General features: G+C 56.6%; 45 protein-coding genes (1 of these 45 running past the window's edge). 26 read left to right on the forward strand and 19 right to left on the reverse strand.

Features of this window, described 5'->3' with window-relative positions; all coding sequences use genetic code 11:
• Both AS89_RS0100850 and AS89_RS0100855 read left to right on the forward strand, forming a co-directional pair.
• On the forward strand, positions 1-435 hold a 435-nt coding region (locus AS89_RS0100850; RefSeq protein WP_010130337.1), incomplete at its 5' end, for a pyridoxal-phosphate dependent enzyme.
• Between the two features lie 344 nt (positions 436-779).
• On the forward strand, positions 780-2,438 hold the full coding sequence (locus tag AS89_RS0100855; RefSeq protein ID WP_029249674.1) for an alanine/glycine:cation symporter family protein: 1,659 nt from the start codon (positions 780-782) through the stop codon (positions 2,436-2,438).
• A 73-nt stretch (positions 2,439-2,511) separates the two neighbouring features.
• On the opposite strand, the gene AS89_RS0100860 is transcribed toward AS89_RS0100855, so the two are convergent.
• Positions 2,512-3,846, reverse strand: coding sequence for a glutamine synthetase family protein (locus AS89_RS0100860; protein WP_010130339.1), 1,335 nt, complete (start codon positions 3,844-3,846; stop codon positions 2,512-2,514).
• A gap of 302 nt (positions 3,847-4,148) precedes the next feature.
• On the opposite strand from AS89_RS0100860, the gene AS89_RS0100865 reads away from it, so the two are divergent.
• The 5 genes from AS89_RS0100865 (at position 4,149) to cysB (ending at position 11,031) form a co-directional block, all read left to right on the forward strand.
• Complete coding sequence (locus AS89_RS0100865; protein WP_010130340.1) at positions 4,149-5,456, forward strand: NAD(P)/FAD-dependent oxidoreductase; 1,308 nt, start codon at positions 4,149-4,151, stop codon at positions 5,454-5,456.
• Between the two features lie 210 nt (positions 5,457-5,666).
• Positions 5,667-8,036 carry a TonB-dependent receptor gene (locus tag AS89_RS0100870; RefSeq protein ID WP_010130341.1) on the forward strand — a complete coding sequence of 790 codons (2,370 nt, stop codon included), beginning with the start codon at positions 5,667-5,669 and terminating at the stop codon, positions 8,034-8,036.
• Between the two features lie 115 nt (positions 8,037-8,151).
• A complete protein-coding gene (locus AS89_RS16520; RefSeq protein ID WP_010130342.1) occupies positions 8,152-8,838 on the forward strand; it encodes a TetR/AcrR family transcriptional regulator in 687 nt (228 codons plus the stop codon).
• Between the two features lie 9 nt (positions 8,839-8,847).
• Positions 8,848-9,798 (forward strand): 5'-nucleotidase, encoded by a 951-nt coding sequence (locus AS89_RS0100880; protein WP_010130343.1) that lies wholly within the window; start codon positions 8,848-8,850, stop codon positions 9,796-9,798.
• A 258-nt stretch (positions 9,799-10,056) separates the two neighbouring features.
• Entirely contained in the window at positions 10,057-11,031 is a 975-nt protein-coding gene (cysB, locus tag AS89_RS0100885) for an HTH-type transcriptional regulator CysB (RefSeq protein ID WP_010130344.1), read from the forward strand.
• An 88-nt stretch (positions 11,032-11,119) separates the two neighbouring features.
• On the opposite strand, the gene AS89_RS0100890 is transcribed toward cysB, so the two are convergent.
• The 3 genes from AS89_RS0100890 to ppsR form a co-directional block, all read right to left on the reverse strand.
• Positions 11,120-11,401, reverse strand: a complete 282-nt coding sequence (locus AS89_RS0100890) for a hypothetical protein (protein WP_010130346.1) — start codon at positions 11,399-11,401, stop codon at positions 11,120-11,122.
• Positions 11,402-11,566: 165 nt separating this feature from the next.
• The gene (gene pabB, locus AS89_RS0100895) at positions 11,567-12,901 is read right to left on the reverse strand and encodes an aminodeoxychorismate synthase component I (protein ID WP_033229719.1); all 1,335 of its coding nucleotides are present in this window, start codon (positions 12,899-12,901) and stop codon (positions 11,567-11,569) included.
• A gap of 187 nt (positions 12,902-13,088) precedes the next feature.
• Positions 13,089-13,973 (reverse strand): posphoenolpyruvate synthetase regulatory kinase/phosphorylase PpsR, encoded by an 885-nt coding sequence (ppsR, locus tag AS89_RS0100900; RefSeq protein WP_010130348.1) that lies wholly within the window; start codon positions 13,971-13,973, stop codon positions 13,089-13,091.
• A gap of 295 nt (positions 13,974-14,268) precedes the next feature.
• On the opposite strand from ppsR, the gene ppsA reads away from it, so the two are divergent.
• The 6 genes from ppsA (at position 14,269) to AS89_RS0100930 (ending at position 23,898) form a co-directional block, all read left to right on the forward strand.
• Positions 14,269-16,638: a phosphoenolpyruvate synthase gene (ppsA, locus tag AS89_RS0100905; protein WP_010130349.1), complete on the forward strand. Its 2,370-nt coding sequence runs from the start codon at positions 14,269-14,271 to the stop codon at positions 16,636-16,638.
• A 468-nt stretch (positions 16,639-17,106) separates the two neighbouring features.
• Positions 17,107-17,691 carry a L,D-transpeptidase family protein gene (locus AS89_RS0100910; protein ID WP_237709611.1) on the forward strand — a complete coding sequence of 195 codons (585 nt, stop codon included), beginning with the start codon at positions 17,107-17,109 and terminating at the stop codon, positions 17,689-17,691.
• A gap of 224 nt (positions 17,692-17,915) precedes the next feature.
• Positions 17,916-18,404, forward strand: a complete 489-nt coding sequence (rraA, locus tag AS89_RS0100915; RefSeq protein ID WP_010130351.1) for a ribonuclease E activity regulator RraA — start codon at positions 17,916-17,918, stop codon at positions 18,402-18,404.
• Between the two features lies 1 nt (position 18,405).
• On the forward strand, positions 18,406-19,248 hold the full coding sequence (locus AS89_RS0100920; protein ID WP_441295529.1) for an SMR family transporter: 843 nt from the start codon (positions 18,406-18,408) through the stop codon (positions 19,246-19,248).
• A 168-nt stretch (positions 19,249-19,416) separates the two neighbouring features.
• Entirely contained in the window at positions 19,417-21,648 is a 2,232-nt protein-coding gene (locus AS89_RS0100925; RefSeq protein WP_010130353.1) for an acyl-CoA dehydrogenase, read from the forward strand.
• Between the two features lie 21 nt (positions 21,649-21,669).
• Entirely contained in the window at positions 21,670-23,898 is a 2,229-nt protein-coding gene (locus AS89_RS0100930) for an acetyl-CoA hydrolase/transferase C-terminal domain-containing protein (RefSeq protein ID WP_010130354.1), read from the forward strand.
• A gap of 30 nt (positions 23,899-23,928) precedes the next feature.
• Here AS89_RS0100930 and pta read toward each other — a convergent pair whose 3' ends face one another.
• From pta to AS89_RS0100945, 3 genes are all read right to left on the reverse strand, one after another.
• Positions 23,929-26,070 (reverse strand): phosphate acetyltransferase, encoded by a 2,142-nt coding sequence (gene pta / locus AS89_RS0100935; RefSeq protein ID WP_010130355.1) that lies wholly within the window; start codon positions 26,068-26,070, stop codon positions 23,929-23,931.
• Between the two features lie 3 nt (positions 26,071-26,073).
• The gene (locus AS89_RS0100940; RefSeq protein ID WP_010130356.1) at positions 26,074-27,339 is read right to left on the reverse strand and encodes an acetate kinase; all 1,266 of its coding nucleotides are present in this window, start codon (positions 27,337-27,339) and stop codon (positions 26,074-26,076) included.
• Between the two features lie 227 nt (positions 27,340-27,566).
• Positions 27,567-29,165 (reverse strand): isocitrate lyase, encoded by a 1,599-nt coding sequence (locus AS89_RS0100945; RefSeq protein WP_010130358.1) that lies wholly within the window; start codon positions 29,163-29,165, stop codon positions 27,567-27,569.
• Between the two features lie 174 nt (positions 29,166-29,339).
• Between AS89_RS0100945 and AS89_RS0100950 the strand changes: the two genes are divergently transcribed.
• The 4 genes from AS89_RS0100950 (at position 29,340) to AS89_RS0100970 (ending at position 36,065) form a co-directional block, all read left to right on the forward strand.
• Complete coding sequence (locus AS89_RS0100950; RefSeq protein ID WP_010130359.1) at positions 29,340-30,275, forward strand: LysR family transcriptional regulator; 936 nt, start codon at positions 29,340-29,342, stop codon at positions 30,273-30,275.
• A 116-nt stretch (positions 30,276-30,391) separates the two neighbouring features.
• The gene (locus AS89_RS0100955) at positions 30,392-32,566 is read left to right on the forward strand and encodes a malate synthase G (protein ID WP_010130360.1); all 2,175 of its coding nucleotides are present in this window, start codon (positions 30,392-30,394) and stop codon (positions 32,564-32,566) included.
• 242 nt (positions 32,567-32,808) lie between these two features.
• Positions 32,809-33,678: a formate dehydrogenase accessory sulfurtransferase FdhD gene (locus AS89_RS16525; RefSeq protein ID WP_010130361.1), complete on the forward strand. Its 870-nt coding sequence runs from the start codon at positions 32,809-32,811 to the stop codon at positions 33,676-33,678.
• Positions 33,675-36,065, forward strand: coding sequence for an FdhF/YdeP family oxidoreductase (locus AS89_RS0100970; RefSeq protein WP_010130362.1), 2,391 nt, complete (start codon positions 33,675-33,677; stop codon positions 36,063-36,065). Before AS89_RS16525 ends, AS89_RS0100970 begins: the two co-directional genes overlap by 4 nt.
• Positions 36,066-36,092: 27 nt before the next feature.
• On the opposite strand, the gene AS89_RS18025 is transcribed toward AS89_RS0100970, so the two are convergent.
• The 7 genes from AS89_RS18025 to AS89_RS0101005 form a co-directional block, all read right to left on the reverse strand.
• The gene (locus tag AS89_RS18025; protein ID WP_010130363.1) at positions 36,093-36,626 is read right to left on the reverse strand and encodes a DUF7931 domain-containing protein; all 534 of its coding nucleotides are present in this window, start codon (positions 36,624-36,626) and stop codon (positions 36,093-36,095) included.
• On the reverse strand, positions 36,610-37,071 hold the full coding sequence (locus AS89_RS0100980) for a GNAT family N-acetyltransferase (RefSeq protein WP_010130365.1): 462 nt from the start codon (positions 37,069-37,071) through the stop codon (positions 36,610-36,612). The genes AS89_RS18025 and AS89_RS0100980 overlap by 17 nt, the downstream gene beginning before the upstream one ends.
• A gap of 11 nt (positions 37,072-37,082) precedes the next feature.
• Positions 37,083-38,282 carry a cupin domain-containing protein gene (locus AS89_RS0100985; protein ID WP_010130366.1) on the reverse strand — a complete coding sequence of 400 codons (1,200 nt, stop codon included), beginning with the start codon at positions 38,280-38,282 and terminating at the stop codon, positions 37,083-37,085.
• Between the two features lie 27 nt (positions 38,283-38,309).
• Positions 38,310-39,683: an adenylosuccinate lyase gene (gene purB / locus AS89_RS0100990; protein ID WP_010130367.1), complete on the reverse strand. Its 1,374-nt coding sequence runs from the start codon at positions 39,681-39,683 to the stop codon at positions 38,310-38,312.
• An 82-nt stretch (positions 39,684-39,765) separates the two neighbouring features.
• Positions 39,766-40,401: a high frequency lysogenization protein HflD gene (gene hflD, locus AS89_RS0100995; RefSeq protein WP_010130368.1), complete on the reverse strand. Its 636-nt coding sequence runs from the start codon at positions 40,399-40,401 to the stop codon at positions 39,766-39,768.
• Positions 40,398-41,564: a tRNA 2-thiouridine(34) synthase MnmA gene (gene mnmA / locus AS89_RS0101000; protein WP_010130369.1), complete on the reverse strand. Its 1,167-nt coding sequence runs from the start codon at positions 41,562-41,564 to the stop codon at positions 40,398-40,400. Before mnmA ends, hflD begins: the two co-directional genes overlap by 4 nt.
• A 277-nt stretch (positions 41,565-41,841) precedes the next feature.
• Positions 41,842-42,528 carry a pseudouridine synthase gene (locus AS89_RS0101005; protein ID WP_010130371.1) on the reverse strand — a complete coding sequence of 229 codons (687 nt, stop codon included), beginning with the start codon at positions 42,526-42,528 and terminating at the stop codon, positions 41,842-41,844.
• A 276-nt stretch (positions 42,529-42,804) separates the two neighbouring features.
• Here AS89_RS0101005 and icd point away from each other — a divergent pair, with 276 nt between their 5' ends.
• Positions 42,805-44,055: an NADP-dependent isocitrate dehydrogenase gene (gene icd, locus AS89_RS0101010; protein ID WP_010130374.1), complete on the forward strand. Its 1,251-nt coding sequence runs from the start codon at positions 42,805-42,807 to the stop codon at positions 44,053-44,055.
• A 214-nt stretch (positions 44,056-44,269) separates the two neighbouring features.
• Here the strand turns inward: icd and cspD are convergent, their stop codons facing one another.
• A complete protein-coding gene (gene cspD, locus AS89_RS0101015) occupies positions 44,270-44,557 on the reverse strand; it encodes a cold shock domain-containing protein CspD (RefSeq protein ID WP_010130375.1) in 288 nt (95 codons plus the stop codon).
• 347 nt (positions 44,558-44,904) lie between these two features.
• Between cspD and clpS the strand changes: the two genes are divergently transcribed.
• Complete coding sequence (gene clpS, locus AS89_RS0101020) at positions 44,905-45,300, forward strand: ATP-dependent Clp protease adapter ClpS (RefSeq protein WP_010130376.1); 396 nt, start codon at positions 44,905-44,907, stop codon at positions 45,298-45,300.
• A 129-nt stretch (positions 45,301-45,429) separates the two neighbouring features.
• Positions 45,430-47,715, forward strand: coding sequence for an ATP-dependent Clp protease ATP-binding subunit ClpA (clpA, locus tag AS89_RS0101025; RefSeq protein ID WP_010130377.1), 2,286 nt, complete (start codon positions 45,430-45,432; stop codon positions 47,713-47,715).
• 83 nt (positions 47,716-47,798) lie between these two features.
• Here clpA and infA read toward each other — a convergent pair whose 3' ends face one another.
• The 4 genes from infA to trxB all read right to left on the reverse strand — a co-directional run bounded on the left by infA (position 47,799) and on the right by trxB (position 50,953).
• Positions 47,799-48,017, reverse strand: a complete 219-nt coding sequence (gene infA, locus AS89_RS0101030) for a translation initiation factor IF-1 (protein ID WP_010130378.1) — start codon at positions 48,015-48,017, stop codon at positions 47,799-47,801.
• A gap of 217 nt (positions 48,018-48,234) precedes the next feature.
• Entirely contained in the window at positions 48,235-48,954 is a 720-nt protein-coding gene (locus AS89_RS0101035; RefSeq protein ID WP_010130380.1) for an arginyltransferase, read from the reverse strand.
• A 214-nt stretch (positions 48,955-49,168) separates the two neighbouring features.
• On the reverse strand, positions 49,169-49,894 hold the full coding sequence (aat, locus tag AS89_RS0101040) for a leucyl/phenylalanyl-tRNA--protein transferase (protein WP_010130381.1): 726 nt from the start codon (positions 49,892-49,894) through the stop codon (positions 49,169-49,171).
• 117 nt (positions 49,895-50,011) lie between these two features.
• Positions 50,012-50,953 carry a thioredoxin-disulfide reductase gene (gene trxB, locus AS89_RS0101045; protein WP_010130382.1) on the reverse strand — a complete coding sequence of 314 codons (942 nt, stop codon included), beginning with the start codon at positions 50,951-50,953 and terminating at the stop codon, positions 50,012-50,014.
• A 491-nt stretch (positions 50,954-51,444) separates the two neighbouring features.
• Between trxB and AS89_RS0101050 the strand changes: the two genes are divergently transcribed.
• The 6 genes from AS89_RS0101050 to cysG all read left to right on the forward strand — a co-directional run.
• A complete protein-coding gene (locus AS89_RS0101050) occupies positions 51,445-53,769 on the forward strand; it encodes a DNA translocase FtsK (protein ID WP_010130383.1) in 2,325 nt (774 codons plus the stop codon).
• A 100-nt stretch (positions 53,770-53,869) separates the two neighbouring features.
• Positions 53,870-54,487 (forward strand): outer membrane lipoprotein chaperone LolA, encoded by a 618-nt coding sequence (gene lolA, locus AS89_RS0101055; RefSeq protein WP_010130384.1) that lies wholly within the window; start codon positions 53,870-53,872, stop codon positions 54,485-54,487.
• Complete coding sequence (locus tag AS89_RS0101060; protein ID WP_029249678.1) at positions 54,480-55,829, forward strand: replication-associated recombination protein A; 1,350 nt, start codon at positions 54,480-54,482, stop codon at positions 55,827-55,829. Before lolA ends, AS89_RS0101060 begins: the two co-directional genes overlap by 8 nt.
• A gap of 92 nt (positions 55,830-55,921) precedes the next feature.
• Positions 55,922-56,296 (forward strand): fluoride efflux transporter CrcB, encoded by a 375-nt coding sequence (crcB, locus tag AS89_RS0101065; RefSeq protein ID WP_010130386.1) that lies wholly within the window; start codon positions 55,922-55,924, stop codon positions 56,294-56,296.
• An 18-nt stretch (positions 56,297-56,314) separates the two neighbouring features.
• A complete protein-coding gene (gene serS / locus AS89_RS0101070; protein ID WP_010130387.1) occupies positions 56,315-57,589 on the forward strand; it encodes a serine--tRNA ligase in 1,275 nt (424 codons plus the stop codon).
• An 18-nt stretch (positions 57,590-57,607) separates the two neighbouring features.
• A protein-coding gene (gene cysG / locus AS89_RS0101075; RefSeq protein ID WP_010130389.1) for a siroheme synthase CysG crosses the window boundary here: on the forward strand, positions 57,608-57,671 show its 5' end (the start). Its footprint extends 1,316 nt past the window's final position; only the first 64 of its 1,380 coding nucleotides appear in the window; it begins with the start codon at positions 57,608-57,610; its stop codon lies beyond the right edge, outside the window.

A 57,671-nucleotide genomic window follows, 5' to 3' on the forward strand; every position in this document is an offset into this window, starting at 1 on the left:
ACGCAAGCTGGCATGACGTTAGGCTGTCAAATGCTTGGCGAAGCCGCACATGTTACCGGTTATGCGGTGTGTGATGATGAAGAATACTTTGCAAACAAGGTTGCCGACGATGTATCCGACTGGTACCGGCGCTACCCGGAGCTGGTGCCGCAGGGCTTTGTGTTCAATCGCGATCGTGTGCGTGTGATCGACGAATACATTGGTCCAGGTTATGCCATCGCGTCGGAGGAAATTTTCCAGGCCATTGCGATGGTCGCCCAGCAGGAGGGCTTGCTGCTGGATCCTGTGTATACCGGCAAAGCATTTTACGGGATGCTGCAGGACATCGAGAAAGGGCGATACGCGGGCAGCGAAAATCTGGTGTTTGTGCATACCGGAGGCCAATTCGGGTTATTTCCGCAGCGCGATGGTTTTAAGAGCAGTTGGGGCAATTAATCGGCAATCCGACGGTAATTTGTTCGCCGCAATAGAGTAGGGGCGAGAGTGCTTTGGCGAACACTGAATTACTGAGAAGACAGGATTTACTGTTTTAGCGGGAAATTTGGTAGTTAATCGATTTTTTGGCAGAAAACAGGACTTTAGTGCTGAAAATTGGCGGATTACTGTTCACTTCGTGAGGAAGCTGCTACTCTGGCGCCCAACGTCGGGGGGCTGGTTAATAACAATATTCTCTGATTTTGTGTGCGGGAGCAGTCTGTTTTAGGACCTTCCGTGCATGCGGCCAGCCTGACTAAGCACTGACGATATTTTATTCAAAACGATAAGTTGTGGGGGTTGATTTGGAATCATTCAATCAATTTTTGTTGACCCTGGACGGGCTGCTGGGTTCAGCATTCTGGTTTCCGTGGGTTCTGTTAGGGGTCGGCTTCTTTTTTACCCTGTATTTGGGCTTTCCCCAAATCCGTTATTTTGGCCACGCAATCAAAATTGTTCGTGGTAAGTATGACAAGCCGAGCGACCCCGGCGACACCTCACACTTCCAGGCACTTTCTACCGCGCTTTCCGGCACCGTGGGTACCGGTAATATTGGCGGTGTGGGTCTCGCCATTTTCCTCGGCGGCCCCGCGGCACTGTTCTGGATGTGGGTTACCGCATTTCTCGGTATGACGACGAAATTCGTCGAAGTAACGCTTTCCCACAAATACCGTATTAAAGCGGCCGACGGCTTCTATGCAGGTGGCCCCATGTTTTACATGGAGCGCCGTCTAAACATGAAATGGCTCGCGGTCATTTTTGCGATCGCAACGGTGATCAGCTCCTTCGGCACCGGCAGCCTGCCTCAGGTGAATAACATTGCCCAGGCCATGCACGACACCTTCGGCCTGAGCAAGATGCTTACCGGTGGTGTTCTGGCAATCCTGCTCGGCATGGTGATTATCGGTGGCATTACTCGTATCGCCAAAGTCACATCGACCATTGTTCCGGTTATGGCATCGCTGTACATAATCGGCGCGCTCGCGGTAATTCTGTACAACTACCAGAATATTATTCCCTCGTTCCAAGCGGTATTTGCCGGTGCCTTCAATGGTAGCGCGGCCGTTGGCGGCTTCCTGGGTGCGAGCTTCGCTTACGCATTTAACCGTGGTGTGAACCGCGGCCTGTTTTCCAACGAAGCTGGTCAGGGCTCCGCGCCGATCGCGCACGCCTCGGCCCGTGCCGATGAGCCGGTATCTGAGGGCATGGTATCCCTGCTGGAACCGTTCATTGACACCCTGATTATTTGTACCCTGACCGGCCTGGTTATTCTGTCTTCCGGTGTTTGGACCGAGAAGCACATGAACCAGTTCGAACGTGCAGACATGATGGTTGTTGCCGGTACCTATTCGGACAAGGACGAAGCGGATGTTAAGCAGCTATTTGGCTTCCTGAGCAATCAGAGCAGTGAGGTTACCCCCTACACCGGCGCTATTGTTGTGGCCGATGGGCGCCCGCTCAATGAAAACGAATTTACCGTGCTGAACTCCCGTTCCGTTGCCGAAGATGTTGAGTTCCGTGTTGCCGGCGATAACTTCTCCGGAGTACTGAACGTGAACAACGGACGCCTGGTGAACCCGAACGTGGATGTCTGGGGTAACTCGCTGTTGCACTCGGTGGCCCTGACCAACCGTGCGTTCCAGAAGGGCTTCTTCGGTGAGTACGGTAGTTACATCGTTACACTGGGGATTTTGTTGTTCGCGTTCTCTACCGCAATCGCCTGGTCCTATTACGGGGACCGCTCGATGATTTATCTGTTCGGGCCGAAGGCGGTGATGCCATACCGTTTGGTTTACGTGGTCGCCTTCTTCTGGGCAGCGATTGAGGATACAACGGTTATCTGGAACCTCTCGGCCGTTGCGATCGTGTTGATGACACTTCCGAACCTGTTCGGTATTTCGATCCTGGCGCGGGAAATGAAGGATACCGTGAAGGACTATTGGAAAGACCCCAGCCACAAGTAGGCTACGGTGAATTCCTGATACAAAAAAAGCCCGGCATATGCCGGGCTTTTTTCATTGCGATCACTGAGTATTGTCAAACATTCAGCAACAGGAATTCACGCTCCCACGAACTGATTACGCGGTTGAACTCTTCATACTCGTCCCGTTTGATCGCCGCCCAGGCGCGCACGAAGGTATCACCGAACATTTCCACCGCCTCAGGGCATTCAGCCATCAAGCTGAGTGCATGCTCCTGGGTCCGCGGCAGGGAGATGGGCTCAACCGAGCAATCGCCTTTATAGGGTTCACTTGGCGATACCTTGTTCATCATGCCCAGGTAACCACAGGCGAGCGACGTGGCAATTGCCAGGTACGGGTTACAGTCCGCGCCGGGGAAACGGTTCTCCAGGCGTTTGGCCTGAGGAGAGCTGTCCGGTACGCGCAGGCCTGTGGTGCGGTTGTCGTAGCCCCAATGCAGGCTGATTGGTGCTGCGTTTTCCTTGGTAAAACGACGGTACGAGTTTACGTTGGGCGCAAAGAATGTCATGAATCCCGGGGTATATTTCTGCATACCGCCGATGAAGTGCATAAAGCGTTCGTTTTCCGCACCGTCGTCGTCCACAAATATGTTTTTGCCGGTATTAACGTCCACGATGCTTTGGTGCAGGTGCAATGCACTGCCAGGTTCGTCGGCCATGGGCTTTGCCATGAACGTGGCATATATACCGTGGCGCAGGGCGGTTTCACGCACGGTGCGCTTGAAGGTAAAAACCTGGTCGGCCAACTTCAATGGGTCGCCATGCAAGAAGTTGATTTCCATCTGCGCGGTGCCGGATTCGTGGATCAGGGTGTCCACATCCAGTCCCTGAGCCTCCGAGAAGTCATACATGTCCTCGATGATGGACTCGTACTCGTTTGCCGCATCAATACTGTAGGATTGGCGGGTTTTCTCGGTGCGCCCAGAGCGGCCGACCGGAGCAGAGAGTTTTTCGTCCGGGTCGAGATTTTTCTTTACCAGGTAAAACTCAACTTCCGGCGCGACTATGGGTTTCCAGCCTTGCTCCGCATATTTATCCAGCACGAATTTCAGAATATTGCGCGTGCTGATAGGGTGGGGCTTGCCATCGCGGGTGTAACAATCGTGGATGATCTGCGCAGTTGGCTCGTTTGCCCAAGGGTTGAGGCGGATAGAATCCGGGTCGGGCACCAGAAGCATGTCGGTATCCGCTGGATCCACCAGCTCATTGTGCTCGTCGACGTAGTCACCGGTTACGGTCTGCACGAGGATACTCTCGGGCAGGCGACTGTCTTGGGTAAGGAACTTGTCGGTAGGGGTGAACTTTCCCCGCGCATTGCCAGACATGTCCGGTACCAGGCACTCGACTTCGGAGATGGAATGTTCCGCGAGCCACTGGGTTATCTTGTCCATTTTACACCTTGATATTGGAAGGCTTGTTTATAGGTATTTTGCCAATTTCGCCAAAACATTAGCGTAGATTCTGCTGGTGGGCGAAGGTTTGGCAGCCGGCGCACAGCAATTTTTGTCGCCCGGGCTTTGATTATGACAAAAAACCGAATTATCATTCAAGAAATACCGAATAATGATTCGGTTTTGTTTCGCGGTGCCGTCACAGGCATCACACCAGCTGCTGATATACGGGGCTTGCCCGTGAAACACTGCCGCGCTGCGAGGCAAAACCTGTCGCATCTAATTGAACTTGGAGATCCTACATGACCGCGAGCGGAAGTGTTTCAAAGCTACTCGGCCATACCGATTCCTATTACGCAGCCAGCGCCAATCCCACACCCGATTACCCCCGCCTACAGGGCGATATCGAGGCGGATGTGTGCATTATTGGTGCAGGCTATACCGGTCTTTCTTCTGCCCTGCATCTTGCCGAGCGGGGCTATAAAGTCGTGGTGCTAGAAGCCGAGCGCATTGGCTGGGGCGCCTCTGGCCGCAATGGAGGCCACGTGGGAGTAGGGCAGCGCAAGGGTCAGGAGGATCTGGAAAAGATGCTCGGCCTCGACAAGGCCAAGCTCCTCTGGGATATGGGCGTCGAGGCGGTGCAACTTGTCGATTCACTGGTTACCAAGCACGGCATCCAATGTGACCTAAAACGGGGCATTATGCACCTGGCCGCCAAAGAGAGTCACGATGACGAGCTGAAATCCGAGGTAGAGCTGCTCAACCAGCGCTACGGCTATGACCAGATCCGCTATGCCGACCGTCACGAGGTTGGCGAGCTGGTCGGATCGGAGCGGTTTTACGGTGGCCAGATTGATAGTGGGTCGCTGCATCTTCACCCGCTGAATTACGCGCTCGGTCTCGCGGATGCCGCAGCCGCCGCGGGCGTGCAGTTTTACGAACACAGCCGGGTCACCCGTTATCACGGTGGCAGCCCCTGTGTGGTCAGCACCTCGGGCGGGCGGGTAAACGCCAAGAATGTTGTTCTGGCCTGTAATGGCTATCTGGGCAATTTGGAGCCCCGTATGGCCGGGCGCATCATGCCCATCAATAACTTTGTTCTGGCCACCGAACCGCTGAGTGATGGTTTGGCACAAGAATTGATTGCGAACGACTACGCGCTGCAGGACACCCTGTTCGTGATCAATTATTGGAAGCTGTCCGGTGACAATCGCCTGGTGTTTGGCGGGGGAGAAAACTATACGTCGCGTTTCCCGCAGGACATCAAGGCGTTTGTGCGCAAGTACATGCTGGAAATCTACCCGCAGCTTGAAGACACCCGTATCGATTACGGGTGGGGTGGCACTCTCGCCATCACCATGAACCGAATGCCAAGCATTGGCCGTTTGGAGCCAAATGTGTACTACAGCCAGGGGTATTCTGGGCATGGCGTCCCAACTGCCACCTTTGCCGGCAAAATTCTTTCAGAAGTTATTGCCGGTACCGAGGAGAGATTTGATATATTGTCGCGCATTCCGACGCCAAGGTTCCCAGGCGGTACCTTGCTGCGTTGGCCGGGACTGGTTGCCGGCATGCTGTATTACAGCATGATGGACAAACTGGGCCGGTAGGCTTACTCGATTTCTTTGCTTTGTGGCCACAGCGGCACAGCGAAAATTCTGTGTCGTTATTGCCTCTCTTCGGCAGGTTACGGGTAGAAATAAAAGTTGAAGAATTGTTCGGTTTATGAAATAACAGACCGATCAGTTTACAAGCACTGGGTCCGTCCGAGCGGTATCTATGGGCACAAACCCGACAAAAATAACCCACGGGGAGTAACGATGACGCTATCAGACCGGTCTTTCATGGCCAAAAAGAACCTGCTTGCCTCCACCATCGGCGCAGTAGTTTTCACTGTCGGTGCCGGCGCGGTGGCCGCAGAGATCGAAGAAGTAACGGTAACTGCACAGATGCGTGCAGAGTCCCTGAAAGACGTTCCCATGTCTGTCAGCGCCTTTTCTGGCGAAACCATCAAGAACTCAAATCTGAGTGATTTCAAAGACCTGTTCGCCATTACTCCGGGAATTTCTGGTGAGACCACCGATGGTTTCTTCGATTCCGTCTCCGTGCGTGGGGTAAATAACAACGGTTTCGGTTCCGGTAGCGACCCCGCACTGGGCGTGTTCCTCGATGGCGTTTATCAGAGCCGTTCCGGTGCAGCGCCCACCATGTACGACCTGGAGCGCGTGGAAGTTGTGAAGGGCCCGCAGGGCACACTCTTCGGCCGCAATACTGCCTCCGGCGCCATTGCCATGACCACCCAGAAACCGGGTGACGTGTTCGGTGGTGATGTATCCGTGAGTGCGGGCCAGTACGGTCGCCTGGACTTTGAAGGCACCGTCGACATGCCGGTAAGCGAAGACTTTGCGGTGCGCATTGCGGGTATTCATCAGGAAGAAGACGGCCACGTGAAAAACCTGGCCGGTGGTCGTGACCTGGGCGCCAGCGAAGCTGATGCCATGCGTTTTACTGCCGTCTACAGCGGCTTCGCCGACACCACCGTTACCTTTTTGGGACAGTACGAAGACCGCATCAGCGACGGTACCATTTACCGCGCACTGGAAACCGATGGCGCCTACGACGAAGTCTATAACGACCAGCAGGGCACCGATCAGTCTGAGATTGCCGATGCGATCCTGACCATCGAACACCAGATGGATGCGCTGACGCTGACCTCCATTACCGGCTACAAGACCCACAACTACACCTATATCGAAGACTTCGATGGCACTGCAGACACCATCGATACCTTTGTGCGTGACCAGAGTGGCGATTTCTTCAGTCAGGAATTCCGCCTGACCTCCGACAACAGCGGCCCATTCAACTGGGTGCTGGGTGCGAGCTATTACCAGGAAGACCTGGACGCATACTTCGCCGGTGTGGATGCCGAAGACTTCATCTGTGCTGGTGCCATGGAAGTGGACTACGAACTGGACGTGGATTCTTCCGCGACCTGTGCCGAGTTGGCACTTGCCTATCCAGATGATATGGATGACGCCTTTGGTACCGGTGGCGATCCTTGGGAATACGCCCCGACTGCCGGCATGGCGATTCCGGGCGGCGTGATGGTTCCGGACGGCATGTCTATCGAAGAGTCTTTCACCAGTGGTGAATACAGTGGCTGGGGTATCTTCGCCAACACCACTTTCGACCTGACCGACGCTACCAGCCTGGGCTTGGGAGTTCGTTACACCTCTGATCGCAAGATCTATACCGTAGATTCGCCATGGCCAGATACCTGGACCGGTGGCTGGAACTATCAGGCACTGTTCACCGAAGGGCCGATCACAGGCGATGACACCTGGACCAACCTGTCTGGACGCGCGACCCTGAACCACGACTTCTCCGATTCCGTAACCGGCTACGCCAGTGTCGCGACCGGCTACAAGTCTGGCGGTTTTGACTACCTGACCTACCGTGTTACTGACCCGGCTTTCGCCGAGGACCAGGACGCATGGCTCGAAGAGTACGAGTGGACCGTAGACAGCTCCAACGCCGAGCCGAACGGCTTCGACGAAGAGCAGGTTCTGTCGTATGAGCTTGGTGTGAAGGCGCGCTTGCTGGACAACCGCCTGCACCTGAATGCAGCGGCTTTCCAGTACACCTACGAAGATCTGCAGCAGGCATTCTTCATAGGTGCGGCTGCGGTTACCCGCAACGTGGGTGAGAGTGAGGGCCAGGGCCTCGAGGTAGACGCGCGTTGGCTGCTGACCGACAACCTGGACCTCTACATGGGTATGGCGTGGCTGAATACCGATTTCCGCGGCGCACCTGAAGAGCTGTGCGAAGGCTGTGACGGCAATGAGATGGCGTTCTCTCCGGAGTTCTCATCTGCAACCATGCTGACCTACACCACCGATCTCGGCTTCGGTTCCCTGGCGCTGACTGGTGAGTATAACTACACCGGTGAGCAGTTCTCTAACCTCGATAACACCGAAGAAGTGAAGTTGGATAGCCGCAGCGTCTTCAATGTCCGTGCCACCATCACTGCGCCGAGTGAAAACCTGAGCGCTGGTATCTACGTGGAAAACCTGACGGGCGAAGAGTACTACCACTGGGGCTACGCAGAAGCGGATTACAATCTGCCCGCTACCATGACCGATCCTTCCCGCGGTCGTGTTGCCGGTGTGAATGTGAATTACCGCTTCTAATCGATTCCATTCGCGTCTCACAGGATGGGAATGAAGGGCCGGCAGCAATGCCGGCCTTTTTTTGGTGAGCGGTGTGCCTAATTATGTTAAAAATGCAGCTTCAGTAGCAGGGAAGATGGAAGTGTCCAGCTCAGACAATCAACGCCGTAAAAACCAGTTATCACCACGCCGCGAGCCCGTGCAGGCGAGGGCCCGTGAACGCGCCCGCCAGATTCTGGATACCACCGGCTATTTGCTCGAGCGTGTTGGCCTGAACGATCTCACCACCATTCTGATCGCCAAGGAACTCGGCGTTTCTGTCGGCTCTGTGTATCACTACTTTCCCAACAAGCATGCGATCCTTTATGCAATGGGCGAGCAGTGGCTTGCCAGCCTCACGGAACGCCTGAATGAGCTTGCGGCAAGTCCGCTGGAGCGACTCAGCCTGCGCGAATTCCTCGATGAGCTCCTGTCTCGTTGGCTTTCTGTTTACCAGGAGCAGCGCGGTTTGCTGCCACTGGTTCAGGCCATGTGGGGCGTGCCCGAACTGCATGAGTTGGACGAGCGTCACGACGAGCTGGTGATCAATCATCTAATGCGGATGTTTGATCGCCTTGGCTTTACCTGCCCACCCAATGAATCCAACCGACTCGCGCGCGCAACGCTCGAGACCTGCCATGCCATGCTGCTGGTTGTGGTGAATCAGGTCGGGGTCCGCTCCGAGCGAACCCGCGAGGATCTGGTTAATATGTTGATGGTTCTGCTTGAGCCACACCGTAATGAGGAACGACCATCGGGCCTTGATGACATCGAGGCCCCGTGAGGTGTCCAAATGACCAGCACACAAAACCCGGCCGGAGACCAAACAGGCTACCCAACAGGAAAGTCCCACCCCAATCGCCTGATCATCGCGATTTCGTCACGCGTATTGTTTGACCTGCGGGAAAGTCATCAGATTTTCGAAGAGCAAGGTGTCGAGGCCTTTTCCGCTTACCAGGTTGAGCGAGAGAACGATATTTTGCCAAAGGGCGAGGCGTTTTCCCTCGTCGAAAAATTTTTGCAAATCAATGAGCGCCTGCCCGGAGACCCAAGAGTTGAGGTGATACTGCTATCTCGCAACAGTGCAGATACGGGTTTGCGCGTGTTCAACTCAATAGAACACTATGGATTAAATATCAGCCGCGCGGCGTTTTGTAACGGCGGCAGTCCTTACCGGTATATATCACCCTTTGGCTGCCATCTTTTTCTGTCGACCGATGGCGAGGATGTGCGCAGGGCACTGGAGCAGGGCGTCGCCGCAGCGACGCTGATCCCGGGCGGCGCACGCCAGCGCGGCGATGAAGTACTGCGCTTTGCCTTTGATGGCGACGCGGTGTTGTTTTCCGATGAGGCAGAACAAATCTTCAAGCGCGATGGTCTCGATGCGTTTACCAGCGCTGAACGCGCCTCCGCGAAAAAACCGTTGCAAGGAGGGCCGTTCAAAGGTTTCCTCGAAGCGCTGCAACAGCTACAAGCGGAATTCGACCCCGAGGATTGCCCGATCCGCACCGCGCTGGTTACCGCCCGTTCTGCACCAGCGCACGAACGCGTCATCCGCACACTGCGCGCCTGGAATATTCGAATTGACGAGTCCATGTTCCTTGGCGGACTGCCCAAGGGTGAATTCCTGCGTGCGTTTGGTGCCGACGTATTTTTCGACGACCAGCCCGTTCACTGCGCTTCCGCCGGCGCCCATGTGGCAACCGGGCATGTACCCCACGGAATTGCCAATCAAGGCAAATAGGGCGTCAAGTAAACCCGCTTTCTGCTGCACTGCCGCGATTCAACATGTAGTTCGCAGCTCCTCGGTCACTTTTCGTAACCATTTGTTCACATTTCTCCCGGCCTTATCACGTTTAGTTGGCCCCACATGACATTCACTGCTATGCTTTTCGCGCATATAGTTGCATAGTTTTTATAACCATTTACTGGCGTCAAAAAGATCAATTTCCATTGATCAGACCGCATTAGCGACCGAATGGGCGAGGCAGGGAGGCAAGCTATGAAGCTGCAGCAGTTGCGTTATATCTGGGAGGTGGCACATCACGACCTGAATGTGTCTGCGACCGCACAAAGTCTGTTTACCTCCCAGCCAGGTATCAGCAAGCAGATACGCTTGCTGGAAGACGAGCTGGGTGTCGAGATTTTCGCGCGCAGCGGCAAACACCTCACCCGCGTTACTCCTGCAGGGGAGGCAATCCTCAAAACCGCCGGCGAAATCATGCGCAAGGTGGAAAACATCAAGCAGGTGGCGCAGGAATTTAGCAATGACAAACGCGGCAGCCTTGCCATTGCCACCACTCACACCCAGGCGCGTTACGCTCTGCCCACCGTCATCAAGGGATTTATTTCCCGCTACCCCGAAGTTTCCCTGCACATGCACCAGGGAACGCCCATGCAAATTTCTGAAATGGCTGCAGACGGCACCGCAGATTTCGCTATCGCCACCGAGGCGCTGGAGCTGTTCAGTGATCTGGTAATGATGCCGGTGTACCGCTGGAACCGCTGCATTCTGGTACCCAAGGGCCATGAGCTGGCACAGGTGCCCAAGCTGACGCTGGAGGAAGTTGCCAAGTATCCAATCGTGACTTACGTATTCGGGTTTACCGGTCGATCGAAGCTGGACGAGGCATTTCTCGAAAAGGGTTTATCACCCAAAGTCGTGTTTACCGCGGCGGATGCCGACGTCATCAAAACTTATGTGCGGCTCGGCCTTGGTATCGGGATTGTCGCGGATATGGCCGCGGTGGAAGATGAGGATAGTGATCTTGTCGCGCTGGATGCCAGTGACCTGTTTGAATCGAGCGTGACAAAAATTGGCTTCCGCAAAGGCATTTTCCTGCGCGGCTTTATGTACGAATTCTTCCAGCAGTTCGCACCGCACCTTACCCGTGAGCTTGTTGATCAAGCGGCGCAGGCGTCTTCGCGTGCGGAAGTGGATGAGCTGTTTTCACATATTGATTTGCCGGTTTACTAGGACCCGAGGTAGGGCCCATAGCGTTGTTGGCGGCCACGCCGTCAGCGCGTCGCCGCATTGAATCAACTGATGGTATCAATGGATAGCATCAAGCCGCCAGCTTGGCCAACACCTCTTTGGCGAACTTGAAGTACACCGTATAGACCTCGGGCGCCTTGCCTTCTTCTTCCACAACAAAAAACGGCGCGCGCTGCACGTTGAGCTTTTGAGCCAACAGCATGCCGGCACTGGCTGGATCGCGCTCATCGGCAATGAGCGTTTCGTCTAGGAATTTTTCCTGGTCGTTTTCCTTGAGCTTTTGCTCAACGTCCCGGCATTTCCCGCACGGGGAACCATCTGCAAGAATTTTCTTTACCAGCGTAATTCGCATGAAACACAGCCTTATTGTGTAGGGCCGTCGCCTCGGCATTCAGGCATAGCCCGTGCCCGGGGGCGGCTAAAATCCAGTGAATCTAATGATTGGCGCGGAATCTAGCAAAGAAAGGAAACCGTGGGAAATATCGAAGGGCGATAATTCTATAACCTGCGGCGGCACTCAGGAGAAGCGCGCCTCCAGGGTATCGAGGAAGATGCGGACCTTATCCAGGCACTCACGATGTTCGGCCGCCGGATCGGAGTCCGCCACGATGCCGCCGCCAGCGGCGCAATGGATCTTGCCACTACTTGCGGTGAGGGTGCGAATGGCAATATTCGTGTCCGCACGCCCACAGCTACTGAGGTAACCAATGCTGCCGCAGTAGGCACCGCGGGGGCTGTCTTCGAGCTCGCGAATAACTTCCATGGCGCGGCGCTTGGGGGCACCAGTAATCGAGCCGCCGGGGAAGCATGCGGCAAGCACGTCGGCGTACTCCACATCTTGTGGCAGTTGCCCGTTGATGGTGCTCACCAGGTGATGCACGTTGGCAAAACTTTGGAGCTCGAACAGATTTGGCACCCGGACACTACCGCGCTCGCAGACTTTACCGAAGTCATTGCGCAGCAAATCCACGATCATCAGGTTCTCAGCACGATCTTTGCGGCTGTCTCGCAGCTGCTGTGCCAGCGCCGCATCCTCGGCAGGAGTTTCGCCACGCGGCACCGTGCCCTTGATGGGTTCGGTTTGCAGGAAGCGCCCATCCACGAGAATAAACCGCTCCGGTGAAAAGCTGAGCAGCTGTCCTTGCGGGAGGGAGAGGTACGCAGAAAATGGACCCGCGGCCGCTTCACGCAACGCGAGATACGCGGTAAACGGGTCGCCCTCGTAGGAAGCTGTGAAGCGCTGCGTGAAATTTGCCTGGTAGATATCGCCAGCCCGGATGTAATCGAGAATAGACTCGATACGCCGCGCATACTCCTCCGAGTCATATTCGTGCTGGAAAGGCTGTGCGAGCTTGAACGCGTCCTGGACTGGTGCAGGCTTTTCCCAGTCAATGGCCGCAAAGCGCTGTTGCAGGTCCAGCTTTTGATAGCGGGTGCACGCGGGGTGGAAAACCAGGTGGGTTGCGCCCAGCTGGTGGTCAGCGATCAGTGCCCAGCTGTACAGCCCAAAGGCACCTGCCGGCAGGGGCGTAGGGCGCAGATCCGCGGTCAAGAAATTGCCGTGACTGCCCAGCTCGTAGCCTGCAAAGCCTATGGCACCACCACAAAATGGGATTTGCTGGTCTACTTCCTGCGGTGCCAGTTCGCAGAGCAAATCATCCAGGGCCGCGAACGGTGCCGGGTCGCCTGCACTCAGGGTCAGCGAAGCGATCGGGTCTGCACTGATGATGTCGAAACGCCCGCCGCTGGCACGGGGCTGCCCCGAATCCAACCAGACCGGACAGGGTAGGTCCCCGAGCGCCGCAAAGGCTGCACCGAGATTACGGGAATAGGGCAGGGAAATGATCTGCAAAACGTCAACCAAACTTCCGGGCGGGTTTACCGCGCCGCTTTCTCACGAGCAATAGGCGTCGCCTTGTGGGCGGCGCTACTTTACTCCAAATTGCTCGCTGAGCCTAACGAAACACCCTTGCCAGTGTTTCACCATACGCAGTAATACGCTCTTCGTGCTCAGTCCGCTCACTGTGCACTATGAAAATTTAGCTGATTCTGCGCTCAATTCCCGCTTGCGACATGAGTCGGGTTGCTAACTCCTCTACCGACAGCTCGGTCGCATCTAGGTAGGGGATCTGTGCGCGCCTGAGCATTTGTTCCACCTGACGGACCTCAAACTCGCATTGCTCCGGCGACGCGTAGCGGCTGTTGGCGCGTCGTTCCTGGCGAATACTCATGAGGCGACGCGGGTCGATCGTGAGGCCGAAGAGTTTGTGTTGATAGGGGCGCAGGATCTTCGGCAGGGAGGTAGAGTCCATGTCCTCTTCGGTGATGGGGTAGTTTGCCGCGCGCAAACCAAACTGCAGCGCCAGATACAGGCATGTCGGTGTCTTGCCCGAGCGCGAAACACCAACCAGGATCACATCCGCGCTTTCAAACTCACGCGTACGCCGGCCATCGTCATTGTCCATGGCAAAGTGCACTGCATCCATCCGCGCGCTATAGCGGCTGTCGTTGGAAATCCCATGGGAAACACCCACCGTGCGCACCGGGTTTGTCCCAAACAGGTTTGCCAGTGGGGCAAGGTAGCTCTCAAATACATCGAGCATCAACGCCGAACTTTCATGCAGCTGATTGCGAATCTGATCGGAAACAATACTGGTGATAATAATTGGCTGCAGGCCAGATTCTTCAGCAGCACGCTCTATACGTTGTAAAACCTGTTTTACCCGCGCCTCTGAGTCCACATAAGGGACAGTCACTTGCTCTACCGGCTGGTCGCGAAACTGTGCCAACAGGCTGTGGCCGATACCTTCTACGGTAAGACCGGTGCCATCTGAAATAAAAAACGCGGTGCGCTTTTTGCCGCTGGGTGTTGCGGCGGCATGATCTTCGGTCACAGGTGTAGGGTTCGGTGTGGAATCCGTCATAATTTTTTCTTGATCAACAGATACATTGCGACAAAACACGCTCGTAGGTTTTGTAATTGAAGCAGCGAGTGCTTCTGGCCAGCTAATCAATCATACAACACTCATGCACTCACTCGTACCGCCGCGTGCGGTCATGTGTGCGCAGCGCGATGTAGTCAAAACCCGTCCCGGCACGCAAATCTTGTAGAAAAATTACAACAAATATTGGCGAATTTGAGTGGTATTTGCGGGGTATTATTTACAAAACCCTTCCTTATAATTTGCCGCCAGAAACGCAGTCTTAGAGGACAGATCATTGACCACTTATACTCTCGATTTCGCGAAACTGGGCATGGCGGATGTCGACAAGGTTGGCGGCAAGAACGCCTCTCTTGGTGAAATGATCTCGTCACTGTCAGGGGCTGGCGTTAGTGTGCCCGGTGGCTTCGCCACAACTGCGGAGGCTTTTCGTGAGTTCCTGAGCAGCGCAAATCTAGACGCGCGTATTGCCGAGCGCCTGCAAAACCTGGATGTGGATGACGTTACTGCCCTGGCCGCCGCGGGTGAGGAAATCCGCCAGTGGCTGCTGGATACGCCATTTCCCGCACAGCTCGAAAAAGAAATTCGCGAGGGTTACGAAGCCCTCGGCGGCGGCGAGACTGCCGTGGCCGTGCGCTCATCGGCGACCGCAGAAGATTTGCCGGACGCTTCATTTGCCGGCCAGCAGGAGACCTTCCTGAACATCCGTGGTATCGATTCTGTGCTGCAGGCGGTCCGTGAAGTATTTGCCTCGCTGTACAACGACCGCGCCATTGCCTACCGCGTGCACACGGGCTACGCAGACGTAGGGGTATACCTCTCTGCCGGCATTCAGCACATGGTGCGCAGCGAAACCGGCGCTTCCGGGGTGATGTTTACCCTGGATACCGAAAGCGGTTTCCGCGATGTGATTTTTGTTACCGCGGCCTACGGCCTCGGCGAGACCGTGGTGCAGGGCGCGGTGAACCCAGACGAGTTTTACCTCTACAAACCCGCACTGGAAGCCGGCCGCCCGTCAATTTTGCGTCGCAACCGCGGCAGTAAAGCAATCAAGATGGTTTACGACGCCAGCGGAGATTGTGGCCGTTCGGTCAAAACTGTGCCGGTCGACGAAGTGGACCGCCTGCGGTTTGCTCTGAATGAGCAGGAGTTAACGGAACTCGCCAATCAGGCTCGCAAGATCGAAGCGCATTACCAGCGCCCCATGGACATCGAATGGGCGAAAGACGGCGACAGCGGCAAACTGTTTATCGTCCAGGCCCGTCCTGAGACCGTGCGCTCACGAGACACCGGTACCAGCATCGAACGCTACAAGCTTCAGGAGCGCAGCGAAGTGCTGTGTGAGGGACGCGCCATTGGCCAGCGCATTGGTGCCGGCCCTGTGCGGGTGCTCGAATCCGTTGAAGACATGGCGCAGATGCAGGACGGCGACGTACTGGTCACCGATATGACCGATCCAGATTGGGAACCGGTACTGAAAAAGGCCAGCGCTATCGTTACCAATCGCGGCGGGCGTACCTGCCACGCAGCGATCATTGCACGTGAGTTAGGCATTCCGGCGGTGGTCGGCTGTGGCGATGCCACCGAGAAGCTGTCTACCGGTACCCCGGTAACCGTGACCTGTGCCGAGGGCGATACGGGCTTTGTGATGTCTGGTCAGCTGGATTTCGAGCGCTCGCTCACCGAAGTCAAGGACATGCCCGACTTACCGTTTAAGATCATGTTGAATGTGGGCAACCCGGACCGTGCCTTTGCCTTCAGTAACCTGCCGAACCAGGGGGTCGGCCTTGCGCGCCTGGAGTTTATTCTCAACCGCATGATTGGTATTCACCCCCGTGCGCTGCTGGAACTGGACCGCCTCCCGCAGGAGCTGCAACACACCATTCGCAATCGCATCGGTGGCTATGCATCCCCTGAGGACTTTATCGTCGAAAAACTGGTTGAAGGCATCTCCACTCTCGCCGCCGCTTTCGCACCGAATCGCACCATCGTGCGCCTCTCAGACTTTAAGTCCAACGAGTATGCACACTTGGTGGGTGGGCAAATGTATGAGCCCAGCGAAGAAAACCCGATGCTGGGCTTCCGCGGTGCCGCGCGTTACCGCTCCAAAGATTTCCGCCAGTGCTTTGCGCTGGAGTGTAAGGCGCTCAAGAAGGTCCGCGACGAGATGGGCCTGACCAATGTTGAGATTATGGTGCCATTCGTACGTACACCGGATGAGGCCCGCCAGGTAATTGAGCTGCTGGAACAGAACGGCCTCAAGCGCGGGGAAAACGGGCTCAAAGTCATCATGATGTGCGAGCTTCCCTCAAACGCCTTGCTGGCCGAGGATTTCCTGCAGTACTTCGATGGTTTCTCGATCGGTTCCAACGATCTGACACAGCTGACCTTGGGCCTGGACCGCGATTCCGGGCTGGTGGCCGAACTGTTCGATGAGCGTGACCCAGCGGTGAAAATGTTGCTGTCACGGGCCATTCAGGCGTGTAAGAAAGCAGGTAAATACGTCGGCATTTGTGGTCAGGGTCCGTCTGACCATAAAGACTTTGCCCAGTGGCTGATGGATGAGGGTATCGACAGTGTGTCCCTCAATCCGGACACTGCGGTGGATACCTGGCTGTATCTCGCCAACCAGGGTGTTGCGGAATAGACACTTCTGACTGCGATCCTGTAGCAGCCTGTTGCTTAATCGTAGAATTTCAAGCAAAGCGCCTTTTTTAAGGCGCTTTTTTGTTATTTGCCAATAGGAAAATATTCCCTGACAGGCGGAAAAATTGGAGACAAGAGGTGTGGTCATTTCACCGCTTTAGTCTTGTGAAACGACATGCTTGAATCTAAGTGAATTGCCAAATTCCATAAAACTGCTATACGCCCGATGAAATCAATCTAAGCGCAAAATTTCACATCAATAGAATCGAAAGAGCTTTCACATAAGTGTTATTCGCGGCCGTGAGAGTGATTCATTCAAATCTGTCTATTCGAAGCAGAAGCCAACGATTCTAGTTCTGACTGAGGTGTGATCATGCTTAGACATTTTCAAGTCTCTCCCGACGATTCAGCAATCCATTCAAACCATCAGCGAAGTCGGCAGTACCTGCGCAACCAACCGGGAGGGGATGTGAGTGTCGCAGAGGACGTATCTACCATTTCCCGTCGCGTAATGGCTACGGTCATGCTGCTCGTGGGTGGCTTAATCGGTACTCTTTGGCCATCGTTTGCGGAAGCAAATCGGGGCGGCAACTGGTTTGACGATGCCGCCGCGATGAATTCTTCCGGCGCACCCTCTATCCGCATTAACCTGAGCGAGCAGAAAGCCTACTTTTACAAGGGTGGCCGTCTGGTAGGCACATCCCTCATCTCATCGGGTAAAAAAGGTTTTCGCACGGGCACCGGTAAGTTCCGTGTGCTGGCGAAGCGCCCCAATCACCGCTCCAGCATTTACGGCAGTTATGTTGATCGTAACACCGGCCGTGTAGTGCGTGCCGATGTGGATACGCGCAAACACCGTCGTCCTGCCGGCACCTACTATCGCGGTGCAAAAATGAATCACTACATCCGCTTTAACGGTGGTATTGGCCTGCATGCCTCTGGCCATGTACCGCGCTATCCTGCATCGCACGGCTGTGTACGCATGCCCCCACACATGGCACGCAAGTTCTATCAATACGCGCGTGTCGGTATGCCTGTGACCGTTACCTACTAACGGCAGGTTCTGCTAACAGCAAAGTTTGGCAGCCTGCGCCCGAGCCCGACACGCGGTGTCTGCGCTCGGGAATCCGGCAGGCCCTGTTGCCGGGTATTATCCATCGTGGTGATACCCGGCATTTTTGTGTGTGCAATGCGAAAACTATCACTTAACGGTTATGATGCTTGCTTATCAGCCGGGCAGTCGGCACTGCTAAAACCTTTTGATTTTCGGAGCGCATCATGGCCAACAAACCTATTTCGACCCCCGATCTTTGCGACGAATTTCCCCAACTGGTTCAGGTAGTCGAGCCAGGCTTCATTAACTTTGGCGGACGCGAAACCTTCGGCGGCAAGATCACCACCATTAAGTGTTTTGAAGATAACTCTTTGGTGCGTGACTTGGTGGCGGAAGAGGGGGCAGGACGGGTGCTGGTAGTCGACGCAGGTGGCTCCATGCGACGTGCGTGTCTTGGTGACATGCTGGCGGAGAAAGCATTCAACAATCACTGGGAAGGCATCCTCATGTATGGCTGCATCCGTGACGTAGATGAAATTTCTCAACTACAGTTAGGAGTGCAGGCGCTGGGAAGTCACCCAATGAAGACGGACAAAAAGGGCATCGGTGAACGCGATGTTGCAGTGACTTTTGGCGGCGTTACCTTTAATCCCGGAGAGTATTTATACGCTGACAATAACGGTGTGATAGTTTCCGCAAAACCACTGATGTAACTTGGCAATATCGGATTCAATTTTATTTTCTCTGGTCCTTCTATCCGCGCTGGCACACGCTGTATGGAACGCAGTCGTTAAACATAGTGGGGAAGCGTTCCTACAGCTTGCGATGATCCGCAGTGTCGGCCTCTTCGCCGGCATTCTCCTCGCCACACAGCTGCCATTGCCTTCGCAGTCCTCGCTGGTCTTTCTTATTGGTGGCGCACTGTTCCAGTACCTGTATTTCTTCCTGCTCTCGCGGTCCTACCACGCGCTCGACTATGGCACCGCCTACCCAATCGCCCGCGGCGTCACACCACTGATGGTGGCATCCGCGGCACTGGTATTCCTCGATGAATCACTGGAACCCATGCAGATCGTCGGGGTGTTGCTGGTGAGTTGCGGCATATTCGCCCTGATCATGAAAGAACTGCGGGTCAGCTCTGCGGGCATCTATTACTCACTCGGCACGGGTATCGCTATTACCGGCTATACCACACTGGGTGCGGCAGGCGTCCGTACCGTAGAAAACCCATGGAGTTTCGTCGCCTGGCTCGAAATCCTGTCCGGTGGCGGCGTCATTGTGGCCGTTCTGCTGACACGGCCTTTGAAAGGGTTGGCTTTCGCACGCGCCAACTTTTTACGCAGTTCGCTATCGGGGATACTCGCCACCAGTGGGTTTGGAATCGCCCTATGGGCGACTTCACTGATGCCTGTGGCGGCAGTCGCCGCAACCCGCGAGGTAAGCATCCTGTTTGCATCGCTCATTTCTGTGTTTTTGCTCAAGGAACGCCTTTCCCTTCGCCGCGTATGTGGCGCCCTGATTATCTTTTGTGGCATTGGCGCGTTAGCGCTTGCCTGATCAGTAGCAAGCGCTGTTCCTGTGCGAGTCTTTGCCCCTTATCGGCCGCTAGATTGCCTATAGTTGCAATGACCTTATTTTAAGATGACTAGTCGTGAGGATTGTTTCTCGACTATCCGCTCCTTTTCACAGTCACTCAAATGTAACGGCCTCTCCAAAGGACAAATAATGAGCAGCTTGCGTCAGAAGTGGGTTACAGCGCCACTACTAAACTGGATTAAGAAAGTTTTGCCGCCAATCTCCGATACCGAGCGGGAAGCCATGGAGGCGGGCGAAGTGTGGTGGGACGCAGAGTTGCTCTCCGGCAAGCCCGACTGGGACCAGCTGCTCAATATGGGGCAACCGGAACTCACCGAGGCGGAGCAGGCATTTGTCGATGGCCCGGTGGAAGAGTTATGCAGGATGATCGATGACTGGAAAGTGTCGTATGAAGACCACGACATTTCGCCAGAAATCTGGGATTTTCTCAAAAAGCATCGCTTCTTCGGCATCATCATTCCCGAAGAATTCGGTGGCCTCGGTTTCTCGCCCACCGCCCATGCCCAGATCGTTACCAAAATATCCACGCGCAGCACCAGTGTCGGCGTCACCGTGATGGTGCCCAATTCACTGGGCCCGGGCGAACTACTAATGGCCCACGGTACCCCCGAACAGAAGCAGCATTACCTGCCCAGGCTTGCCGACGGTCGTGACATCCCTTGCTTTGGCCTAACCAGCCCCGAGGCGGGTTCAGACGCCGCTGCCATGGTGGACAATGGTGTCGTGTGTTACGCGGATTACCAGGGCGAGAAAACCCTGGGTATGCGCGTCAACTGGCACAAGCGCTATATCACCCTGGGTCCGGTTGCTACGGTGCTCGGTCTCGCATTCAAGCTCTATGATCCAGACCATATTCTCGGGGATGAGGAAGAGCTCGGGATCACCGTTGCGCTGGTCCCCACCGATACCGAGGGCGTGACCATCGGTCAGCGCCATTTACCCGCGATGCAGGCGTTTATGAACGGTCCTAACTGGGGTAAAGACGTTTTTATTCCCATGGACTGGATCATCGGCGGGCAAGAAAACATCGGCCATGGCTGGCACATGTTGATGAGTGCGCTCGCCGCAGGGCGGGGCATTTCCTTGCCATCGCTGTCTACCGGAGGCGCGAAGCTTGCTGCGCGTACCACTGGCGCTTACGCCTATGTGCGCGAGCAGTTCGGGATCTCTATCGGTAAATTTGAAGGGGTACAGCGCCGTCTTGCGGAGATCGCGGGCATTGCCTATGTGCTCGATTCTGCGCATAAGACCACAACCCGGGCCTTGGACCAGGGCCGCAAACCCGCCGTTATCTCCGCGATTATGAAGGCCCACGCGACCTTCGGTCTGCGCCAGGCGATCAACGACGCCATGGACATTCACGCCGGAAAGGCGATCATTGATGGGCCCTCCAACTATCTGGGTAACGTGTATCGTGCGGTACCCGTAGCGATTACCGTCGAGGGTGCCAACATTCTGACCCGCAGCCTGATGATCTTCGGCCAGGGGGCCATACGCTGCCATCCGTACCTGTTACAGGAAATGGAAGCGGCAACCAATCCCGATCACGATGCCGGCGTCAGGGAACTCGACGCGCTGCTACCCAAGCATTTCATGTTCCAGTTAAAGACTTTTGCCCGCGCCGTTTTCCATGGCTGGACCGGCGGCCTGTTTGCCAGCAGCCCCAAGGGCGTTGGCGATGCGGCGAAGTATTATCGACAGATGAACCGCTACTCTGCGGTTCTGACGCTGGTCACGGAAATATCCCTGATGTCGTTGGGCGGGGAACTGAAACGCAAGGAAATGATTTCCGCGCGGCTCGGTGACGTACTGAGCGATCTGTACCTCATGAGCTGTGCGCTCAAGCGTTTTAACGATGATGGCAGCCCCGACAGTGATCGCCCCTTGTTGGAGTTCGCCATGCGCTCGGGCTTCCACAACATTGAAGTGAGCTTGATTGAGGTATTCCACAATTTCCCAATTCGCTTTATTGGCCAGCTGATGCAGTTCCTGACCATGCCCTGGGGGCACAGCATTCGCGATGCGTCAGACCGCCAGGCCAAAGCGTGCGCCGACCTGATCATGGTGCCGTCAGAGACCCGCGACAGGCTTACCGAGGGCGTCTTTCTCGGCAACCCCGGCGATGGCGTTGACATTGTCGAGCAGGCGTTCGAGCTCAGCCATGCAACCGCAGATATCCGCGAGAAAATGAAAAAGGGTGGCGTGCGCGCACTCAGTGTGAAGTCCGTGGAGGAGGCTCTGAGCAAAGGCCTGATCAACGAGGAGGAGGCCTCCGAGATGAAGCTCACCGCCGAGGCCGTGGACAAGGCAATTCAGGTCGATCACTTCGACTCACTGGGCGGCCAGAAGACAACAGGGTAAAGCGACCGCGGGGGCTTCACGGTGCAATCGACGAAAGAGCCTGAGTACTTCGAAGAAGTAGAAGCCTGCGTGGAAGCAGTGCTCGCGAGTACGGGAAACCGCATTGTACTGGGCCTGCCACTCGGTATTGGCAAGGCAAATCATTTCGCAAACGCCTTGTATGCCCGTGCCGAAGCGGACCCGGACATTTCCCTGACGATTTTCACCGCGCTGACACTGGAACGGCCCGCGAGCGGCAATGAACTACAGCGACGTTTTGTACTGCCGCTACTGGACCGCCTGTACCGCGACTATCAGGACCTGGCCTACAACCAGGCCCGCCGCAAGGGCCTGCTGCCACCCAACGTTGAAGTGTGTGAGTTTTTCATGCAACCCGGCAGCATGCTCAATGTCGCGAGCGCACAGCAGGATTACGTCAGCACAAATTACACCCTCGTACCGCGCGACCTTTTGGATCGCGGGGTAAACGTCGTCGCACAAATGGTGTCGCCCGCCACAGATGACAGCGGCGACTACAGCCTCAGCAGCAACCCAGATCTTACTTTGCCACTGTTGGCGCTTGCCGAGCGACGCAATCACGGCCCCATCACGGTAGTCGGCGAAGTGAACCCACATCTGCCCTTTATTGGCGGGGATGCCCGGGTCAGTGAATCCATATTTGATTTTCTACTGCACGGAGACACCTTCGCCCAGGAGATATTTCCTGCACCGAATGCACCGGTGCGGTTTACCGAGTACGCACTTAGCTTCCATATCGCCAGCCTGGTAAAAGATGGTGGTACCTTGCAGGTGGGAATCGGTGCGCTCGGGGACGCAATCTGCCATGCACTGCGTCTGCGGCATACGCACAATCAAGATTTCAACGATATCCTGCATTCACTGCAGTCCGAACTGGATGCTACCGTCTGCAGTATTCCGGCGGAATCAGGCCTGTTTTCTCTGGGAATTTACGGGGCCAGTGAAATGGTGCCGGAAGGATTTCTCCACCTGCGTCGCGCAGGGGTGATGAAGCGCAAGGTCTACCAGGATGCCGCACTTCAGTCGCTGTTAAACACTAGCTCAATTGCCGATTGTGCATCAGAGGAATTGTTACTCGCGCTGCGCGACAGTGGCAGAATCCAAAGCCCGCTCAGCGAAGACGATACCCGCTTCCTGCAGGCCATGGGCATCATCGATCCCTCCTACAGTTGGCGTGGCCACCGCTTCCTTGATGAAGGGGGCGAACTGGAAGAGTGTGATTTACACAGCACCACAGGACGCCAAAAATTGCTCGGCAGTGTCGCGGGCAAGCCGATTGCCGGCGGCACCTGGCTCCACGGGGGGTTCTATCTCGGTTCAACTAGTCTGTATCGGGAACTACGCGACATGGATCCGGATGAGTTGGCCGGCATCAATATGACTGGTATCGATTACATCAATACGCTGGAGCAAGATCGGGAACTCAAGTGCGCGCAGCGCCAACACGCGCGATTCGTGAACTCCGCAATGATGGTCACCCTGAACGGCGCTGTTGTGTCAGACGGGCTGGCTAACGGTAAGGTCGTGAGTGGGGTGGGGGGGCAATATAACTTCGTTGCGCAGGCGCAGGAGCTGCCTGGGGCGCGTTCCATCATTGCGCTCTCCAGCACGCGTACAAGTGGCGGCCGTGCACAGAGTAATATTGTCTGGGAGTACCCCAACTGCACAATACCACGGCACCTGCGGGATATCGTGGTCACCGAGTATGGCATTGCCGATCTGCGCGGCAAAACAGATCGGGACGTGATCGTCGCGATGCTCTGTATTGCGGACACTCGCTTCCAGGGTGAACTCCTTGCCAAAGCAAAGGCTGCGGGAAAGGTGGAGCGTAGCTTTAAGATTCCTCCGCAGTATCGCAACAACACACCGCATCGAATTCTGGCAATTTTTGAGCAGGGACACCGGCCGGCATTGCTGCCATATTATCCGCTGGGCACAGACTTTACAGAGCAAGAGGCCCAACTGGCCGTAGCCTTGCAGAGTCTCAAGGAGACCGGGCGCAATGTATTTACCTACTGGCCGCTTTTGCGTAAAGGCCGGGATCTGGTGAAGCACCGTCTGGATGAGTTTCCAGCCATCCGCGCCTGTCTGGAACGCATGGGATTCGACGGCAGCGATGACTTCCACCACAGGTTGCTCGCCTATCTGGTCGCCGGTGCCTGCCTCACCTTCTTTGATGACAGGCGCGCACTCGGCGATACCGCCGCCAGCAATGATGCGAATGTGCAGTGACGCGAATACCGGTATGAAGATGGCACGCAGCTAGCTTTTGAGCTGACTCGCCTGAATGGCGGTAAGGGCAATGGTATAGATAATGTCGTCGACCAGTGCTCCGCGTGATAGATCGTTGACCGGCTTGCGCATGCCCTGCAGCATCGGGCCAATGCTGATCAGGTCAGCGCTGCGTTGCACCGCTTTATAGGTGGTATTGCCCGTATTCAGGTCAGGGAAAATGAACACCGTTGCGCGCCCAGCAACAGGACTGCCGGGTGCCTTCTTTTTCGCCACGTTTTCCATTACGGCCGCGTCATACTGCAAAGGGCCGTCAATCGCGAGGTCGGGTCTTTTCTCTTTGGCAATCTTGGTTGCCTCCCGCACTTTTTCCACGTCACTACCGGACCCCGAGGAGCCCGTGGAATAACTGATCATTGCCACTCTGGGTTCGATACCAAAGGCCTCCGCAGAGTCTGCAGACTGTATAGCGATGTCCGCCAGTTCCTCCGCATTGGGGTCCGGGTTGATCGCACAGTCCCCGTACACCAACACCTGGTCGGGCAAGAGCATGAAAAACACCGACGACACCAGACTGGCACCGGGCGCAGTCTTGATAAGCTGCAGGGCAGGGCGGATGGTGTTTGCGGTGGTGTGCACCGCCCCGGATACCAGGCCGTCAACCTCGCCCTCGGCGAGCATCATGGTGCCGAGCACGACATTGTCCTGAAGCTGCTCCTTGGCGACGATCTCGGTAAGCCCCTTGTTTTTGCGCAGCTCCACCATTGCGTCAACGTATTTGTTGCGGGTGTTGTCCGGATCGATAATTTCGACCTTATCCGCAAGCAAGATACCTTGCTGTTCCGCGACCCGATGAATTTCCTTGGGGTCGCCGAGCAATACCGGGCGGGCAATACCGCGCTCTGCACAAACCAATGCCGCTCTCACGGTGCGCGGTTCGTCCCCCTCCGGGAGAACAATGCGCTTGTTGGCGCGTCGCGCCAACTCGGTAAGATGGTAACGGAACGCCGGCGGTGAGAGGCGTTTGGGACGATTGGAGTCTCTGGCCAACGACTCCACCCAGTGGTTGTCCAGATGCCCGGCGATAAAATCCTGCACCTTTTCGATGCGGTCGAGGTCGTCCGTTGGGGTCTCCGTATTAAACGACTGTAGCTGCAGGGCCGTTTGCCATGTATTGCTTTCCACCAGAATAACCGGCAATCCAGTTTCCATGGCGGGGCCACACAGCTTCCGCACCTGTGATTCGATCTGGTAGCCGCCCGTCAACAGCAGACAACCGATCTTGATACCATTCATCGCCGCGAGGCAGGCCGCCACAATCACGTCCGGACGGTCGCCAGAAGTCACCAACATAGAACCGGGTTCGAAGCGATAGATCATATTGCCAAGTGATCTCGAGCAGAAGGTGACACTGCGCAGGCGGCGAATATCCAGCTCGCCATAATTGATGATCTCCGCCTGAAAATGCTCCGCCAGGTCCTTTGCCCGCGGTTCTACAAGATCGGCATTCCAGGGAATACAGCCAATAATCGGCAGAGGGCTTTTACCGAACAAGGCGAGGATCTCGAGATTGCCGCGGCGTACCCGTGAGCCCTCGAACACACCATTGATGTCCGCCCCCGGGGAGTCAGGCAGGTGCGAGGGGGCCCCCACCTTGTTGACGATACACCCAACGACGCGCTGCGCACTGCTGCCGCCGAACGTCGTCATTGCGACCTCAAGCCGGTCTTTCAGCTGCTGGGTAGAGTCGAGGTCCGGGCATACGACCAGGATGACTTCCGCATCCAGTGTTTTCGCAATATGTAAATTGAGCAGGTTGGCAAATTGATTTTCCGCGTTGGGCACGAGTCCCTCGACAATCGCCACATCAGACCTACGCGCCTGTTCGTTAAACCGCGCAAGAATATCTTCCATCAGGTCCGCGAGGTCATCGTGGCCAATCATCGACTCCGCATGCTTCATGCTGAATGATTCAGGCACCTTTAAATTCGACGCGGTACGTAGAATCTCATTGCTGCGGTCCCGGTTCCTTTCATTCTTGACGGTTTCCGCTATCGGCTTGTAAAAACTGACACTGACACCATCGCGTTCCAAAGCGCGCAGGGTGCCCAGGCTAACCGAGGTAATTCCCACACCGGAGCTGATGGGGACAAGCATAATCGTGCGGGCCATCGGCTAAGTGCCTCCCTGCGGCTGCGCAGAAGCGGGTGAGCCATCTTTGCCGATGATCTCTGCGGCATCTCGTGCGATCACCCATTCCTCATTGGTTGGAATAACCAGTACTTTGGGCGTGGGCGCCTGGCTGGATGACGATTCGATTGCGCCTTCTGCTCCAAACCGCATGCCCAGGTTGCTCGACTCGCAGACCTGATAGCCCAGGCCACTGAGGCGATTGAGCACATTTTCGCGGATGAACGCAGAGTTCTCGCCAATACCACCGGTAAACACCAGGGCATCGACCTGCGATAAAACCCCGTGGTAGGAGGCAATATATTTTGCCAGCCGATAACAAAAGATTTCCAATGCCAGCTGCGCACCCTGATGTCCCTCCGTGGCCGCCTGCTCGAGTGCACGGCAATCATTGCTCAGCTGGGAAATCCCCAGCAAGCCACTCTTTTTGTTCAGAAGGTCATTGATTTCCTTCATACAGTAATCGAGGCGGACCCCAAGGTGCAGCAGTATGCCGGGGTCTATATCCCCGCAGCGGGTACCCATCACCAACCCTTCCAGTGGGGTCAACCCCATACTGGTGTCGACGCTTTTCCCTGCCTGAATGGCGGCAATGGATGCACCATTGCCCAGGTGCGCGGAGATTATGTTCACATCGTCTGTGGGCTTGCCCAGTAACAGCGCTGCGCGCTCTGAAACAAACCGATGGCTGGTACCATGCATGCCATAGCGGCGAATACCGTGCTCTTCGTACAGCGTGTAGGGGAGGGCGTAGATATACGCGTGCCGCGGCATGGTTTGATGAAAGGCAGTGTCGAATACCGCAACCTGGGGCACCCCGGGAAAAGCCTTGGTAGCCGCCTCGATGCCCTGCAAGTGCGCGGGGTTATGCAAGGGCGCCAGGGCAACACAATCCTGGATTGCGCTAATTACCTGGTCGTTAATCCGTACCGAATGGGAAAACTTCTCGCCACCGTGGACAACCCGGTGGCCGATGGCCGCAATTTGTTTCAGCAGGGATCCCTGACCCGACAGAATATTGGTTACGACAAACTCGATTACCTCGGTGTGCTTTGCGCCCTCGCTCAGCGTTGCGTTGTGTTTTTCGCCTGCAATCTTCCAGCTCACGCTGGGCGCACTCTGGCCGAGGGCATCCCCCAGGCCACTCAGGCTGGCGTCGCCGTTGCGCGAATTAATCAACGCAAATTTCAGCGAAGAGCTGCCACAGTTGAGGACCAGGACCTGGCTACCATTGACGGGGGTGTCTGGCATATAAACCGCACAAATTTACTGAGGGCTTGCCTATAGCCTAGTTCAATATTGCGCCAGCGGTGTTTTCGAAGGGGAGAAAGTAGCCACAAAGGCAACTGCACAGGAATTAGCAGACTCGTGACTCTCTGCGGGGGTAGGGATCGAGCAACTCGTGCGCACAAAAAAGGGGCCGCAGAGCGGCCCCAAAAGTGAGTGAAACGATTCTCAGGGATAATTTCGAGATCGACTCATCCAAACTGGTTCATGGTGTTGTCTTTACCGGCAGCTTTCAGCGCGGCATCACCAGCAAAGTATTCTTTGTGGTCGTCACCCATGTCGGAGCCGGCCATGTTCTGGTGCTTAACGCAGGCGATACCCTGACGGATTTCCTTGCGCTGTACGCCAGCCACGTAACCCAGCATGCCTTGCTCACCGAAGTACTCTTTGGCCAGGTTGTCGGTAGACAGGGCCGCAGTGTGGTAGGTGGGCAGGGTGATCAGGTGGTGGAAGATACCCGCTTCACGCGCAGCGTCTGCCTGGAAGGTGCGGATCTTCTCGTCCGCCGCCTGCGACAGCTCGCTTTCGTCGTACTCTGCGCTCATCAGGTTGGCGCGGTCGTAGGCAGATACGTCTTTACCTTCTTCCTTCCACGCGTCGAATACTTGCTGACGGAAGTTCAGGGTCCAGTTGAAGGACGGGCTGTTGTTGTACACCAGCTTCGCATTCGGAACCTGCTTGCGGATCTCGTCCATCATGGCGCCAATCTGACGAACATGTGGCTTCTCGGTTTCGATCCAGATCAGGTCGGCGCCGTTCTGCAGGGAGGTTACGCTATCGAGGATACAGCGTGCTTCACCGGTACCTTTGCGGAACTGGAACAGGTTGGAAGCGAGACGCTTCGGACGCAGCAGCTTGCCGTCACGGTTGATGATTACATCGCCGTTGCTCAGGTCAGCAGGGTCCACTTCTTCGCAATCCAGGAAGCTGTTGTACTGGTCGCCCAGGTCGCCAGGCTCTTTGGTAACCGCGATCTGCTTGGTCAGGCCAGCACCCAGGGAGTCGGTACGCGCAACGATTACACCGTTGTCGACGCCCAGTTCCAGGAATGCGTAACGTACCGCGCGAATCTTGGCCAGGAAGTCTTCGTGAGGAACGGTTACTTTACCGTCCTGGTGACCACACTGCTTCTCGTCAGAAACCTGGTTTTCGATCTGGATACAGCAGGCACCGGCTTCGATCATTTTCTTCGCCAGCAGGTAGGTCGCTTCCGCGTTACCAAAACCAGCGTCAATGTCGGCGATGATCGGTACAACGTGGGTCACATGGTTGTCGATCTGGTTCTGGAGGGCCTTGGCCTTAACTTCGTCGCCAGCTTCGCGCGCAGCGTCCAGCTCGCGGAACAGGCCACCCAACTCACGGGCATCTGCCTGACGCAGGAAGGTGTACAGCTCTTCAATCAGTGCCGCAACAGAGGTTTTCTCGTGCATGGACTGGTCGGGGAGGGGGCCAAACTCACTGCGCAGTGCAGCTACCATCCAGCCAGACAGGTAGAGGTAGCGACGGTCGGTATTGCCTTCGAAGTGCTTCTTGATGGAAATCATCTTCTGCTGACCGATGAAACCGTGCCAGCAACCCAGAGACTGAGTGTACTTGGAGCTGTCCTGGTCGTAAGCCTCCATGTCCTTGCGCATGATGTTCGCGGTGTAACGCGCGATATCCAGACCGGTCTTGAACTGGTTCTGAAGACGCATACGGGCAACAGATTCCGGGCTGATGGCATCCCAGGCGTTGCCGTTGGTTTCGCACAGCTTGGCGGCTGTTTGTATCTCGTTAGCGTAAGTAGACATTGCGATATTCCCTCTATCGGTGACTGCGAATAGGTTGTGCGTATCGTAGGAGTGCTGGCATAATTTGGCTAATTTATTGTCATTATTCTCACTATCCAAGTCATGAATACATGCCAATAGCCCTTACAACGCTAAATAAACCAGCGGCTGACAAGCCCGATAGAGACTGTGCCGATGAATCTCGAACGTGCCGACCTGAACCTACTGGTGTACCTGGATGTGCTGCTCCGGGAGCGCAATGTGACCCGCGCCGCAAGCCATCTGGGATTGTCACAACCGGCCATGAGTAACGGGCTCAAACGCTTGCGCGAGCTGTTTGGTGATCCCCTGCTGGTGCGCACGCGCGAGGGGATGATGCCCACGGAGCGCGCCATGGAGCTGCAACCCATGGTCCGGGAGGCACTGGCGGCGATAGATCAGGTCATCCAGCCAAATCGGGATTTCAACCCGATTGATGCGCGTCGTACGTTCCGCATCATGGCCAGTGACTACGCGGAGTCCACATTGATTCCGCCGCTGCTCAAGCAATTGCGCGTCAGTGCACCTGGTATCAGTCTAGACATAATGACGCCAAGTGACGTGAGCTTTGTTGATGTAGAGCAGGGCAAGGTCGATATGGTCATTAACCGCTTTGATTCCATGCCGCAGAGTTTCCACCAGGCAACCATCTGGAGTGACACTTTTTCCTGTGTAATGCGCACGGATAACCCGATTCTTCAGGACTACAATCTGGAGAGCTATCTCGCGTCACAGCATATCTGGGTAAGTAAAACCGGCATGGGTGTTGGTGTGGGCGTGAACCCGGAAGACGTACAGCGGCTCGGCTGGGTGGACGAAGCCATCGGTCGCCAGGGGCGCAAGCGCGACATCTCGGTATTCACGCGGCACTACCAGGTTGCCATGCTCCTCGCCGAGCAGAGTGACCTGATCGTTACTGTGCCAACCCGTATGGCTCAACTGGCGTCCAGCAACCCCCGCGTGGTACTGCGTGAGCCCCCGATCAAGATTCCGCTGCTCGAGCTCAAGATGGCATGGAGCCCACTACTGCAACAGAGCGCACCGCATCGCTGGATGCGACGCTTGATCCTCGATGTAGGGCGCCAGCTGTAATCCGGCGGGCCACTGAATACATTTGGTGAATAGCGAAGATTCCACCTATAAATTAGCGGCATGGTGCTCGCCCTGTTTAGAATGCCGCAGAACTCACCAGTACTAAGAGGTCGAACATGACGGAAAGAGTCCGTATCGGCGATTTGCAGATCGCCAAAGAATTGCACGCATTGATCGCGAACGACGTGATTCCGGGTACCGGAGTCAGCGAGGACGTGTTCTGGTCTGAGTTCGAAAAAATCGTCAATGACCTGGCGCCGGTCAACCGCCAGCTGCTCGCCAAACGCGACCAGATTCAGGCACAAATGGACCAGTGGTATCAGGACATCCCCAACGGCTTCCGCGACCTCGCAAAATACAAAGCCTTCCTGCGCGAAATCGGCTATCTCGTGGAAGAGCCTGCAGACTTCACGGCAAAAACCGAAAATGTCGATGCCGAAATTGCCACCATGGCGGGCCCCCAGTTGGTGGTGCCAGTCATGAACGCCCGCTACGCGCTGAATGCCGCGAACGCACGCTGGGGCAGCCTGTACGACGCGCTGTACGGTACCGACGTCATTAGCGAAGAAAACGGCGCAGAGAAAGCAGGTGACTACAACCCGGTGCGCGGTAACAAAGTGATCGAGTACGGCCGTGAATTTCTCGATCAGGCGGCACCACTGAGCGGGGCCAGCCATAAAGACGTAACCGAATACCGAATTAATGGCTCACTGCTCGAAGCAACCCTTGCCAATGGCAAGGTGACCGCACTGCAAAACAGCCGTCAATACGTTGGCTACCGCGGTGACCAGGAGTCGCCGGAGGCGCTGCTGCTGACGGACAACGGTCTGCATTTCGAGATTCAGCTTGATCCGAATAGCCCCATTGGCAAAACCGATAAAGCGGGCGTGAAAGACATTCTGGTGGAAGCCGCACTCACCACCATCATGGACTGCGAAGACTCCGTTGCCGCAGTAGACGCCGAAGACAAGGTCGTGGTTTACCGCAACTGGCTGGGCCTGATGAAAGGCGACCTGCAGGAAACCCTGAACAAGGGTGGCCGTGAGATTGTCCGTCGGTTAAATGCTGACCGCGAATACAAGGGCGCAGAGGGCGGTGAACTGACCCTGCCCGGGCGCAGCCTGATGTTTGTGCGCAACGTTGGGCACCTGATGACCAACGACGCGGTACTCGATAGAGACGGCAATGAAGTACCGGAAGGCATTCTGGACGCAATGGTGACCAGCTTGATCGCCATTCACGACCTGCGCGGTGAAGGTCCAGTGCGTAACTCACGCACCGGTAGCGTCTACATCGTTAAGCCGAAGATGCATGGCCCGGAAGAGGTCGCCTTTGCCAATACGCTGTTTAATCGCGTGGAAGATGCTCTCGGGCTGGCCCGCAATACCGTAAAAATGGGCATCATGGATGAAGAACGCCGCACCACGGTAAATCTCAAGGCTTGTATCGCTGCGGCACAAGAACGTGTTGTGTTCATCAACACCGGCTTCCTGGACCGTACCGGTGACGAAATCCATACCTCCATGCTGGCGGGCCCAATGATTCGCAAGGGCGAAATGAAACAGTCCAAGTGGATTGCCGCCTACGAAGATTGGAATGTGGACACCGGCCTGGCGACCGGGCTCAAAGGTCGCGCGCAGATCGGCAAAGGCATGTGGCCGATTCCGGATCAGATGACAGCCATGATGGAAGCGAAAATCGCCCACCCGCAAGCGGGCGCAAACACGGCCTGGGTACCGTCACCCACTGCGGCAACCCTGCACGCGCTGCATTACCATCAGGTAAATGTCGCGGAGATTCAGGACCAGCTGGCGAGCCGTAAACCGGCGGACCTGAATGACATCCTCACCGTACCGGTGGCAGAGAGCCCCAGCTGGAGCGCGACCGATATTCAACTGGAGCTGGATAACAATGCCCAGGGTATTCTCGGCTACGTTGTGCGCTGGATTGACCAGGGCGTAGGCTGCTCGAAGGTACCGGACATCAATGATGTTGGCCTGATGGAAGACCGCGCCACCCTGCGGATTTCATCGCAACATATCGCCAACTGGCTGAAGCAGGGCATCTGTACCCGCGAACAGGTCGAAGAAACCATGCAGCGCATGGCCGCCGTAGTTGATCGCCAGAACGCCGCAGATCCCGCGTACCGCAATATGGCCCCGAACTTCGATAGCAGCATTGCGTTCCAGGCCGCCTGTGAACTGGTGTTTGAGGGGTGCGCACAGCCCAATGGCTACACCGAGCCGGTCTTGCACCGCCGCCGCCGTGAGTTCAAGGCCAGCCAGCGCTAATCGCGTACGGCCAAGGCAATAAACATCACTTTATTTCTAGCCCCGCACCCGCGGGGCTTTTTCTTTGTGTAAGCTGTCTAAAAATAATGATCGGGAAAGGAATCCATGATGTCGAAGACCGCCACAGCCTCCAGCGATGGGCAAAAAATCGAGCAAAGCCAGGGCGTCGTCGTTGAAGCCATCCTTGGCGCCAGCGTGAGCGGTACTGCCGTGCGCTACCGCTAATCGAGGCAACGCGTTCAATGAAGAACTCAAGACGCCCCAACGGTTATACGTTTCAATCCATGGACCCGGCCGGCAACGGTCTTCAGCGTAGCAACCAGTACCTGGCGGAAGAGAAAGCCATTGCGATTAGCTACAACGGTCTCAATCATGCCGTGATGATGGCATCTCCCGGCGCGCTGGAAGACTTTGTAATCGGCTATTCCCTCAGCACGGGTGTTGTGACGGGTAAGTGTCAGATATTAGATATTGACCTGCGACATCTCGAGGATGCCATTTGTCTTGACGTCACGCTTAATCAGCGTGCGTTCCATCATTTCAAACACAGTCGAGGGCGCGAGCGTCGCACACTTGCCGGTTCCAGTGCCTGCGGATTGTGCGGTGTAGAGGCCCTGGATCAGGTGCTCTCGCCGCAGAGAGTTAGATCCAGGGAGTACCAACCCTTACCGCCCGCGAAGCACATGCTGCAGCTGCGCGAGCGACTAACTCTGGCACAGCGCGAGCGGAGTGTATTCGGCGCATTGCACGGGGCGATTTACGTCGACGCGTCTGGCGGCACGAGCATTTGCCGTGAGGATGTCGGCCGCCACAATGCTCTGGACAAGCTGATTGGCGCCTGCATGCGAGTAGACCTACCTTTGGCCCAAGGCTTTATCGCAATGAGTAGTCGTTGCGGTTTCGAATTGGTTCAAAAAGCCACCCGCTGCGGTATCGGTACTCTGGTCACCCTCGCTTCGCCCTCCGATATAGCCGTGCGCTGGGCACGGAAATACAAGCTTAACCTGATTCATGTGCCCGCTCAGACCGCGCCAAGAGTCTACAGCAGCGACGACATCTGCCCGGCTGATAAACCAGTCGTAGATCAACTCTGCGAGATGCCCACCGTATGAAAACACCCGTCGATCGGTTTCGCTTTCGGCCCTATAAGCGTCCAGCAGCTGGCTGGGGCGCCTTGCGCAGCGTCACTCATGCCTGGCTGGACAGCCGCCAGCCATTCAAAAACTTGCGCGCGATGTTGCAAACCAATCAGCACGGGGGCTTCGACTGCCCGGGCTGTGCATGGGGGGAAGCGCCGGACGAGGGGCGTATACGATTTTGTGAAAACGGGGCCAAGGCCGTGAACTGGGAAGCCTCTGGGCGCGGTGTGGATGCGATATTTTTTGCCAAACACAGTGTGCGCGAACTTCTCGCTATGGACGACTACTGGCTCGAATATCAGGGCCGGCTGACACAACCCATGGTGTACGACGCAGAGACCGATCACTACGTACCGATAACCTGGGACCAGGCATATCGAAAGATTGCCGACCACCTGAATGCCTTGGCATCTCCGGACCAGGCTGCATTTTACACCTCTGGGCGCGCCAGCAACGAAGCCGCTTTTCTCTATCAGTTGTTTGCACGCGCGTTTGGTACCAACAATTTGCCCGATTGCTCAAACATGTGTCACGAAGCGAGCGGCGTTGCCTTGCTCGCCAGCATTGGTACAGGGAAGGGCACGGTGACCTATGAGGACTTTGCCAAGGCCGAGGCCATTTTTGTTGTAGGGCAAAACCCGGGCACCAATCACCCGCGTATGTTGGAGCCATTGCAAAAGGCCGTTGCGCGCGGTGCGCAGGTTGTTGTCCTGAATCCATTGCGGGAAAAGGGGCTGGAACGATTCCAGGCGCCGCAAGACCCGGTACAGATGGTGACCGATAAAGCATCACCGATGCACACTGCCTACTTTCGCCCGGCCCTCGCCGGTGATATCGCGGTCATGCGCGGAATTGCGAAGTTCCTGTTCCAATGGCAAGACGAAACCGAGGCGCGTAACCGCGCGCGATTAAATGGCCAAGCCGGGCAGGAAGGCAGCGGGGAAATAGATAGCGCCATTGAGCAAGGTCCGCTTGACCTCACGTTTATTAAAAAGTATTGCGAGGGATTTGCGGCATACCAGTCTGTGGTGAGGAATACCCACTGGGACGAGATCGTTGCCTTTAGTGGTCTTGAGCTTGACGAGATCGAACGCGCTGCGCACATCTTCGCGCGCAGTGATGCGACCATCATTTGCTGGGCGATGGGTATTACCCAGCACCGCCACTCGGTAGCAACGATTCAGGAAATCGCCAATCTACAGATGCTGCGAGGCCAAATTGGTAAGCCCGGGGCCGGACTTTGCCCGGTACGTGGCCACAGTAATGTACAGGGCGATAGAACCATGGGAATCCATGAGCGTCCGCCGCAATCGCTGTTGAATGCATTGGCGACGCGTTTCGACATGTCGGTGCCCCAGGCAAGTGGTGTCAATGTAGTTAAAACCATCAAGGGCATGAAAAAAGGCGATATAAAAGTCTTTGTGGGCCTGGGTGGTAATTTCGCCCAGGCAACACCAGATAGTGAAAGCACCCACCAAGCGCTACGCAATTGCGACCTCACCGTACAAATCAGCACCAAGTTAAACCGCAGCCACCTGGTTACTGGACGCGATGCGCTCATCCTCCCTTGCCTTGGACGCACGGACATGGATATTCAGGCAAGCGGCCCCCAGGCAGTGACCGTGGAAGATTCATTTAGCATGGTGCATGCGTCCTACGGCCAACTGCGCCCACTTGCCGCGGAGATGCGTTCGGAGCCGGCCATTATCGCCGGAATGGCGCAGGCCACGCTCGGCAACAAGCCGGTAGACTGGTTATCGCTTATTGAAGACTACGCACGTATCCGCGATTTGATCGAGGATGTTATCCCGGGTTTTGAGCGCTTTAACGAAAAAATACAGCAACCGGGCGGGTTCTATCTACAAAACCCTGCAGGCCAGCGGCGCTGGCAGACCGCTAACGGTAAGGCAAATTTCATCGCCGGTCCCTTACCGGCGCCGTTGCCGACAGCGGTATTGGAAAAACTTGGCGCGCTTGGACACCAGGCCGACCTGGTCCTGCAAACCATACGCTCGCACGATCAATACAACACCACGGTGTACGGCTTGAATGATCGCTATCGTGGGGTCAGTGGTGATCGTCGTGTGGTATTCGCGAATATCGAGGACATTCATCGCCTGGGGTTTGCTGATCGCCAGGCCGTTGATGTGGTTTCAATCTGGGACGATACGCAAGAGCGGCGCATCTCGGGCTTCACCCTGATTGCTTATGATATTCCTAAAGGACAGGCCGCCGCGTATTACCCCGAGGCAAACCCTTTGGTGCCGCTGGCAAGTTGCGGTGTGGGCAGCTATACGCCGACGTCCAAGTACATTGCCGTGCGCCTTGAACCCAGCACCGCCAGCGAGCGCATTGTTTGACCGCGTAATTATTGTTGGCCAGGCAAGCTAGAGCACAAACTGACGTAAAGCGGGGTCGGGGCGGGCGGCAAGCCAGTGCTGCTCAAACGCATCATCTAATTTCGCGTTCCGCACTGGATCATCGCCGCGATACTGCCCATTCCACTTGATCGAGTCCGAAATCGATAAGCTAAGGCGCTGATCACCAATAGCAAATTCCCAGTTGGTGGGCTCGCTTGAAGACTGAATTTTACGCAAGGTAATACGGCTCTGCAGCCGTTTAAGCAGCGGCAGCAAGCGGTGCGGTTGCCGTAAAAGTGGCTCGCTGTCGGTGATCAGGATTTCGACCTGAGCGTAGCGGCTACTGCGGGCAAATTCGGAAATGGCATCCACAACCGCCAAATCACCATAAACTTGCCGGGCGAGGTGTTGGGAGAAAATACGCAGGCGCCTGCGGCTTGCACCGATAAGCGCGGTTAAGGCGTCGCAGCAATGCTCAACGTCTTCAAAAGCCGGGTGCGCGCTTGTACTTGGCCGCGCCTGAGCCTGTTTCAACTTGCGCGGATCAACGATTCCAGTCATCGAGATTTTCGCTCGGCTCACGGTCGTTCAGCGTGCGCTCCATGCGGACATGCGGAATCTCCGCTTCCATGAATTCATCCCCGACCGGGACAAATCCAGCCTTTTCATAGAAGGGAATCGCCTGTACCTGAGCGTTGAGATACACGTTTTTTTGCCCGGAGAGCCCGGCAAACTTGCAAATGCGCTGCAGCAGTTCCAGGCCGGCGCCGTGGCCACGGGCCTCTCGCTGGATGGCCATACGCCCGATTTTACCGCCACCGGTCAGGCGACCAGTACCGATCGCCTTGCTGTCGTGGTAGACAAGAAAATGCTGCGCGGTTTCCTCAAGCTCATCCCACTCCAGTTCAGGGGGGACGTTCTGCTCTTCGACAAAGACCTTCTGGCGGATACCGCGAATGGCATCCCGGTCTGTGTGCCAATCAGCCAGGCGAACAAACAGACTCATAGCGCGAACTCCTACTCATCATCCTGATCATCGTGTTCAAGTAACTCAGGGTAAATGAGACTGCCCTGGGACACCAGCGCATCGATCAGGCCATCTTGCTCACCCAGTTCAGGGTAACCGACCAGGTCGCCGTGGGTAATGGTCCTGGTCTCGCAAAAGGACTCGGCAAACAGCAGTGGGGCGGGGAGGGGTTCACCATCCACAAAAAGAAGCGCAGGGCTGCGTACGAAGGCAGCGCGGGAACCGGGATTCAGCACCAAACTGCCACCATCCTGCAAGTGTTCACGCCATTCTTCGGCGCTGCCTGCGTCCAGGGCGACGGTTTCCGGATACTTGGACTCAGTCATGACTGCGCCGAACCAGCGGGCAATGGTTTCCGGCTGCTGTAGCCATTGGGTCAGCTGCCCCTGCACGCGCGCAATCGTATTGCCATCGATTTCTCCCGGGTTCACAGGCAGTGCAAGATCCTGATCGCTGTAGCGAATGTGGTCAGGCAGCTGTGCGGCGAGTTCGCCACCCAGATCTTCCAGCAGGGTACGCGCGGAAGGGGCGCGGAAGCCGACAGAAATGGTGGTGCAACCACCCTCGGCAACGCCCCAATGGCTGAACTGGGGTGGCAAGTACAGCATGTCGCCGGGCTCCAGGCGCCAACTGGCTTCGGCTTCAAAGTCCCGCAAAATATTCAGCGGCGTGCCTTCGGCGCGTGGGCTATTTTCGTTGGCTTCTGGCCCCAGCTGCCAATGGCGTATGCCTTCGGCCTGCAGTAGAAACACATCGTAGTGATCGTAATGGGGGCCGACACTACCCTGATCCGCCGCATAGCTGATCATGATATCGTCGAGGCGCCAGTCCGGCACAAACCGAAAATGGTCTTTAAGGGCCGCAACTTCTGGTATCCACTGATCGACCGCCTGCACCAGCAAGGTCCAGTGGGTTTTCGGCAGGGCAAAGAAGTCTTCTTCAGTGAACGGGCCACTGCGTAACTGCCACGGCCCATCGGCCCCGCACTCTTCAATCAGGCGGGACTCTATCTGTTCTTCCAGCGCCATACCGGCGAGCTCTTCACCAGATATGGGGCTGGCAAAATCGGGAAACGCGTTGCGAATCAACAGCGGCTTTTTTTGCCAGTAATCCCGCAAAAACTCCTCAACGGGCATATCGCCCAGATGGGTCAACGGCTTTCTCGCGCTGTACTGGCTCGGCTCTGTCATATTGCGTTCCCGATCATGCTGGGCGGGTTAGATATCGTTCGCTTGAGCGACCGCATTACCAATATAAGAGGCCGGCGTCATCTCACGCAGTGCCTGCTTGGCTTCTTCCGGCATCTCGAGGCCATCGATGAATACCGCCAGGGTCTCTTTGGTGATGCCTTGGCCGCGGGTCAGCGCCTTCAGTTTTTCGTAAGGCTCTTCGATGTTGTAACGACGCATGACGGTCTGGATCGGCTCGGCGAGCACTTCCCAGGCATTGTCCAGGTCTTCTTCCAGGCGCGCGCGGTTGATTTCCAGCTTGCCCAAACCTTTCATGGTCGCCGCATAGGCAATCACGGAGTATCCGGCACCAACACCCATGTTGCGCAGCACGGTGGAGTCAGTCAGGTCGCGCTGCCAGCGGGAAACCGGCAGTTTGGCAGCCAGGTGCTGGAACACTGCATTAGCGATACCCAGGTTACCTTCGGAGTTTTCGAAGTCGATCGGGTTAACCTTGTGCGGCATAGTGGAGGAGCCCACTTCGCCTGCCACAACTTTCTGCTTGAAATAGCCCAGGGAGATATAACCCCATACATCGCGATCGAAGTCGATCAGTATGGTGTTAAAGCGGGCGATCGCATCAAACAGTTCGGCAATGTAGTCGTGCGGCTCAATCTGGGTGGTGTAGGGGTTCCAGGTCAGGCCCAGGGAGGTAACAAATACCTCGGCATTCTTCTGCCAGTCTACGCTCGGGTAGGCAGACAGGTGTGCGTTGTAGTTACCGACTGCACCATTGATCTTGCCCAGCAGTTCAACTTTCTGGATTTGCTGCACCTGGCGACGCAGGCGCGCCACAACGTTGGCCAGCTCTTTACCTACCGTGGTCGGGCTCGCAGTCTGGCCGTGGGTACGTGACAACATCGGCACGTCGGCAAAGCTCTTGGCCAGCCCGGCAATCTCGTCAACGATCTGATTCATCGCCGGCAGCAAAACATCGTCGCGGCCCGCGCGCAGCATCAATGCGTGGGACAGGTTGTTGATGTCTTCTGAAGTACAGGCGAAGTGAATGAATTCACTCACCGCCGCCAGCTCTGCGTTATCTTTTACTTTTTCCTTGAGGAAGTACTCGACCGCCTTTACATCGTGGTTGGTCGTGCGTTCGATATCTTTGATACTCTGGGCATCCTCGATAGAGAACTTGGCAACGATGTCATCGAGGATCTGACTGCTATCAGCGGAGAAAGGTTTTACCTCGCCAATTTCCTCATGACGCGCCAGCTGCTGGAGCCAGCGTACTTCTACCTCAACGCGCGCACGGATCAGGCCGTACTCACTGAAAATATCGCGCAGTGGAGCCGTTTTGCTTTCATAGCGTCCGTCAATTGGGGAAACCGCGGTCAGTGCGGATAGCTCGACAGTCATGGTGTCTCTCCGATAATGAGCAAGCGCCGGGACACAAACCCGGCGTAAAGATAAAAAGTTTGTATGAAATTTATGCGTGAAATTAATGTTCCAGCGATTCGTACTTGGATATCAGTGCATCCATCGCCGCGATCAGTTTCTTGCGCTGGAACAGCAAGTGGAGGCGACGGCCGCCCAGCTGGCGCCACAGCATGGCAGAGCGCACACCGGCAAAGAGCATGGTGCGAATCTGGTTGGCAATACGCTGCTGTTGCAAGTAGTTGAAGTCACCCAGCACCTGAATACGAAAACGGAAGGTACTCAGGGTATCACTGTAGATACTTGCCAGATTGGCATAGACGTTCTCGTGATCCACACCAAAGTGGTCCGTCTGTAACTGGGCTTTCTCCAGTCGGCTGCCAATGATCGACAGTAGATCCGGCTTTTTGGCGAGCTGGCGTTGCAGATACAGAATCGACAACACATAGCGCAGGCAATCGGTGTATTCCGGGTGATTGCGGCTGGCGATCAACTGGCGCGCAGCGCGCAGGCCGGGCAGTAATTTTTCCACCCCGCCAAATACATCTTCGGTGGTTTCGGGGCTTTGCTGGAACAAGCTGTATACCGCAGTTTCCATCTGCTCTGCAGGCGCTGTGCCGGTTTTGGCCAAACGCTCTACGAGAATCGCCGCCTGAAACACACCGGCCAGTGCCAGTGCTTGGTCTCGCCAGTTACTCAAGAATTGCTCCCTACAACCTTCTTGTTTTTCGCCGCGCCGCGGGCCACATCAACATCCACTTCACCGATACCGGTGGCGCGGTCAATCACCGCGCCGCCCAGGCAGATATCGCCCTGATAAATCACCACAGACTGGCCCGGGGTAACCGCGCGCTGCGGCGAATCGAAGCTAATCACCAACTTGCCATCCTCACCAACGATCACTTCGCAATCCTGGTCGTCCTGGCGGTAACGTGTTTTTGCCGCCGCGCGGAAACACTGCGCGGGAGGCGCGCCACTAATCCAATGGGCTTGTGTTGCCTCGAGGCCAGTAGAGTAGAGCAGGGGGTGGTGCTTGCCCTGTGCCACCAACAGCACGTTGCGTTCTAGATCCTTGCCGACCACATACCAGGGTTGGTCTCCAGCACCTTTGACGCCGCCGATACCTAGGCCCTGGCGCTGCCCAATTGTGTGGTACATCAGGCCGGCATGTTGCCCCATCACTTCGCCGTCAGGGGTCTGCATTTCCCCGGGCTGTGCGGGCAAGTACTGTTCCAGGAAGTCCTTAAAACGACGCTCGCCAATAAAGCAAATGCCGGTGCTGTCCTTCTTGCTGTGGGTGATAAAGCCGTTTTCTTCCGCAATGCGGCGGACTTCCGGTTTCTCCAGTTCGCCCAAGGGGAACAGCGACTTGGCGAACTCCGCTTCACCCACAGCGTGCAGGAAGTAGCTTTGGTCTTTGTTCGGGTCCAGGCCCTTGCCAAGATAGGTGCGGCCATCTTTGTCGATACGACGCGTGTAGTGGCCCGTGGCGATGGCGTCCGCACCGAGCATTTCGGCGTACTCGAGAAACACTTTAAATTTGATTTCACGGTTACACAGGATATCCGGGTTTGGCGTGCGGCCAGCTTTGTATTCCGCAAGGAAATACTCAAACACATTGTCCCAGTACTCCGCGGCAAAGTTTGCGGTATGCAGCTTGATGCCGAGGCGCTGGCACACAGACTCTGCGTCGGCGAGATCCTGTTTGGCGGTGCAATACTCGGTGCCGTCGTCTTCATCCCAGTTCTTCATGAACAGGCCTTCCACCTGATAGCCCTGCCGCATGAGCAGTAGCGCGGCGACAGAAGAGTCGACACCGCCGGACATACCAACGATGACGCGCTTCGCCGCATTGGTAGCCATATTGGTATTAGCCGCATTGGTAGAGCTTGATGGTGCTGACGACACAGACATTTCCGAATCTGACATGAAGTACCGGGTTGTTACAGTGAGGGAGGGCAGCGCTTTTTCAAGACCGTCCGGCCCCAATGACGCCCGCAGGCGTGAAAATGGGGGCGCATTTTACCCGTGAAACGCGCAGGTGACCAATGTCACGGCATATCGATACGGTGTCACCGGAGATTGGGCACTATAAGACGCCCCACTTAGACCATAGAGGATACAGATAGTCCCGGCAGGTTTACCGGTTGGGCCTGCGCTTGTTACGCCGCGTGGCTGGGCGCTTGGCCGACCGGTCATCGCGTCTGGGGGCGCTCTGCTGCTGACGGGTGGCGCCGGCGGTACGCGGCTTGCGGCCGCTCGCCTTATCCTCAGGCATATCGGGCAGGTGCACCTCTAACGACCGCGACTCGCCGGGGGCCAATCCGTCCAGGCGCCAATTACCAATAGCGCACCGAACCAGGCGCAGCGTGGGGAAGCCCACGGCCGCGGTCATCCGCCGGACCTGACGATTACGCCCTTCGCTAATCGTGAGCTCGATCCAGGAGGTGGGGATCGACTGACGCTCGCGAATTGGGGGCGTTCGCGGCCAAATATCTGGCGCGCTGATGGCGCGGGCTTTGGCGGGCGCGGTCAGCCCGTCTTTGAGCGTAACCCCCTTGCGCAAGGCCCTCAGCGCCTCTTCGGTCACCGCCCCCTCGACCTGTGCCCAGTAGGTCTTGGGCAACTTGTTCCTGGGGTGGGCAATCCGATGCTGCAGCTGCCCATCTGCGGTAAGCAAAAGCAAGCCCTCGGAGTCGTAATCGAGACGACCCGCGGCGTACACGCCCGGCTGGGTAATATAACTAGCGAGCGTGGGCCGCCCCTCAGGGTCGGTGAACTGACACAGGACACCAAAGGGCTTGTTTAAAAGGATCAGCTTGCTCATTGGTACACTTTTACACCCGATTTACAGACCAAAATAGGGGAATTTAGCGAGAAAACGCGGAGAAATAGCTACTTCATAGTGCCTTGGTTGTAACGAAACTACAAAAACAGCCCGATGCTGGTATAATCGCGCCGTTTTTTAGCCAGCTTGCTGGGTGCAACGGCGCAAACAGCGGGCGGCAACCATGACCGGCAATGGAAATTTTGGCGAGGTATGCCCCTTTTTCCCCGAAATAGCCGGACGTTTAGTCAAAGAGTTACTGGAGTCAACTTAATAATGGGTCATATCCAAGTGCCGGCAAACGGCGAAAAAGTTACAGTCAATGCAGACGGTTCCCTGAACGTACCGAACACCCCGATCATCCCTTTCATCGAAGGTGACGGCATCGGCGTGGATATTACCCCGGTAATGCGCAAAGTGATCGACGCAGCGGTAAGCAACGCTTACGGCGGCGACAAGTCCATCGCCTGGATGGAGATCTTCTGCGGCGAGAAAGCAGCAGAAACCTACAGCGGCGACTGGTTCCCGGCCGAGACTCTGGAAGCAATCAAAGATTACGTTGTAAGCATCAAAGGCCCGCTGACCACTCCAGTAGGCGGCGGCTTCCGCTCCCTGAACGTTGCCCTGCGTCAGGAACTCGACCTGTACGTATGTCAGCGTCCGGTTCGCTGGTTCAGCGGTGTACCTTCTCCGGTTAAAGAGCCGAACAAGGTAGACATGGTGATCTTCCGTGAGAACTCTGAAGACATCTACGCAGGTATCGAGTGGAAAGCCGGTACCGATGAAGCGAACAAGGTTGTTAAGTTCCTGCAGGACGAGATGGGCGTTAAGAAAATCCGCTTCCCGCAGAACGTAGGCATCGGTGTTAAGCCGGTATCCGAAGAGGGCACCAAGCGCCTGGTACGTAAAGCCCTGCAGTACACCATCGATCAGGACCGTGACTCCCTGACCCTGGTGCACAAAGGCAACATCATGAAGTTCACCGAAGGTGCCTTCGCCGACTGGGGCTACGAGCTGGCTCGCGAAGAGTTCGGCGCTCAGCCGATCGACGGCGGCCCATGGTGCAGCTTCAAGAACCCGAACACCGGTAAGGAAATCGTGGTTAAGGACGTGATCGCAGACGCCATGCTGCAGCAGATCCTGCTGCGCCCGGCCGAGTACGACGTGATTGCCACCCTGAACCTAAACGGCGACTACCTGTCCGACGCACTGGCCGCACAGGTTGGTGGTATCGGTATTGCTCCGGGTGCGAACCTGTCTGACGACGTTGCGCTGTTCGAAGCAACCCACGGTACCGCGCCGAAGTACGCCGGCCAGGACAAGGTAAACCCGGGCTCCCTGATTCTGTCCGCTGAGATGATGCTGCGTCACCTGGGCTGGAACGAAGCGGCTGAGCTGGTTGTTAAAGGTATGGAAGGTGCTATCGAAGCCAAGACCGTTACCTATGACTTCGAGCGCCTGATGGACGGCGCCGAGCTGAAGTCTTGCTCTGAATTCGGAGACGAAGTTATCAAGCACATGGCCTGATAGACCTTCGAAAAAAAGGCCCCGTACCGAAAGGTGCGGGGCCTTTTTTTATTCTGATCAACGAAAGCTACAGCAGCGCGGTAGTAGTGGGACGCATGTACCACTCATCAGCCAAGCACCGCTATCACTCTTCCAAGCAAGAAGAATGGGCTGGAACCACGGGCTCCAAAATGGCGTGCGGCCGCTAGCTTAGGTAGCCCACACACCCGGCTGGTTAATCCAGCATATCTTCCGTTTCTTTCTCGCGAACAGGCTGTGCCTGCGGCGCTGGTGCGGCGGTTTCCGCCGGGCGAGGCGCATCGGCAGCACTAATGTTGGCCGCGTGGTAGCCCTTATCACCCTGGATAATATCGAACTGTACCTGCTGACCCGCCTTCAGGGTTCGGTAACCCTCCATTTGAATGGCCGAGTAATGTGCGAACAGGTCCTCTCCACCTTCATCAGCAAGAATGAATCCATATCCCTTGGCATTATTGAACCACTTAACGGTACCGGTAGGCATGGCGAAATCCCTCTAAATTGCCGGGGCGACTGCTGGCCGCCTAAATATGTTGTCTTTATTGTTATCGCGCTTCATGCGCTTGCTTTAAAGCACAATTGCATCCGCTATTGTACGTGTGCCTAATTAACCACTTGGCGCGGTTACTACCTCTTGTAGCCAACCGCTCCGGTCTTGTCAAGCGAATATCCCCCACGACACTGTGTGCTCAGCCGTTTGGGGTTACAATGCTCGCTAACTGACTTACACAAAATGACTGGCCATCGAATAATCGTTCCGGCTATTTTTCGATTAGACAAAAGCAGCGTCACGACTGTGAACTGATTCTTTAAGATTGATTGACTGACACTATGGGAAATTCGCAAATCATTAAACTACACTCGGATCAAGGTGCGGATGATGACTACTATCATTTCCACGAAGGGCAGGGGGACACGGCGCTGGCGGAGGCCCGTCCGCGGCTAAAACGCCCGCCGATGTACAAGGTGGTCATGCTCAATGACGACTACACCCCGATGGAATTTGTCGTGGAAGCACTTGAGTTGTTTTTCTATGTCAACCGCGAGCGCGCCACTCAACTGATGTTGCAGGTTCACACCAAGGGAAAAGCCATCTGTGGTGTCTATACTCGAGATATTGCGGAAACAAAGGCCGCGCAGGTAAATCAGTTTGCCCGCGACAATGAACATCCGCTTTTGTGTGAAATCGAAGCTGACGAAGACGACGAACAGGGCGAGGAGGGTTGATCCAACACAATCGGCGCCAGGCTTGCCTGGTAGGACTTTCCAGCCGGGTTTGCCGGCAACGCATTAGGAATGCCGGGTGTACTCAGTGACAATCCGGACGACATTGGCCAGTAAGGTTTTGAGGTTTAGATGCTCAGCAAGGATTTAGAGGTAACGCTCAATCTAGCGTTCAAAGGTGCACGGGCGAAACGCCACGAGTTTATGACCGTTGAGCACCTGCTGTTGGCGCTGCTGGACAATGAATCCGCGGCGGATGTCCTGCATGCATGTGGCGCAGACCTCAGTGCTCTGCGCAGAGAACTGTTGGAGTTTGTCGATTCCACCACGCCACTCATTCCAGAGAACGATACCGACCGCGAGACCCAGCCCACGCTCGGCTTCCAGCGCGTATTGCAGCGCGCGGTTTTCCATGTGCAGTCCTCCGGCAAGAAAGAAGTAACCGGTGCAAACGTACTCGTTGCGATTTTCTGCGAGCAGGAAAGCCAGGCCGTGTACTACCTGAAGCAGCAGAGTGTCGCCCGCATTGATGTGGTGAACTACATCACCCATGGCATTTCCCGTGTGAGCTCCGGCGGCAACGGTACCCACAGTAATCCCGATCCATCGCCAGAGCAGGTGGATGAAGAGCTCGGCACTACCGCCGAGCCGGGCGGCTCCGACCCGCTCGAGAGCTATGCCACCAATTTAAACCAGGAAGCCATTCTCGGGCGTATTGACCCTCTGGTTGGCCGCGCGCCCGAAGTAGAGCGAGTTACCCAAGTACTCGCGCGCCGCCGCAAGAACAACCCGCTGCTGGTTGGCGAGTCCGGTGTCGGCAAGACCGCCATCGCCGAGGGCCTGGCACGCCGCATCGTCGACGGGGAAGTGCCGGAACCGCTACAGGAAAGCACCATCTACTCCCTGGATCTCGGCTCACTGCTCGCGGGCACAAAATACCGCGGGGATTTTGAAAAACGCTTCAAGGCCTTGCTGGCGGAACTGAAGAAACGTGAGCATGCCGTACTGTTCATCGACGAAATCCATACGATTATCGGTGCGGGTGCCGCCTCCGGTGGCGTCATGGATGCGTCAAACCTGCTGAAACCTCTACTTTCCAGTGGCCAGCTGCGCTGCATTGGCTCCACCACGTTTAACGAGTACCGCGGCATCTTTGAAAAAGACCGTGCACTGTCCCGCCGCTTCCAGAAGATCGATGTGCACGAGCCATCGGTGGAAGAGACCGTGCAGATTCTGCAGGGCCTGAAGTCTTGCTTTGAAGATCACCACAAGGTGCGCTTTACCGATTCAGCGCTCGAGGCAGCGGCACAACTGGCCAACCGCCATATCACCGAGCGTTTCCTGCCGGACAAAGCCATCGATGTGATCGATGAGGCCGGCGCCTACCAGGCATTACTGCCAGCGGAGCAGCGCACCGATACCATCTCCGTCACCGAAATTGAAAATGTCGTTGCCAAAATGGCACGCATACCGGCGAAGAGTGTTTCCGCTTCGGACAAAGCGGCACTGGCCAAGCTTGATGAAAATCTGAAGATGGTGGTGTTCGGGCAGGACCTGGCGATTGAAGCCCTCAGCACTTCGATCAAGCTGGCTCGCGCCGGCCTGGGTGCTGAAGAAAAACCCATTGGCTCCTTCCTGTTTGCCGGCCCCACCGGTGTGGGTAAAACGGAATTGTGTCGCCAGCTTGCACAGGTAATGGGTATCGAGCTGATTCGCTTCGATATGTCCGAGTACATGGAGCGCCACACGGTGTCGCGCCTGATCGGCGCACCTCCCGGCTACGTGGGTTTTGACCAGGGCGGCCTGCTGACCGACGCGGTGACCAAGCACCCCCATAGCGTGGTCCTGCTCGACGAGATTGAGAAGGCGCACCCGGAAGTGTTCAACCTGCTGCTGCAGGTGATGGACCACGGCACGCTCACCGACAACAACGGCCGCAAAGCCGATTTCCGCAATGTCATCCTGATCATGACCACCAATGCCGGCGCTGAGCTGATGAGCCGTCGCTCGATCGGCTTTGCTAATCAGGATCACAGCACAGACGGCATGGAGGAGATCAAGAAGATGTTCACTCCAGAATTCCGCAACCGCCTCGACAGCATCATCCAGTTTGGCGCGCTCGATGTGGATGTGGTCAAAACCGTCGTGGACAAGTTTGTTGTGGAATTGCAGGCTCAGCTGGACGAGTCGCGGGTCACCCTCGAAGTGGATGACGAAGCGCGTGAATGGCTTGCCCGCAACGGCTATGACGAGAAAATGGGCGCACGCCCGATGGCGCGGCTCATTCGCGAGAAACTGCGCAAACCATTGGCGGAAGCCGTACTGTTTGGGGATCTGTCAGATGAGGGCGGTAAGGTGGAAGTCACCGTCGAGGACGATCAACTCAAAATCAATACGGCCATACCAGCACTGCATTGATCGCGACCCCAGAACCAAAAAAGCCACCGCTTGCGGTGGCTTTTTTATTGCGCGTGCAATACCGGTGTATTGCCGGCGAGCAATTAGCGGGCGCGGTAGGTAATGCGGCCTTTGCTCAGGTCATAAGGAGTCAGCTCTACCTTGACCTTGTCGCCAGTCAGAATGCGGATGTAGTTTTTGCGCATTTTTCCGGAGATGTGCGCGATCACCACATGTCCGTTTTCCAGTTTCACGCGGAAGGTGGTGTTAGGCAGGGTGTCGATCACCTCGCCTTCCATTTCAATGTAATCGTCTTTTGCCATGCGGCAGCAACCCTTGATTGATTTGTACTAGCTATTCCGCCAGGTAATGTAAATTCCAGACTCCGACAGGCACTTTCGTGTAACCGTCATGGATACTGTAGCTGGAGCCGGCGGTACGACGGGCGTGCATTTTGCACGAAAAGTGTCTGCAGGCCAAGTAAAACCGGGAATTGATACCCGGCCCATTGCAGCAGGGGAAGAGTAGGGCGATGCCCCCTCATTCCGACTTGAGCGTCCAGCGACCGTCGGTCAAATATTCCAGTGGCTGAAACTGATTTTTATAGGCCATTTTGGCGCATTGGCGAATCCAATACCCCAGATACAGGCTCGGCAAGCCCAGGCGGCGCGTCCACTCGATCTGGTACAGGATCGCGTAGGTGCCCAGGCTGCGCTTGATTTCATCGGGGTCATAAAAGGTGTAGATGGCAGAAACTCCACCACTCAATACATCGGTCACCGCCGTCGCCACCAGCCGGTCACGGGCCCGAAACTCCAGGTAACGGGTACTGCCCCAGGCGTTGTTCAGGAAGCTGCGGAACTGCTCGCGACTCGGCGGGTACATCTCGCCATCGCGGTGGCGCGCCTCGATGTAGCGCGCATACATCGCGTACTGCTCATCGGTATCGATATCCTGACGATGGAATACATCCAGATCCTTGTTCCTGCGCCAACAGCGCCGCTGGTTGCGATTGGGAACGAAGAGCTCAACCGGCACACGCGCCGGCACACAGGCGCGACAAGTTGCGCACTGGGGCCGATACAGATAATTACCGCTGCGGCGGAAACCCAACTCGGAGAGTCGGCTGTACAGTCGGGAATCAATGGGGGTCTGCGGATCCACAAACACCGTTGTCGCCTCGCGATCCTCCAGGTAACCGCAGGGGTGCGGCAGTGTTGCCAGCAGGCGCACGGAATCGAGCTGCGAGAACTGGCTCACGGGCGGTGGACCCTGCGGGCAGTCCTAGTGCGGGAACCGTTTATCACTGGCTTGCGGGCTCCTTGTGGGATCAGACAACTGAGGGATTGAACCGGAAAGTCAACATTCACCATTACGTAGCGGCGAGCGCAACGCGTGTAAACCGGAGGGTAATTTGCGGTCGCGCAAAACTCAAACTTGTCGAACCGAACATATCTTAGGGCGGCAGCGCGACTTAGCGGTTCTCATCAAACAGATCGGCATCCGGTGCCGCCGGCCAGGGGGTGGGGAAGGGTGGCTGTGAGACTCCTCTGGCCAGCCGCACCTCAAACACCGCGCGGGAGAATTCCTGCGCACCGAGGCTTTCAAGGTGTGGGTTGGTGACCTGGCAATCAATGAGTTCACACCCCCAGCGTGCGAGCTGTCGCACCAGATGGGCGAAAGCCACCTTGGATGCACCCGTTGCACGATGAAACATCGACTCACCGAAGAATACCCGCCCTACGCTCAGGCCGTAGAGGCCGCCGACCAGCTCACCATCGAGCCAGACCTCTACGGAATGCGCATGCCCCTGCTGATGCATCTCCACATAGGCGTCGTGCATTTCATCGGTAATCCAGGTGCCTTCGCCATCTGCTCTGGGCGCGGCACAACCCCGCATTACGGCCTCGAAAGCCTGATCGAAGGTCACCGTGAAGCGCTGCTTGCGAATCAACTTGCGCAAACTCCGGCTAAACGACAGCGATTGCGGGCTCACCACACAGCGCGGGGAGGGCGACCACCAGAGAATGGGCTGGTCATCTGAGAACCAGGGAAAGATACCCTTGCGGTAGGCGGCTAGCAGCCAGTCGGCCGTCAAATCCCCACCGACGGCCAACAGACCATTGGGGTCAGACAATGCATGTGACGTATCTGGAAACGCCACCCGATCCGGGTCCAGTAGGGTGAGGATGTCATCCATAACTTCGGGTACTGCTGTGCCTTGTGATGGCGTGAATTTATAACCGACAAATATAACCGACAAAAAAGGCGGCCTAAGCCGCCTTCCGAACCTCAGCCTATAAACCAGGCCATGGATTTATTGCGCGTCGAGATAGCGCTCAGCATCCAGCGCGGCCATACAGCCGGTTCCGGCAGAGGTGACTGCCTGGCGGTAAATGTGGTCTGACACATCGCCCGCAGCGAACACACCTGGAACAGAAGCCTGGGTGGCGTTACCGTGCAGGCCACTCTCAACAATGATGTAGCCGCCATTCATTTCCAGCTGGCCTTCGAAGATGCCGGTGTTGGGCTTGTGGCCGATGGCGATAAATACACCAGATGCGTCCAGCTCCTTGGTGGAGCCATCCTGCGCATTCTTGAGGCGAACCCCAGTCACACCGTTATCGTCACCCAATACTTCATCCAGGGTGTGATGCCAGCACAGGTTGATATTGCCGTTCTCCGCCTTGTCCATCAGGCGATCCTGCAGAATCTTTTCGGCACGCAGCTCGTCGCGGCGATGGACCAGGGTCACTTCGGCAGCGATATTCGACAGATACAGCGCTTCTTCAACCGCAGTGTTACCACCGCCCACCACGATCACTTTTTGGTCGCGGTAGAAGAAACCATCACAGGTCGCGCAGGCACTCACGCCACGGCCCTGGAACGCCTCTTCAGACGGCAGGCCAAGATATTGGGCCGATGCACCCGTAGCAATAATCAACGCATCACAGGTATAGGTTTCATTGCCCTTGAGGGTGAAGGGGCGCTGTTTCAGGTCCACTTCTTCGATGTGATCGAAGATGATGTTGGTATCAAAACGCTCAGCGTGCTGCTGCATCTGCACCATCAGGTCGGGCCCTTGCAGGTCGTGCACACCGCCCGGCCAGTTCTCCACTTCGGTCGTGGTGGTCAGCTGACCACCCTGTTGCATACCGGTGATCACTACCGGCTTCAGGTTGGCACGGGCGGCGTAGATGGCCGCGGTATATCCCGCCGGTCCGGAACCGAGAATGATCAGGCGATGATGATTGCTCATATCAGAACTCACAGTACTTCAGCTTTCAGAAATTTGATTTATTGGATCTGCCACCCTGTGCGAACTCGCTCCGAGACTCACGGGCGCGAAACACCAGCAAACTGGCCGGCAGGAGAACAAGGGTGGCCGGGTAGGGGAGTCGACGCATGGTGTAGCTCCCCAATTTCGCGGGCAATGATAGGTGATGACACCACAGCTACCAAATAGTTTGGCCTTATTTATTTCATTGCCGGACTTTATAGGATGACCATATCGACAGGGCCGAGCGATAGGCAGGGCATCTGGCGCAAAAATCTTTTTTATTGTTAGGTCTGCGTGAGGTTTGTCGCGTAACTCTTTGAATATATTGGTAAAATTGCCAGTTAATGTAATCTGTGAAGTCCCGCCACGGTAGCATTTAGCAGGCGGCTGTAGTACACAGACTCCCATACCGAATAAAGGACACACAGTGCGTGGGTCTTTTAATAAGAACATGATGACCGAGGTGGCCATTGAAGGCTGAGAGTGAAACAGATTCCGGGGCGGCCATTCCCGAATCCCTAATTGCCCGTATTGTCCGCGAAGGCGCCCTGATTGGACTCCTCGCCGGTGCCTTGCTGGTCGGCATCAGCCTACTCAGTTACAGCGCTCAGGACCCGGGCTGGTCGCATACCGGCACTGGTGGCGATATCCAAAACGCCATTGGCCCAACCGGTGCCTGGCTGGCGGACGTCTGCCTGTCCCTGCTGGGCTGGATGGCGTATCTGTTCCCGATACTGATCGGCTGGCGCGCCTATCGCATCTTGCGCGACAAGAACGCGCGCTTCCACGGGCCACTATTCGCCCTGCGCGTCGCGGGCCTGCTGGTGCTGCTGGTCGCCGGCGCTGCCATATCTACCCTGTGCTTCAGCGAGGCCGAGCAACCGATGCCGTTCTCGAACGGCGGTATCATTGGTGCCGCGGTCTCTACATTTATGGAAACCGGCCTTGGCTACGTGGGCGCAACCATCCTGCTGCTGGCCCTGTTTGCCATTGGCGTGACGGTGTTTACCGGCATGTCCTGGCTGCAACTGCTGGAAGACATCGGCCGCAGTGTACTGTTCGTCCTCAGCTGGATCGGCACCCGTCTGGCGCGGGCGCGCAAAGCGCGTGAAGAGCAACGTGTCGCGCGCGAAGCGATTGTCGTGCGCAAGGCTGCCGTCGAAGAAGAGAAGCAGCGCACCGCCAAGCGCCAGGCCCCCAAGATTGCCGCCGTCGCACCGCCACCCAAGCAGAGCCCGCGCGCGGCCAAGGAAAAACAGGGCGAGCTGTTTAAAGGCCCCGTCACCGGTTCGTTACCCGCACTCTCCCTGCTGGACCCGGCAGAAACCAACAAGAAGGCGGGGTTCAGCCGCGAGGCACTCGAGGCACTTTCCCGACTACTCGAGCTCAAGCTCAAAGACTTTGGGGTCGTCGCAGAGGTCGTTTCGGTATTGCCGGGCCCCGTTGTGACCCGCTTTGAAATTCAGCCGGCGCCCGGTGTAAAAGTCAGCCGCATTACCAATCTGGCCAAGGACCTTGCGCGCTCACTGGCGGTCATCAGTGTGCGTGTGGTGGAAGTGATCCCCGGCAAATCCGTCGTCGGTATCGAGATTCCCAATGAAAATCGCCAGATGGTGCGCCTGACAGAAGTACTCGGCGCAGAGGTGTACGAAAAATCCAGCTCGGCGCTGACCCTGGCGCTGGGACACGATATCGCCGGCCAACCGGTGGTCGCAGACCTCGCCAAGATGCCGCACCTGCTGGTTGCCGGTACCACAGGTTCCGGTAAATCCGTCGGCATCAACGTCATGCTGCTCAGCCTGCTGTACAAGTCCACTCCGGATGAAGTACGTCTTATCCTGGTAGACCCGAAAATGCTGGAGCTCTCGGTGTACGAGGGGATTCCACACCTGCTGACCCCGGTGATCACCGACATGAATGACGCCGCCAACGGCTTGCGCTGGTGCGTCGGCGAAATGGAACGCCGCTACAAGCTGATGGCTGCCATGGGCGTGCGTAACCTGGCGGGGTTCAACCGCAAGGTGAAAGAGGCCATCGCCAATGGTGAGCCGCTGGTAGACCCGATCTGGCAGCCCGACCCCATGTCCAGTGTGCCCGAAGCAGAACAGACCGCGCCGCACCTCAAGCCATTGCCGGCCATCGTGGTGGTGATCGACGAATTCGCCGACATGATGATGATTGTGGGCAAGAAGGTGGAACAGCTGATCGCACGGATCGCACAGAAAGCGCGTGCCGCGGGCATCCACCTGTTGCTTGCCACCCAGCGGCCGTCCGTGGATGTCATCACCGGCCTGATCAAGGCCAACGTGCCCACCCGTATGGCCTTCCAGGTCTCCTCCAAAGTCGACTCGCGCACCATTTTGGACCAGGGGGGTGCGGAACAGCTACTCGGCCACGGTGACATGTTATACCTGCCGCCGGGTACCGCAGTGCCCATAAGGGTGCACGGGGCCTTTGTTGATGACCATGAGGTGCACCAAGTTGTGGCAGACTGGTCACGCCGCGGCGAACCGGAATACATCGATGGCATTGTCGATGACTCCAACAACAGCATTCCTGTACCCGGTATGACGACGGAGGGGGGCGAGGACGACCCCGAGACCGACGCCCTGTACGATGAAGCGGTTGCTTTTGTGACCAAATCCCGAAAGGCCTCCATTTCCTCGGTACAGCGGCAACTGCGCATCGGCTACAATCGCGCGGCGCGCATGATTGAGGCCATGGAGGCCGCCGGAGTGGTATCGGCACAACAGGCGAACGGCAACCGCGAAGTTCTGGCACCACCACCCGCGTAACAGGGTTTATCCTCCCGGTTCAGGACTGGTTCACGTGCCAGAGACTAGGCTTTAGGGACAGATTCGCAAATTGGAACGCAGCTACTTCGGGAGCCCATCTATGAAACGTACACTGAGCGCCTTGTTGATCGCACTGGGCTTTGCCTTTGGCAGCAACGCATCAATCGCTGATGCGAGTGATGAACTGAGCCGGTTGCTACAGCCCCTGGGCGCCATCTCCGGCAATTTTCGGCAGACACTGAAAGACCAGAAGGGCAAAACCCTGCAAAAAAGCAGCGGCAACTTCTCGGTGCAGCGCCCTGGGCGCCTGCGCTGGCAAACCGGTGAGCCGTTCCCGCAGCTGCTGGTTACCAACAACAAAAAGCTGTGGCTGTACGATCCCGACCTGGAACAGGTGACCATTCGCCCAGTGGACAAGCGCATGAAGGAAACCCCCGCGCTGTTGCTCGGTGGCAAGGTCGAGGAGATCCGCGGATCATTTAACGTGCAAAACAAAAAGGGGGCTTATTACCTGACACCGAAGCGTGCCGGTGCCCCCTTCAAGTCTATGGTGATCCGCTTCGACAAGAGGGGCCTGCCCTCCGCGATGACCGTGCGCGATGGCATGGGGCAAACCACCGATATCAAGTTCAACGGTTTGCAAGCCAACCCCTCGCTGTCCTCAAGCATTTTCAACTTCAAGCCACCAAAGGGCACCGACATTATCCGCGATGAATGACTTATTCCGGTCGCCGCGCCGGCATCAGCCTCTGGCCGCCCGCATGCGGCCTACCACCCTGGCCCACTATGTGGGCCAGTCGCATTTATTGGGGCAGGGGAAACCCTTGCGCGAGGCTGTTGAGCGCGGTCAGCTGCACTCCATGGTCCTGTGGGGCCCACCCGGCGTCGGCAAAACGACCTTCGCCCGCCTGCTCGCGCAAGAGTGCGACGCGCGCTTCGCGACCCTTTCGGCCGTATTGGCCGGGGTTAAGGAGATCCGCCAGGCGGTTGCCGAGGCCGAGCAGCATGCAGCGCAGAGTGGCCGCGGTACCATCCTGTTTGTGGATGAGGTGCACCGCTTCAACAAATCGCAACAGGACGCATTCCTGCCTTACGTGGAAGAGGGCACCGTCACCTTTGTGGGTGCCACCACGGAAAATCCCGCGTTTGAACTCAACAACGCACTCTTGTCACGGTGCCGGGTGTACCTGCTGCGCAGCCTCAGCCAACAGGAGCTTGCTGGCCTGTTGCGACGCGCATTGGCAGAAGACGAAGAGCTGCAGCAGCGCAATATTGCGATTAGTGATGCGGTGCTCGACAAGATCACCCTGAGTGCCGATGGCGATGCGCGCAGCGCATTAAACCTGCTGGAAATTGCCTGCGATCTATCGCGCGAAGAAGACGGCAAACAGGTCATCGACGAAGAGGTGCTGGCCGAGGTGCTCACGGCAGACGTGCGGCGCTTTGATAAGGGTGGCGACTTCTTCTACGACCAGATCTCGGCCCTGCACAAGGCGGTACGCGGTTCCGACCCGGACGCCGCGCTGTACTGGTTTGCACGCATGATCGACGGAGGCTGTGACCCCTTGTACGTGGCACGGCGGGCCGTACGCATGGCCAGCGAAGACATTGGCAATGCAGATCCGCGCGCACTGGAAATTGCGCTCAACGCATGGGACGTGCAAGAGCGGCTGGGAAGCCCGGAAGGGGAACTGGCCATCGCCCAGGCCATCGTCTACCTGGCCATCGCCGCCAAGAGCAATGCCGTCTACAGCGCGTACAAGCGTGTGCTGGCGGACATTCGCCGCGAGCCGAGTCACGAAGTGCCGGTCCACCTGCGCAACGCCCCCACCAAGCTGGCCAAGGAAATGGCCCACGGCGCAGACTACCGCTATGCCCACGACGAACCAGACGGCTTCGCTGCAGGGGAAAACTATTTCCCGGAAGCCATTACCGGGCGTCGCTACTATGAGCCGGTCCCGCGGGGCATGGAGCTCAAAATCCAGGAAAAGCTGCAGAAACTGCGCGCGCTCAACCAAAAAAGCCCGCGTCAACGATACCCACAGCCGGAAAAGCGTTAAAATCCGCCGCCGACTGCCATCGCCGCAGGAGCGACCGGGAACACGGGTACAGGGTGTAACAGGACAGCCCAGCAACAAGGATTGATATAACCATGCAGTGGATAGCAATTGCTCTAGGCGGCGCAGTGGGCGCCATATTGCGCCACCTTGTGGGCGTTTGGGCCTTCCCGGTGTTCGAGCACCGCTTCCCGCTGGGCACTCTGATTGTCAACGTGGTTGGCTCCCTGCTGATCGGCATTGCCTACGTTTTAATCATCGAGCGCGGCATGCTTGGACACGAGTGGCGGCTGCTGATCATGACCGGGCTATTTGGTGCCCTCACAACCTTCTCGACCTTCTCGCTGGAAACTGTGCTGTTGTGGCACAATGGCCAGCCTTTAACGGCGCTGGCCTATGTCGTGGTCAGCCTTCTGGTGTGCCTCGCTGCAACCGCAGCGGCGATCACACTGGGAATGAAATATCTGTAACGCGGTAATCAAATTATCATGCTCGACCCAAAACTGATTCGTACCCAACTCGACGACGTAGCTGCGGCGCTGGCGAAGCGCGGTGTGCAACTGGATACAGCCAAGCTGGAACAACTGGAAGAACAGCGCAAAGAATTGCAGGTGCGCACCGAGTCCCTGCAAAACGAGCGCAACAGTAAATCCAAGAACATTGGCCGGGCGAAGGCGGCCGGTGAAGATATCGCGCCGCTGCTGAAGGAAGTGGAATCCCTGGGTGGACAGTTGACCGAAGCCAAGCAGGCACTGAGCGAGCTGCAACAAGAGCTCGACGATATCCTGCTGGCGATCCCCAATCTGCCGGACGCCTCTGTGCCAGAGGGCAAAGACGAAGATGACAACGTCGAAGTAGCCAAGTGGGGCGAACCGCGCGCATTTGATTTCGACGTTCGCGATCACGTAGACCTGGGCAGCAATCTCGGTGGCCTCGACTTCGAGGTAGCCAGCAAGATCACCGGCTCCCGTTTTGCCGTTATGCGCGGCGAAGTAGCAAAACTGCATCGCGCTTTGGCACAGTTCATGCTTGACCTGCATGTAGAAGAGCACGGCTATACAGAAGCCAATGTGCCGGTGATAGTAAATAGCGATTCCCTGTACGGAACTTCCCAGCTGCCCAAGTTTGCGGAAGATCTGTTCAAACTGGAGGACGAGCGTAGTTTCTACCTCATCCCAACCGCAGAAGTACCGCTGACCAACTTGTACCGCGATGAGATCGTCGACGCCGACCAGTTGCCGCACAAGTACGTCAGTCACACCAACTGCTTTCGCTCCGAAGCCGGCTCCCACGGGCGCGACACCCGCGGCATGATCAGGCAGCACCAGTTCGAAAAAGTAGAACTGGTTTGCTTCGCTCGCCCAGATCAGTCCATGGATGCGCTCGAACAGCTCACCAGTCATGCAGAAGCAGTTCTGCAGAAACTGAATCTGCCATACCGCAAAGTAGTGCTGTGTGGTGGCGATATGGGTTTCGGTGCAACCAAAACCTATGACCTGGAAGTGTGGATTCCGTCTCAGGATAAGTACCGGGAAATCTCTTCCTGCTCCCTGATGGGCGACTTCCAGGCCCGGCGTATGAAGGCACGCTGGCGCAACCCGGAAACGGGCAAGCCAGAACTGCTGCACACCCTGAATGGATCCGGGCTGGCAGTAGGCCGCACGCTGATCGCGGTACTGGAAAACTACCAACAGGCCGATGGTAGTATCGAGGTGCCGGAAGTACTGCGCCCATACATGCGGGGCGCAACCAAGATCGGCTAAGCAGTATGGATAAAGACCTTGCGTTACCTGCCTCTCGCTTTTGATTTGAAAAACCGCCCCTGTCTCATTGTCGGGGGCGGCG

This window comes from Microbulbifer agarilyticus S89, from assembly GCF_000220505.1.
Taxonomy (GTDB): domain Bacteria; phylum Pseudomonadota; class Gammaproteobacteria; order Pseudomonadales; family Cellvibrionaceae; genus Microbulbifer; species Microbulbifer agarilyticus_B.

Coding starts and splice junctions, on each gene's coding strand:
- AS89_RS0100860 (WP_010130339.1), bottom strand. CDS start 3,846: ATGGACAAGATAACCCAGTGGCTCGCGGAACATTCCATCTCCGAAGTC.
- AS89_RS0100865 (WP_010130340.1), top strand. CDS start 4,149: ATGACCGCGAGCGGAAGTGTTTCAAAGCTACTCGGCCATACCGATTCC.
- AS89_RS0100870 (WP_010130341.1), top strand. CDS start 5,667: ATGACGCTATCAGACCGGTCTTTCATGGCCAAAAAGAACCTGCTTGCC.
- AS89_RS16520 (WP_010130342.1), top strand. CDS start 8,152: ATGGAAGTGTCCAGCTCAGACAATCAACGCCGTAAAAACCAGTTATCA.
- AS89_RS0100880 (WP_010130343.1), top strand. CDS start 8,848: ATGACCAGCACACAAAACCCGGCCGGAGACCAAACAGGCTACCCAACA.
- cysB (WP_010130344.1), top strand. CDS start 10,057: ATGAAGCTGCAGCAGTTGCGTTATATCTGGGAGGTGGCACATCACGAC.
- AS89_RS0100890 (WP_010130346.1), bottom strand. CDS start 11,401: ATGCGAATTACGCTGGTAAAGAAAATTCTTGCAGATGGTTCCCCGTGC.
- ppsR (WP_010130348.1), bottom strand. CDS start 13,973: ATGACGGATTCCACACCGAACCCTACACCTGTGACCGAAGATCATGCC.
- rraA (WP_010130351.1), top strand. CDS start 17,916: ATGGCCAACAAACCTATTTCGACCCCCGATCTTTGCGACGAATTTCCC.
- AS89_RS0100925 (WP_010130353.1), top strand. CDS start 19,417: ATGAGCAGCTTGCGTCAGAAGTGGGTTACAGCGCCACTACTAAACTGG.
- pta (WP_010130355.1), bottom strand. CDS start 26,070: ATGGCCCGCACGATTATGCTTGTCCCCATCAGCTCCGGTGTGGGAATT.
- AS89_RS0100940 (WP_010130356.1), bottom strand. CDS start 27,339: ATGCCAGACACCCCCGTCAATGGTAGCCAGGTCCTGGTCCTCAACTGT.
- AS89_RS0100945 (WP_010130358.1), bottom strand. CDS start 29,165: ATGTCTACTTACGCTAACGAGATACAAACAGCCGCCAAGCTGTGCGAA.
- AS89_RS0100950 (WP_010130359.1), top strand. CDS start 29,340: ATGAATCTCGAACGTGCCGACCTGAACCTACTGGTGTACCTGGATGTG.
- AS89_RS0100955 (WP_010130360.1), top strand. CDS start 30,392: ATGACGGAAAGAGTCCGTATCGGCGATTTGCAGATCGCCAAAGAATTG.
- AS89_RS16525 (WP_010130361.1), top strand. CDS start 32,809: ATGAAGAACTCAAGACGCCCCAACGGTTATACGTTTCAATCCATGGAC.
- AS89_RS0100970 (WP_010130362.1), top strand. CDS start 33,675: ATGAAAACACCCGTCGATCGGTTTCGCTTTCGGCCCTATAAGCGTCCA.
- AS89_RS18025 (WP_010130363.1), bottom strand. CDS start 36,626: ATGACTGGAATCGTTGATCCGCGCAAGTTGAAACAGGCTCAGGCGCGG.
- AS89_RS0100980 (WP_010130365.1), bottom strand. CDS start 37,071: ATGAGTCTGTTTGTTCGCCTGGCTGATTGGCACACAGACCGGGATGCC.
- AS89_RS0100985 (WP_010130366.1), bottom strand. CDS start 38,282: ATGACAGAGCCGAGCCAGTACAGCGCGAGAAAGCCGTTGACCCATCTG.
- purB (WP_010130367.1), bottom strand. CDS start 39,683: ATGACTGTCGAGCTATCCGCACTGACCGCGGTTTCCCCAATTGACGGA.
- mnmA (WP_010130369.1), bottom strand. CDS start 41,564: ATGGCTACCAATGCGGCGAAGCGCGTCATCGTTGGTATGTCCGGCGGT.
- AS89_RS0101005 (WP_010130371.1), bottom strand. CDS start 42,528: ATGAGCAAGCTGATCCTTTTAAACAAGCCCTTTGGTGTCCTGTGTCAG.
- icd (WP_010130374.1), top strand. CDS start 42,805: ATGGGTCATATCCAAGTGCCGGCAAACGGCGAAAAAGTTACAGTCAAT.
- cspD (WP_010130375.1), bottom strand. CDS start 44,557: ATGCCTACCGGTACCGTTAAGTGGTTCAATAATGCCAAGGGATATGGA.
- clpS (WP_010130376.1), top strand. CDS start 44,905: ATGGGAAATTCGCAAATCATTAAACTACACTCGGATCAAGGTGCGGAT.
- clpA (WP_010130377.1), top strand. CDS start 45,430: ATGCTCAGCAAGGATTTAGAGGTAACGCTCAATCTAGCGTTCAAAGGT.
- infA (WP_010130378.1), bottom strand. CDS start 48,017: ATGGCAAAAGACGATTACATTGAAATGGAAGGCGAGGTGATCGACACC.
- aat (WP_010130381.1), bottom strand. CDS start 49,894: ATGGATGACATCCTCACCCTACTGGACCCGGATCGGGTGGCGTTTCCA.
- trxB (WP_010130382.1), bottom strand. CDS start 50,953: ATGAGCAATCATCATCGCCTGATCATTCTCGGTTCCGGACCGGCGGGA.
- lolA (WP_010130384.1), top strand. CDS start 53,870: ATGAAACGTACACTGAGCGCCTTGTTGATCGCACTGGGCTTTGCCTTT.
- AS89_RS0101060 (WP_029249678.1), top strand. CDS start 54,480: ATGAATGACTTATTCCGGTCGCCGCGCCGGCATCAGCCTCTGGCCGCC.
- crcB (WP_010130386.1), top strand. CDS start 55,922: ATGCAGTGGATAGCAATTGCTCTAGGCGGCGCAGTGGGCGCCATATTG.
- serS (WP_010130387.1), top strand. CDS start 56,315: ATGCTCGACCCAAAACTGATTCGTACCCAACTCGACGACGTAGCTGCG.